The sequence below is a fragment of the Shewanella insulae genome, from assembly GCF_009831655.1.
Classification (GTDB): domain Bacteria; phylum Pseudomonadota; class Gammaproteobacteria; order Enterobacterales; family Shewanellaceae; genus Shewanella; species Shewanella insulae.
In genome coordinates this window covers 1-57,671 of record NZ_WRPA01000024.1, presented here as the reverse complement: position 1 = coordinate 57,671, position 57,671 = coordinate 1, and the positions used below count along the sequence as shown (strand labels likewise).

General features: G+C 55.8%; 53 protein-coding genes and 1 riboswitch. Of the genes, 15 read left to right on the top strand and 38 right to left on the bottom strand.

Annotation, left to right across the window (positions count from 1 at the left end):
* Nucleotides 1-389: 389 nt before the first annotated feature.
* The 3 genes from GNT65_RS19010 to GNT65_RS19000 form a co-directional block, all read right to left on the bottom strand.
* Nucleotides 390-1,811, bottom strand: coding sequence for a hypothetical protein (locus tag GNT65_RS19010; protein ID WP_160798772.1), 1,422 nt, complete (start codon nt 1,809-1,811; stop codon nt 390-392).
* 69 nt (nt 1,812-1,880) lie between these two features.
* Nucleotides 1,881-2,402, bottom strand: a complete 522-nt coding sequence (locus tag GNT65_RS19005; protein WP_160798771.1) for a hypothetical protein — start codon at nt 2,400-2,402, stop codon at nt 1,881-1,883.
* Nucleotides 2,395-3,216, bottom strand: coding sequence for a winged helix-turn-helix domain-containing protein (locus GNT65_RS19000; RefSeq protein ID WP_160798770.1), 822 nt, complete (start codon nt 3,214-3,216; stop codon nt 2,395-2,397). The genes GNT65_RS19005 and GNT65_RS19000 overlap by 8 nt, the downstream gene beginning before the upstream one ends.
* 458 nt (nt 3,217-3,674) lie before the next feature.
* Here GNT65_RS19000 and GNT65_RS18995 point away from each other — a divergent pair, with 458 nt between their 5' ends.
* Both GNT65_RS18995 and GNT65_RS18990 read left to right on the top strand, forming a co-directional pair.
* Entirely contained in the window at nt 3,675-4,496 is an 822-nt protein-coding gene (locus GNT65_RS18995; protein WP_160798769.1) for a cytochrome c3 family protein, read from the top strand.
* Nucleotides 4,497-4,507: 11 nt separating this feature from the next.
* On the top strand, nt 4,508-5,032 hold the full coding sequence (locus GNT65_RS18990) for a hypothetical protein (protein ID WP_160798768.1): 525 nt from the start codon (nt 4,508-4,510) through the stop codon (nt 5,030-5,032).
* 186 nt (nt 5,033-5,218) lie between these two features.
* On the opposite strand, the gene GNT65_RS18985 is transcribed toward GNT65_RS18990, so the two are convergent.
* The 6 genes from GNT65_RS18985 to tkt form a co-directional block, all read right to left on the bottom strand.
* Entirely contained in the window at nt 5,219-5,674 is a 456-nt protein-coding gene (locus tag GNT65_RS18985; RefSeq protein WP_160798767.1) for a winged helix-turn-helix domain-containing protein, read from the bottom strand.
* 258 nt (nt 5,675-5,932) lie between these two features.
* Entirely contained in the window at nt 5,933-6,673 is a 741-nt protein-coding gene (locus GNT65_RS18980) for a DUF481 domain-containing protein (protein ID WP_160798766.1), read from the bottom strand.
* A 238-nt stretch (nt 6,674-6,911) separates the two neighbouring features.
* Nucleotides 6,912-7,976 carry a class II fructose-bisphosphate aldolase gene (fba, locus tag GNT65_RS18975; protein WP_160798765.1) on the bottom strand — a complete coding sequence of 355 codons (1,065 nt, stop codon included), beginning with the start codon at nt 7,974-7,976 and terminating at the stop codon, nt 6,912-6,914.
* Nucleotides 7,977-8,129: 153 nt separating this feature from the next.
* A complete protein-coding gene (locus tag GNT65_RS18970) occupies nt 8,130-9,305 on the bottom strand; it encodes a phosphoglycerate kinase (protein ID WP_160798764.1) in 1,176 nt (391 codons plus the stop codon).
* A 101-nt stretch (nt 9,306-9,406) separates the two neighbouring features.
* Entirely contained in the window at nt 9,407-10,423 is a 1,017-nt protein-coding gene (gene epd / locus GNT65_RS18965) for an erythrose-4-phosphate dehydrogenase (RefSeq protein ID WP_160798763.1), read from the bottom strand.
* A 132-nt stretch (nt 10,424-10,555) separates the two neighbouring features.
* Nucleotides 10,556-12,550 (bottom strand): transketolase, encoded by a 1,995-nt coding sequence (tkt, locus tag GNT65_RS18960; protein ID WP_160798762.1) that lies wholly within the window; start codon nt 12,548-12,550, stop codon nt 10,556-10,558.
* A gap of 501 nt (nt 12,551-13,051) precedes the next feature.
* On the opposite strand from tkt, the gene metK reads away from it, so the two are divergent.
* A complete protein-coding gene (metK, locus tag GNT65_RS18955; protein WP_160798761.1) occupies nt 13,052-14,203 on the top strand; it encodes a methionine adenosyltransferase in 1,152 nt (383 codons plus the stop codon).
* 71 nt (nt 14,204-14,274) lie between these two features.
* Here metK and GNT65_RS18950 read toward each other — a convergent pair whose 3' ends face one another.
* From GNT65_RS18950 to GNT65_RS18940, 3 genes are all read right to left on the bottom strand, one after another.
* Nucleotides 14,275-14,730, bottom strand: a complete 456-nt coding sequence (locus GNT65_RS18950; protein WP_219822477.1) for a VanZ family protein — start codon at nt 14,728-14,730, stop codon at nt 14,275-14,277.
* A gap of 78 nt (nt 14,731-14,808) precedes the next feature.
* Nucleotides 14,809-15,165 carry a hypothetical protein gene (locus tag GNT65_RS18945; RefSeq protein ID WP_160798760.1) on the bottom strand — a complete coding sequence of 119 codons (357 nt, stop codon included), beginning with the start codon at nt 15,163-15,165 and terminating at the stop codon, nt 14,809-14,811.
* 42 nt (nt 15,166-15,207) lie between these two features.
* Nucleotides 15,208-15,789, bottom strand: coding sequence for a GNAT family N-acetyltransferase (locus tag GNT65_RS18940; RefSeq protein ID WP_160798759.1), 582 nt, complete (start codon nt 15,787-15,789; stop codon nt 15,208-15,210).
* A 120-nt stretch (nt 15,790-15,909) separates the two neighbouring features.
* On the opposite strand from GNT65_RS18940, the gene GNT65_RS18935 reads away from it, so the two are divergent.
* Together GNT65_RS18935 and GNT65_RS18930 are read left to right on the top strand one after the other, a co-directional pair.
* Complete coding sequence (locus GNT65_RS18935) at nt 15,910-16,872, top strand: nucleotidyl cyclase domain-containing protein (protein WP_160798758.1); 963 nt, start codon at nt 15,910-15,912, stop codon at nt 16,870-16,872.
* 241 nt (nt 16,873-17,113) lie between these two features.
* Nucleotides 17,114-18,061 carry a GGDEF domain-containing protein gene (locus tag GNT65_RS18930; protein WP_160798757.1) on the top strand — a complete coding sequence of 316 codons (948 nt, stop codon included), beginning with the start codon at nt 17,114-17,116 and terminating at the stop codon, nt 18,059-18,061.
* Here GNT65_RS18930 and GNT65_RS18925 read toward each other — a convergent pair.
* Nucleotides 18,058-18,285: a hypothetical protein gene (locus tag GNT65_RS18925; RefSeq protein WP_160798756.1), complete on the bottom strand. Its 228-nt coding sequence runs from the start codon at nt 18,283-18,285 to the stop codon at nt 18,058-18,060. The genes GNT65_RS18930 and GNT65_RS18925 overlap by 4 nt on opposite strands.
* Nucleotides 18,286-18,442: 157 nt before the next feature.
* On the opposite strand from GNT65_RS18925, the gene GNT65_RS18920 reads away from it, so the two are divergent.
* The gene (locus tag GNT65_RS18920; RefSeq protein WP_160798755.1) at nt 18,443-18,856 is read left to right on the top strand and encodes an META domain-containing protein; all 414 of its coding nucleotides are present in this window, start codon (nt 18,443-18,445) and stop codon (nt 18,854-18,856) included.
* A gap of 75 nt (nt 18,857-18,931) precedes the next feature.
* Here GNT65_RS18920 and GNT65_RS18915 read toward each other — a convergent pair whose 3' ends face one another.
* Both GNT65_RS18915 and GNT65_RS18910 read right to left on the bottom strand, forming a co-directional pair.
* Nucleotides 18,932-20,230: a dicarboxylate/amino acid:cation symporter gene (locus GNT65_RS18915; RefSeq protein WP_160798774.1), complete on the bottom strand. Its 1,299-nt coding sequence runs from the start codon at nt 20,228-20,230 to the stop codon at nt 18,932-18,934.
* Nucleotides 20,231-20,443: 213 nt separating this feature from the next.
* Nucleotides 20,444-20,749, bottom strand: a complete 306-nt coding sequence (locus GNT65_RS18910; protein ID WP_160798754.1) for a DUF4234 domain-containing protein — start codon at nt 20,747-20,749, stop codon at nt 20,444-20,446.
* Nucleotides 20,750-20,890: 141 nt separating this feature from the next.
* Between GNT65_RS18910 and GNT65_RS18905 the strand changes: the two genes are divergently transcribed.
* The gene (locus GNT65_RS18905) at nt 20,891-21,334 is read left to right on the top strand and encodes a GNAT family N-acetyltransferase (RefSeq protein ID WP_160798753.1); all 444 of its coding nucleotides are present in this window, start codon (nt 20,891-20,893) and stop codon (nt 21,332-21,334) included.
* Between the two features lie 73 nt (nt 21,335-21,407).
* Here the strand turns inward: GNT65_RS18905 and GNT65_RS18900 are convergent, their stop codons facing one another.
* Together GNT65_RS18900 and GNT65_RS18895 are read right to left on the bottom strand one after the other, a co-directional pair.
* Nucleotides 21,408-22,775, bottom strand: coding sequence for an L-serine ammonia-lyase (locus GNT65_RS18900; RefSeq protein ID WP_160798752.1), 1,368 nt, complete (start codon nt 22,773-22,775; stop codon nt 21,408-21,410).
* A 56-nt stretch (nt 22,776-22,831) separates the two neighbouring features.
* The gene (locus GNT65_RS18895) at nt 22,832-24,103 is read right to left on the bottom strand and encodes a serine/threonine transporter (protein ID WP_160798751.1); all 1,272 of its coding nucleotides are present in this window, start codon (nt 24,101-24,103) and stop codon (nt 22,832-22,834) included.
* Nucleotides 24,104-24,547: 444 nt separating this feature from the next.
* Between GNT65_RS18895 and yjjX the strand changes: the two genes are divergently transcribed.
* The 6 genes from yjjX to GNT65_RS18865 all read left to right on the top strand — a co-directional run bounded on the left by yjjX (nt 24,548) and on the right by GNT65_RS18865 (nt 30,167).
* Complete coding sequence (gene yjjX, locus GNT65_RS18890; RefSeq protein WP_160798750.1) at nt 24,548-25,120, top strand: inosine/xanthosine triphosphatase; 573 nt, start codon at nt 24,548-24,550, stop codon at nt 25,118-25,120.
* 136 nt (nt 25,121-25,256) lie between these two features.
* Nucleotides 25,257-26,225 carry a bifunctional helix-turn-helix transcriptional regulator/GNAT family N-acetyltransferase gene (locus GNT65_RS18885; RefSeq protein ID WP_160798749.1) on the top strand — a complete coding sequence of 323 codons (969 nt, stop codon included), beginning with the start codon at nt 25,257-25,259 and terminating at the stop codon, nt 26,223-26,225.
* Nucleotides 26,226-26,349: 124 nt separating this feature from the next.
* A complete protein-coding gene (locus tag GNT65_RS18880) occupies nt 26,350-27,390 on the top strand; it encodes an NADP(H)-dependent aldo-keto reductase (protein WP_160798748.1) in 1,041 nt (346 codons plus the stop codon).
* Nucleotides 27,391-27,498: 108 nt separating this feature from the next.
* Nucleotides 27,499-28,710: a cysteine desulfurase gene (locus GNT65_RS18875; RefSeq protein WP_160798747.1), complete on the top strand. Its 1,212-nt coding sequence runs from the start codon at nt 27,499-27,501 to the stop codon at nt 28,708-28,710.
* 31 nt (nt 28,711-28,741) lie between these two features.
* On the top strand, nt 28,742-29,260 hold the full coding sequence (locus GNT65_RS18870) for a SufE family protein (protein WP_160798746.1): 519 nt from the start codon (nt 28,742-28,744) through the stop codon (nt 29,258-29,260).
* Nucleotides 29,261-29,405: 145 nt separating this feature from the next.
* Nucleotides 29,406-30,167, top strand: coding sequence for a phosphatase PAP2 family protein (locus GNT65_RS18865; RefSeq protein ID WP_160798745.1), 762 nt, complete (start codon nt 29,406-29,408; stop codon nt 30,165-30,167).
* A 55-nt stretch (nt 30,168-30,222) separates the two neighbouring features.
* Here the strand turns inward: GNT65_RS18865 and GNT65_RS18860 are convergent, their stop codons facing one another.
* From GNT65_RS18860 to GNT65_RS18850, 3 genes are all read right to left on the bottom strand, one after another.
* Complete coding sequence (locus tag GNT65_RS18860; protein WP_160798744.1) at nt 30,223-30,693, bottom strand: DUF6691 family protein; 471 nt, start codon at nt 30,691-30,693, stop codon at nt 30,223-30,225.
* Nucleotides 30,694-30,701: 8 nt separating this feature from the next.
* On the bottom strand, nt 30,702-31,136 hold the full coding sequence (locus GNT65_RS18855) for a YeeE/YedE family protein (protein WP_160798743.1): 435 nt from the start codon (nt 31,134-31,136) through the stop codon (nt 30,702-30,704).
* A 103-nt stretch (nt 31,137-31,239) separates the two neighbouring features.
* A complete protein-coding gene (locus GNT65_RS18850; protein WP_160798742.1) occupies nt 31,240-32,940 on the bottom strand; it encodes an FAD-dependent oxidoreductase in 1,701 nt (566 codons plus the stop codon).
* 247 nt (nt 32,941-33,187) lie between these two features.
* On the opposite strand from GNT65_RS18850, the gene pyrC reads away from it, so the two are divergent.
* On the top strand, nt 33,188-34,216 hold the full coding sequence (gene pyrC, locus GNT65_RS18845; RefSeq protein ID WP_160798741.1) for a dihydroorotase: 1,029 nt from the start codon (nt 33,188-33,190) through the stop codon (nt 34,214-34,216).
* A 92-nt stretch (nt 34,217-34,308) separates the two neighbouring features.
* Here pyrC and GNT65_RS18840 read toward each other — a convergent pair whose 3' ends face one another.
* The 17 genes from GNT65_RS18840 to GNT65_RS18760 form a co-directional block, all read right to left on the bottom strand.
* Entirely contained in the window at nt 34,309-35,682 is a 1,374-nt protein-coding gene (locus GNT65_RS18840; protein WP_160798740.1) for a sensor histidine kinase, read from the bottom strand.
* Complete coding sequence (locus GNT65_RS18835) at nt 35,682-37,133, bottom strand: sigma-54-dependent transcriptional regulator (RefSeq protein ID WP_160798739.1); 1,452 nt, start codon at nt 37,131-37,133, stop codon at nt 35,682-35,684. The genes GNT65_RS18840 and GNT65_RS18835 overlap by 1 nt, the downstream gene beginning before the upstream one ends.
* Nucleotides 37,134-37,234: 101 nt before the next feature.
* A complete protein-coding gene (locus GNT65_RS18830; protein WP_160798738.1) occupies nt 37,235-38,431 on the bottom strand; it encodes an ABC transporter permease in 1,197 nt (398 codons plus the stop codon).
* Between the two features lie 10 nt (nt 38,432-38,441).
* Nucleotides 38,442-39,752: an ABC transporter permease gene (locus tag GNT65_RS18825; protein WP_160798737.1), complete on the bottom strand. Its 1,311-nt coding sequence runs from the start codon at nt 39,750-39,752 to the stop codon at nt 38,442-38,444.
* A gap of 11 nt (nt 39,753-39,763) precedes the next feature.
* Nucleotides 39,764-40,486 (bottom strand): ABC transporter ATP-binding protein, encoded by a 723-nt coding sequence (locus GNT65_RS18820; protein WP_011864529.1) that lies wholly within the window; start codon nt 40,484-40,486, stop codon nt 39,764-39,766.
* Nucleotides 40,487-40,549: 63 nt separating this feature from the next.
* Nucleotides 40,550-40,786 carry a hypothetical protein gene (locus GNT65_RS18815; protein WP_160798736.1) on the bottom strand — a complete coding sequence of 79 codons (237 nt, stop codon included), beginning with the start codon at nt 40,784-40,786 and terminating at the stop codon, nt 40,550-40,552.
* 11 nt (nt 40,787-40,797) lie between these two features.
* Nucleotides 40,798-42,060 carry an efflux RND transporter periplasmic adaptor subunit gene (locus tag GNT65_RS18810; protein ID WP_160798735.1) on the bottom strand — a complete coding sequence of 421 codons (1,263 nt, stop codon included), beginning with the start codon at nt 42,058-42,060 and terminating at the stop codon, nt 40,798-40,800.
* A 363-nt stretch (nt 42,061-42,423) separates the two neighbouring features.
* Nucleotides 42,424-42,807: an MAPEG family protein gene (locus GNT65_RS18805; protein ID WP_160798773.1), complete on the bottom strand. Its 384-nt coding sequence runs from the start codon at nt 42,805-42,807 to the stop codon at nt 42,424-42,426.
* Between the two features lie 54 nt (nt 42,808-42,861).
* Entirely contained in the window at nt 42,862-43,686 is an 825-nt protein-coding gene (locus GNT65_RS18800; protein ID WP_160798734.1) for a cobalamin-binding protein, read from the bottom strand.
* Between the two features lie 558 nt (nt 43,687-44,244).
* Nucleotides 44,245-44,874 (bottom strand): cob(I)yrinic acid a,c-diamide adenosyltransferase, encoded by a 630-nt coding sequence (gene cobO / locus GNT65_RS18795; RefSeq protein ID WP_160798733.1) that lies wholly within the window; start codon nt 44,872-44,874, stop codon nt 44,245-44,247.
* 17 nt (nt 44,875-44,891) lie between these two features.
* Complete coding sequence (locus GNT65_RS18790; RefSeq protein WP_160798732.1) at nt 44,892-46,505, bottom strand: cobyric acid synthase; 1,614 nt, start codon at nt 46,503-46,505, stop codon at nt 44,892-44,894.
* 12 nt (nt 46,506-46,517) lie between these two features.
* Nucleotides 46,518-47,066 carry a bifunctional adenosylcobinamide kinase/adenosylcobinamide-phosphate guanylyltransferase gene (cobU, locus tag GNT65_RS18785; RefSeq protein WP_160798731.1) on the bottom strand — a complete coding sequence of 183 codons (549 nt, stop codon included), beginning with the start codon at nt 47,064-47,066 and terminating at the stop codon, nt 46,518-46,520.
* Nucleotides 47,063-47,830, bottom strand: coding sequence for an adenosylcobinamide-GDP ribazoletransferase (locus GNT65_RS18780; RefSeq protein ID WP_160798730.1), 768 nt, complete (start codon nt 47,828-47,830; stop codon nt 47,063-47,065). Before GNT65_RS18780 ends, cobU begins: the two co-directional genes overlap by 4 nt.
* A gap of 42 nt (nt 47,831-47,872) precedes the next feature.
* Entirely contained in the window at nt 47,873-48,901 is a 1,029-nt protein-coding gene (gene cobT, locus GNT65_RS18775) for a nicotinate-nucleotide--dimethylbenzimidazole phosphoribosyltransferase (protein WP_160798729.1), read from the bottom strand.
* 137 nt (nt 48,902-49,038) lie between these two features.
* The gene (locus tag GNT65_RS18770; RefSeq protein WP_160798728.1) at nt 49,039-50,082 is read right to left on the bottom strand and encodes a FecCD family ABC transporter permease; all 1,044 of its coding nucleotides are present in this window, start codon (nt 50,080-50,082) and stop codon (nt 49,039-49,041) included.
* Nucleotides 50,069-51,037, bottom strand: coding sequence for an ABC transporter ATP-binding protein (locus tag GNT65_RS18765; RefSeq protein WP_160798727.1), 969 nt, complete (start codon nt 51,035-51,037; stop codon nt 50,069-50,071). The genes GNT65_RS18770 and GNT65_RS18765 overlap by 14 nt, the downstream gene beginning before the upstream one ends.
* A 103-nt stretch (nt 51,038-51,140) precedes the next feature.
* Nucleotides 51,141-51,319: riboswitch (cobalamin riboswitch) on the bottom strand.
* Between the two features lie 83 nt (nt 51,320-51,402).
* Nucleotides 51,403-52,014, bottom strand: coding sequence for a histidine phosphatase family protein (locus GNT65_RS18760; protein WP_160798726.1), 612 nt, complete (start codon nt 52,012-52,014; stop codon nt 51,403-51,405).
* A 345-nt stretch (nt 52,015-52,359) separates the two neighbouring features.
* On the opposite strand from GNT65_RS18760, the gene metH reads away from it, so the two are divergent.
* Nucleotides 52,360-56,082 carry a methionine synthase gene (gene metH / locus GNT65_RS18755; RefSeq protein ID WP_160798725.1) on the top strand — a complete coding sequence of 1,241 codons (3,723 nt, stop codon included), beginning with the start codon at nt 52,360-52,362 and terminating at the stop codon, nt 56,080-56,082.
* A gap of 409 nt (nt 56,083-56,491) precedes the next feature.
* Here the strand turns inward: metH and GNT65_RS18750 are convergent, their stop codons facing one another.
* On the bottom strand, nt 56,492-57,364 hold the full coding sequence (locus GNT65_RS18750; RefSeq protein ID WP_160798724.1) for a hypothetical protein: 873 nt from the start codon (nt 57,362-57,364) through the stop codon (nt 56,492-56,494).
* Nucleotides 57,365-57,671: the final 307 nt, after the last annotated feature.

The window sequence follows — 57,671 nt, the reverse complement described above, 5'->3', positions numbered from 1 at the left end:
AGCCAAATTCGTCAAAGCTAGTTGAAGCTCAAAAACTAAATGCTTTATCTAATAAACCCTATCCATCAACCACAATGGTTAATCGAAAAGATGAGAAACTAGGTGTAGATACGCCGGTGAGCTTCCGAAACAGGGCCAAAAATGTTCCCTACATTTTTTGGCATTCCCTCCGTCCATGGAGGTCAGATGTTTCGGCAGAGCCTACAGGGAATGTACTTGCGGCGTCTCACAGGCGTATCTGCACATAAGGTCGTTCATTCACATCCATGTGATCGCGACATTGGTGCATCCATGCACTGCACCTTCCGCAGGCAATTCAAAAAAATGAAGGTTAACGCTACATTAAGTTTAAATAAAACCAAGCTAGGTCTGCTTGCCAATACCACAATCTAGGCGCTTGGACTTGCGCCTTCCTCATCGTGTTCTAACCCAATGGCCTCTACCCCATCTGGTAGCGCACTCTCACTGATATCCACTATGGTGGAGCGGTTCATGGTGATCTTGTAGCGGGCAAACTGGGGTGGCTTGCGGCCCTCTTGTAGGGAGAGCACCAGGTTTATCTGGTAGCGGCGCTCTACCGAGTCGCTGCTGATCTTGCCGTCGGCCTCCTTGTAGATCTTGGCCTTGCCGCGCTCCAGGTAGCGGGCGAAGGGGGCCAGGCTGAAATTCACCTGCTCCTGTATGGTGGAGTAACCGGCGAGAAAGTCTTTACTGGCGATGCGCGAGTTGATGCCATAGTGGAGTATGTCGGCGTCCAGCTTGTTCTGGCTGTGGCGGCGCTTCAATATCTCGTCTATCTCCCCGGGGAGATCCTTAGACTTGATGAAGTCGATCCACACATGCTGCTTGGCGATCATCGCCTGGCTGGTAGTGTCTCGCAGGATACGGCTCCAACGCGGACGGCCCTTCTGGATCACCCGCCACAGGGCGTTGCGAATATCTTCCTTGAAGATCTCGCGAAAGCCATAGATCACCGCCAGGGTAAATACCAACGCCATGGTCAGGCCGCTGAAGATCCCCTGGGCCTTGATGATGAGTGATGAGACCACCAGCATGACGAAGGCGGTAGCTATGCCTGTGGTCATCTTCTTGAGGCCCACACCGAGTCGCTTCTGCTCCTCTTTTAATACTACCCCTTGCTGGATCAGGCGGCGCAGCAGCAACATCTTGTTAGAGATGCGGTTTGGATCATTCAGGGTCTGGGACGAGTTATAGTTCTTACCGTCACGGTAGCTGCTCTCGCTGCGGCAAAGATTGATCACCTCCTCTACCAACTCGCTGTAGTCGCTTCTGCGCGGCGCGTGGGACATGAGTTTCAGCAGGCGCTGCTCGCAGAACCAGGAGAGGTAGTTGTCGGCGTTCTCGAAATAGTGCTTCCACTTGGGGTCGCTGGGCTCGTTACGGCGAAACTTCTTCAGCAGCTGAGTCACTATCTCGCTCAGCTCCCTGAGGGAGGTGTAGAACTGCTCCACATCCTCCACCTGGGCCAGCTCCTTGCTGTCGGTCTCGATAGCCACGGCAAACTGGTAGGCAAACAGGTTGAGGTAGAGCCTGAACTCCTCGACAGTACGCTTCTTCTGACTGATGAAACGCCCCTGCACCAGCGGCAGGTGCAAGCCTGAAGAGTAGTAGGAGCGCCGACCGGCGATGGCCGCATGATAGTATTCTTCTTCGTCCAGGCTCTGGGGATTGATCCCCATCTCTTTGGGCAGAAAGAAATAGAGGTCGAGCCGCCTATGGTCACCCACCTTCATCTGATGGGTGAACTTAATCGACAGAGACTCTTCCTGCTTGATATTAACCTTAGACACAAAACCTCAGAATAATAGAATTATTTCAGTAATTTAGAAATGCACATCCTGAGTATAGCCCAAGTGCGGCTATTGCACTATACGGCAACCGCAGACGGTGTTACTCGGCTGGAACAATACCACGGCATAGTCCCTGTGGGGATCTAATTCAAGGGGCTCGATAGAGAGGTTATGCATCCCCTTGCTGTCCAGGTTAAAGGAACTGATATAGGAGAGGTATTGCATGTGTCTCGGCATGGCATCGGTCGACTCGGCGCCGCTCTCCTCCTTGGTCTGAACCGAGAAGTTGTATCGCCCGTTAGCCTCATCGAACTCCAGATACTTACCCTGCATGCGTATGATCCCCGCCGAGGTGCCGTCGAGGTTAAAGTAGCGGTAGTTGATCTGCGCCTGCTGCTTCTTGGCCATGATATCCACCAAGAGGTAGTGACGCCCCTCCGCCTCGGCGTTGTCGCGGCGGTCGAACAGCTCTGAGCTACAGCTGAGCATCAGGGTTTCGCTGGGATTAAGATAGCGATAGCTGATGGTGATGCTTATCGCCAGCAGCCCCAGCACGATAATATTGATCGCCCACAGCACCTTTCTATTCACACAGAGATACCTCTTTAAACCAGGCCTCAGAGATAAACACCTTCTGCTGCCTGTAGTCGGTTAACTTAAGGTTGCGCACCAACGACTGCCCCAGCTTCTCGCCCCGCATGGTGATATTAAACACCTGCTTATCGTGGGACAGCGACATATAGACCTCTTTCCAGGGCGATGACTCGCAGCGCTTGAACGCCTGAGACATTTTCTCCGATAGCCGCAGCAGCGAGGTGTTATTAGTCTTGGACTTGGCGTAGCTGATAAACATCACCTTCTGCCCCGACTCCAGGGTAATACTGTGGCGCAGGTAGGGCTCGGTGGGTTGCCGCTCGAAGCTGACCGAGGAGAAGAGTTGCAAGGAGACCAGGGCCCCCAGCAGCATGACGATAAGCCCAATCCAGGCCTTAATCCAGCGATGCCGCTTGCCAAACAACCAGGCCAGCACCGCCTCGATACGCTCGCCCAGGCCATGGGGCTCGCCGCTTGCTAAGGCGTTATCGGCTGGATGGACAGACGAGGGGACGCCGCTATCCAGGCGCAGGCGGTAGCCCTTGCCCTTGACAGTTTCTATCATGTGTTCGTGCAGCGGGCCGAGGAAGGAGCGCAGCATAAATACCGCCCGCGCCACCGACGAATCGCTTAATGGCGGATGCTCGTCATCCCCCGCCCCTAAGACGCGCTTAGCCACTACCTTGTCGCTATTGGCCAACAGGAGTGATAACACCTGCAATTCGGCGCGCGGTAGGTGCCACGCTTCACCGGTCAACTCGTTGGTGAGCACGCCTGCATGTCTGTCGAATCGGCAATCGCCCAGTTGCATTTTTGTTACTCTCTCATTTCACTGTCCATAAGCTTATGCAAACGCTCCCCAAAAATCTGTGATCGCCTCTATCTCCTCGAAAGTCATCTAAAAATTACCCTTAAAACGAGTAAGCGAAATTCACCTATGTGATCCCCACCTCCTTCTTCACATCTCTAGCGCCGTTATTTATCGGCACACGAAACCCAGCAAATTAACATGAATGCTACAAATAGAGTGATCTAGCTCACAGCACAATTCCATATGGCAATGAATATGAGGGCTGACGATTGAGTAAACCGATAACCGCGGCGCAAAAAATCGACGCCAACGAATTGCCGCCCGACCCAAAGCTTCATCCAGCCCAAGTCACACTATTTGCAATCTACCCAGACCACACTGACCCCAAGTTCAAACCGGCGTATCCCTTTAACCACGCCAACAACAAAAATAACATCTATCCAAGTGAGGACATTGTCATGACCATCAATAGACGCCAAGCACTTAGCCAAATCATCGGCATCAGCACCGCCGCGGCAGGCGCAACCCTAATGGGCACATCAGCCTTCGCCGCCACCGACGATCAAGGTAACTACAAATTAGAGTTAGGTGAGAAGCTTAAATATGTACCCCTAGATCCTATGGCAACGGCTAAGCTGGCCTATGAGACAGGTGGCGGCTGTATGCATCAGGTGTTCTACGCCTTAGTGACCATGCTGGCTAACTCAGACAGCGCCGACGCCGACAAGTTTAAGACCATTCCTACCGCACTGGCAGGCTATGGCTGGGCCGGTATCGTAGGCCAGGGCACAGTCTGTGGTAACAACAATGCCACCGGCATGTTGGTTAACATCCTCGACGACATCAATGGTCAAAACTCTGCTGTTATCGGCGCCTCTTTCCGCTACTACGAGGTGACTGAACTGCCTTATTCAAGCGACGAGTTCGTTGCCGGTATCGGCTCAACCGCCGAGAAGACGGCCCTGGTCGGTAAGTCATCGGTTGCCAACAGCATCCTGTGTCACTCCTCTATCAGTAACTGGTCTAAGGCCTCTGGCTTTACCTTCAGCCAGAAGGGTGAGCGTTGTAAGCGCCTGTCCGCCTCTGTAGCCTATCATCTTGTCGAGCTGCTTAACCGTGCCTACAAGGGTGAAGATATCTCAGCCCTGCCTGAATCAAAGCCTTCAGATGAGGCGCAGAACTGCCAAAGCTGTCACGGCGTTGATGCCACCATGGGCAGCGCCGCCAGCGTGAAGTCAGATATGGAATGTACGACTTGCCATACCGGCCACTTTAACTAAAGGAGCGGGTCATGAATGAGAAGTTATTAACTGCCCTACTGGCAACGGCGCTTATCTGCGGCGGTTGCGGTAGCGACGACAATGACAATGATGACAACGGCGGCGAGATCACTCCGCCACCGGTTGCCGACACCATAGATGCCGGTGAGGCTCTGGCCATCAACCTGACCCTGGCCGAGTTTGACGGGGAGACGGGCACACTCAACTTTGCCCTGAAGGATGACGCCGGTTTAGCCATCACCAATGCCAAAGATTACCGCATCGTCTACTTCGGTTTCCCCGATAGCACGACGGCGTCTTCTAAAGCCAAGGCATGGAAACACTGGCACGTGACTCAGAGCTATCTCTGTGACAGCGCCGAAGGTGACTGCCAGGGCGTACTACTAGAGACAGACAAGGGTCAATACAGCTTCGATGCCACAGATCTTAACTGGGACGCCAACACGGCCCCTGGTTCGGTAAAAGAGTATAAGGTAGGTATCGAGATCAAAGGTGCCAAGGCGACCAACGAACTGGTTCTGCTCCCCTCCACTTAACCCACTGCACCACTTTGAGGGTCACCGCCTGGCGTGTGGCCCTTTTTTTATGTCTTAGAAAGCATCCCGTGTCGGCCAAGGCTGAGACTAGGTATGCAAACTAAACATGCTCATGAGTATAGGTATGAATATGAACGTGAGCCTAAGCATGGGCATGGGTCAGCCTAGCCAGAGATCAGGAGGAGATTATTGCTCGCCGAGCAACTCGGCCAGCGAAGGCAGATAGTTGGAGGGCTCAAATACCGAATAGATGAGCAGAAACAGCAGCAATAGCTGAGAGATCAGCAAGATATATTGCTGCTTGGTCATGCGGCGTGCGGGGCCGTTACCCAGCAACTCGCGGCGGGGCGAAAACTTGGTATGCAGTATGTACCCTTGATCGCCCACCGACTCCAATAGCTTGCCCGACGGGTTGCCCAGAAAGAAGCGAATGCGGTCCACCGCCTGTACCAGACGCGCCATATTGGCCTCATCCTCGGGAAGACAGGCCAACAGATCGGCATTGGACATCACCTGTCCACGACGCTCGGTCAATAATTTAAGCACGGCAAACTCCGCACCAGGCATTCGCCAGCTGGTGTCATTGTCCTGATTCGACAGAGTCGACTGGGACGGTTCAAACCAACAGCAACCTATCTGCATAGGAGTCTCACACTAAAGGGGTAATAACACAAAAATCGCGATGCCGAATCTGGCCATCGTCTACCTATTAGTGTGACATTTTAACCGGGCAACTTTCGTGACGATCAGCACATAACCCATTAAATTATCTGAATAATTATGATACATCCAGATACAGACTTAAGCTCGGTTAGGCTTAATTTCAGCCTGATTTCAGACTAACTTGCAGGCAAAAAAAAGACGCCCCGAAAGGCGTCTCTTGAACCCGATAAAACCCGATTAGAAAGAGTACAATAGGGTCATGTTGGTTTCGGTATCTGTGCTCTTCTTATCGTCCAGCGGCTCGCTGTTGTAACGCACGATAACGGCAAACTTCATCGCCAGGGCGCCAACAATATTCGCGGTAATAGAAGTCTCAGAACGGCCTTCCAGGCTCTCACCATAATCGGCCACAAACAGCTGCTTAAACTTAGAGTTGTCGGTGATCTCCGTCTCGAAGTTCATCACGCCGTGAGCAACCCAGCTATCTTCTGTGTCGTAACCCGCTTCGGCGGCGCTCTCATCGTCCAGGCGCTTGTATTGGTAACCCGGACCGACTTCGACGGCGAAGGTGGTCTTCTCGGTATCGACAAACTTGTGACCATAACCGGCAGAAACCGTCGACTTAGAATCGAAACCGGTAAAAGGGTCTATCTCATGGTTGGCGTTGGCAAACATATAGTTCACGTCGCTGAACTTGTAGTTCCCCTGAACCAGGCCGTAGTAGCGCTTACCCGTCTCCTCGCCGCTGTCCTCTTTGTAGAGGGCTTCTAACAGGTACTGGTTTTCCCAGTTGCCCAGCTCATGCTTCATGTCCAGACGGCCCTTGAGTGAGGTCGTCTCTGTGTTACCTGTGGTAACCGTCGCACCCAGTTCGGCGTCGGCGGCAAAGGTTCTGTCACCCTTAACGAAATCGGCGCCCGCATGCGCTGCAAAAGGGGCCGCCATCAGGATGGCCGTAGCCGTCAGCAATTTTTTCATTGTCTATTTACCTATTTATCTAAGTCCCTTAAAAATTGGCGCAATAGTATCATTCGGCGCACAGAAATGAAAATTACACTTGCCTTTCCAGCATCTTGAGCTAGGGGCTCACCTAGGGGCGAGAGTTAGTCCTTACTCTTTGTGGCGTTTTTGCCATAAAAAAGCCCGCCAAATTGGCGGGCCTCTATTTTATATCAAGCTTTTATATCAAGCTTTCATATCGAGTCGTCAGACCGAATTAGTTCACTTGTGGATCTAACTCGCCAGACTGATATGCCTTATACATGGCTTGCAGTGACTTAGGCTTGATCTTAGAGCCCATGCCCGCCGCACCGAAGGCTTCGTAGCGAACGGTACAGATGTCTGCCATCGCTTCCATAGAGGCCTTCAGGAATTTACGCGGGTCGAACTCGCTTGGGTTCTCCGCCAGGAACTTACGTACCGCACCGGTAGAGGCCAGACGCAGGTCGGTGTCGATGTTCACCTTACGCACGCCGTGCTTGATGCCTTCGACGATCTCTTCCAGTGGCACACCATAAGTTTCAGGGATGGCGCCGCCATACTGGTTGATCACTTCCAACCACTCCTGTGGCACAGAAGAAGAACCGTGCATCACTAGGTGAGTGTTAGGGATACGCGCGTGGATCTCCTTGATACGGTCGATACGCAGCACGTCGCCGGTAGGCTTACGGCTAAACTTGTAGGCACCATGGCTGGTACCGATAGCGATTGCCAGGGCATCCACATGAGTGTCGGCCACGAAACGCGCCGCCTCTTCCGGCGTGGTCAGTAGCTGCTCTTCGCTCAGGATACCTTCGGCGCCAACACCATCTTCTTCACCGGCTTGGCCAGTTTCCAGGCTACCCAGACAGCCGATTTCACCCTCTACCGACACACCACAGGCGTGGGCGAAGGCTACCGTCTTACGGGTTACGTCTACGTTGTACTCGTATGTAGCCGGTGTCTTACCGTCGGCCATCAGTGAGCCGTCCATCATCACAGAAGACATACCCAGCTGGATAGAACGCTGACACACGTCAGGATGAGTACCGTGATCCTGGTGAATACACACTGGGATATCTGGGTACTGCTCGAGCGCCGCCGCCATCAGATACTTAAGGAACTGAGGACGAGCGTACTTACGTGCACCGGCTGATGCCTGGACGATAACCGGGCTATCTGTGGCTTCAGCCGCCTGCATGATGGCGCGCATCTGCTCCAGGTTGTTAACGTTGAACGCGGGAACGCCGTATCCGTGCTCTGCGGCATGGTCTAGCATTTGACGTAGGGAAATTAAGGCCATTTTTAACTCCAATAATAGGGTGGCATCGGGCTATGCCCGTTTAACCACCGAGGTCACTATCGTTTGGACAGATTTTGATACCGACAGTTAGAGCATGCTTCCAGTGCGCCCTAACCGTCGGCGGTTTCTTATAATATTAATTATGCGTTTTACTTATTCGCCACGGCTTTCCAGCATAGCCACAGCAGGCAGTTCCTTACCTTCCAGGAACTCCAGGAAGGCGCCACCGCCGGTAGAGATGTAAGAGACCTTATCGGCGATGTCGTACTTGTCGACCGCCGCCAGGGTGTCACCACCGCCCGCAATAGAGAAGGCTGAAGAGTCGGCGATCGCCTGGGCGATACGCTTGGTGCCTTCACCGAACTGGTCGAACTCGAACACGCCTACCGGGCCGTTCCAGACTATGGTGCCGGCGTTCTTGAGGATCTCTGCCAGCGCCTCGGCACTATCTGGGCCGATGTCGAAGATCATATCTTCATCCGCCACCTGATCGACCGCCTTGAGGGTCGCACTCGCCGTTGGGCTGAACTCACCCGCCACAACCACATCCGTCGGTACAGGGATGTCACCGCCACGGCTCTGGGCGTTAGCCACCAGACGCTTGGCTTCGTCGATAAGGTCAGCTTCATAGAGTGACTTACCCACGTTGTGACCGGCAGCGGCGATGAAGGTGTTGGCGATACCGCCACCGACTACCAGCTGATCGACAATGCCAGAGAGGCTCTCGAGTACGGTCAGCTTGGTTGAAACCTTAGAGCCACCGACGATAGCCACCAGCGGACGCGCAGGGTTATCCATCGCCTTACCCAGGGCTTCCAGCTCACCGGCAAGCAGTGGACCGGCGCAGGCCACAAGGGCATACAGGCCTACGCCGTGAGTCGATGCCTGAGCACGGTGTGCGGTGCCGAAGGCATCCATCACATAGACGTCACACAGGGCTGCCAGCTTCTTAGCCAGCGCCTCGTCGTTCTTCTTCTCGCCCACGTTGAAGCGCACGTTTTCGAACACCACGACTTCACCGACATTGGCTTCTACGCCGTCCAGGTAGTCTTTGGCCAGACGTACCGGGCAATCCAGCGCCTTGTCCAGGTAATCCACAACTGGCTGCAGTGAGAACTCGCTGTTGTACTCGCCTTCGGTCGGACGACCCAGGTGAGACATCACCATCACGGCCGCGCCTTTCTCCAGCGCCAGCTTGATGGTTGGCAGAGAGGCGCGCAGACGCGCATCGCTGGTGACCACACCGTCGCTTACCGGGACATTGAGGTCTTCACGGATAAGCACACGCTTGCCCTGAAGATCTAACGCTGACATATTGATAATCGCCATTTCACGTTTCCTTAAGTTTAAAGTTAAAAGTAAAAGTTAAAGCAAAACTGGGTTACCCACCGCCGGGACGCTTCACCGGCCATAGGTTTAAATCTTTACAATCAGGCTCTTACGGCCTTTATCATCTCTAAACTGGTGTCCAACATACGGTTGGCAAAGCCCCACTCGTTGTCACACCACAAGAGCAATTTCACCAGATGGCCGTCGCTCACCCGGGTCTGGGTACCATCGACTATGCTGGATCTGGGATCATGGTTAAAATCGCACGATACCAATGGCGCATTAGTATAGCCTACAACCCCTTGGTATGAGCCATTTGCCGCCTGAGATAATACCTGGTTCACTGTATCGATATCGACACGTTTATCTAAGGTGACCGATAAGTCAATTGCAGTCACGTTAATTGTCGGCACGCGCACAGATATCGCCTCGAACTTATCCTTCATCTCCGGCAGGATCCGCTCGATCCCTCTGGCCAGCTTGGTATCCACAGGAATAATCGACTGCCCCGCCGCACGGGTGCGTCTAAGGTCGTCATGATAGGCATCGATCACCTGCTGATCGTTCATCGCCGAGTGGATGGTGGTGATGGCGCCGCTGCGCACCTTAAAGGCGCGGTCGAGCACCTGGATAATGGGCACCAGGCAGTTGGTGGTGCAGGAGGCGTTGGAGACCACCTGATGCTCCGCCTTGAGATCTTGATGATTCACGCCATAGACTATGGTGGCGTCCACGTCACCGGATGAGGGATGGCTTATCAGCACCTGTTTGGCGCCCGCCCTGATGTGGGCCTCACAGGCCTGGCGGTCGATGAGAGCACCCGTGGCCTCGAACACGATATCGATATCCAGTGATTGCCAGGGCAGTTTATCGGCATCGGCCTCATGGAGCAATTGGATACGGTCATCCCCTATGGTCATCACATTGGCGTCGAGTGACGCGGGAGACTGAAAACGACCATGGGTGGTATCGTATTGGGTCAGATGAAGCATGGCTTCGGGGTTGGCGAGTTCATTAATGGCGACAATCTGGATCTGATCCCGCTTGCCTGACTCATAGAGAGCACGAAGAATCGAGCGGCCGATCCGGCCATAACCATTAATAGCAACTTTAATCATTAAGTGCTTCTACTCCTAACACCGTCCTGAGATAGGCTTTCTTGATGCGACAACGGCCTATCGTTATCGATAAGCCGAGTCATCATGGCATAGGTCAAACCTTGACCTATGCCCTTTTGCAGGCACTAGGCCCTAGAGAATGGCGCTTGCCTTAGCAACCACATTCTCAACGGTGAAGCCGAAGTGCTTCATCAGCGCGCCGCCTGGAGCAGACTCACCGAAGGTGGTCATGCCAACGACAGCACCGTCGAAACCGACATACTTGTGCCAGTAGTCGACGTGAGCCGCTTCGATAGCCACACGCTTGGTGACGGCTCTAGGCAGTACAGACTCTTTGTAGTCGGCGTCTTGCGCGTCGAACACGTCGGTAGATGGCATAGACACCACGCGTACCGCCTTACCCTGCTCGGTCAGCGCCTTAGCAGAATCCAGTGCCAGCTGCACCTCGCTACCGGTAGCGATCAGGATAAGATCTGGCGTACCGGCGCAATCTTGCAACACATAAGCACCCTTGGCGATGTTAGCCAGTTGCTCCTCGCTGCGAGGCTGTGCAGGCAGACCCTGACGGCTGAATACCAGTGAAGTCGGAGCCTGACGACGCTCGATAGCCATCTTCCATGCCACGGCAGTTTCCGCCGCATCACATGGACGCCATACCATCATGTTTGGTGTCATGCGCAGGTTAGCCAGCTGCTCAACCGGTTGGTGAGTCGGGCCATCTTCACCTTGACCGATAGAGTCGTGGGTGTAAACGAAGATATTTTGAATGCCCATCAGTGCAGACATACGTACCGCGTTACGGGCGTATTCCATGAACATCATGAAGGTCGCGCCGTAGTTGATGAAACCACCGTGCAGTGACACACCATTCATGATGCCGCTCATGCCGAATTCGCGCACACCGTAGTAGATGTAGTTACCGGCTGGATCTTCCTGGATGCCCTTAGAACCAGACCATAGGGTCAGGTTAGAACCGGCTAGGTCAGCCGAGCCGCCAAGCAGTTCTGGCAACATGGCACCGAAGGCACCGATGGCATTTTGTGATGCCTTACGGCTGGCGATGTTCTCGCCTTTCTCTTGACACTCTTTGATGAAGGCCTGCGCCTTCTCTTCGAAATCGGCTGGCAGTTCGCCAGTGATCACGCGGCGCTTATATTCCGCCGCCAGCTCTGGGTGAGCGGCTTCATAGGCTGCAAGCTTCTCGTTCCAGCTAGATTCGTTAGCCGCGCCCACTTCTTTGGCGTCCCAACCGGCGTAAACCTCTGATGGGATCTCGAATGGTCCGTGCTCCCAACCCAGGAATTCACGTGCCGCAGCGATTTCGGCATCGCCCAGTGGCGCGCCGTGACAGTCGTGGCTGCCAGACTTGTTTGGAGAACCGAAGCCGATAATGGTCTTGCAGCAGATCATGGTTGGCTTGTCGGTGACTGACTTGGCTTCTTCGATCGCTTTGCGAATAGCATCGCTGTCGTGGCCATCGACACCGGCAATCACATGCCAGCCGTAAGATTCGAAACGCTTGGCGGTATCGTCGGTGAACCAACCTTCGACGTGGCCATCGATAGAGATGCCGTTGTCATCCCAGAAGGCAATCAGCTTACCAAGGCCTAGAGTACCCGCCAGAGAACAGGCCTCATGAGAGATACCTTCCATCAGACAGCCGTCGCCTAGGAAGCAGTAGGTGTAGTGGTCAACGATATCGTGGCCAGGACGGTTAAATTGCGCCGCCAGTGTCTTCTCGGCAATTGCCATGCCTACGGCGTTGCTGATGCCCGCGCCCAGTGGGCCAGTAGTGGTTTCAACGCCTGGAGTGTAACCGTACTCTGGGTGACCCGGCGTCTTAGAGTGCAGCTGACGGAAGTTCTTCAACTCATCCATCGGCAATGCATAACCCGTCAGGTGAAGCAGAGAGTAAATCAGCATTGAGCCGTGGCCGTTTGAAAGGATAAAACGGTCGCGGTCGACCCACTCTGGGTTGTTCGGATTGTGCTTCAGGAAATCATTCCACAACACTTCGGCGATATCCGCCATACCCAATGGCGCACCTGGGTGACCAGAGTTGGCTTTCTGAACGGCATCCATACTTAACACACGGATAGCGTTTGCGAGTTCTTTACGAGATGACATGCTCTCTCCTGCTGATTTGAATGTTGGGGATTTTGCGGGCCGATTTTGCGGGCAACAATGAGGGCATATTTTCCCCTACTCGCGGGAGGGACGCAAATAAAATTCGCCTTTTGGCTTAGATTAAATCTATCTAGGCGCGAAAAAATTGTCATCAGCCACCCCGCGCGAAACCTCGGCTCCTCGCCTCACCATGGCCAGAATTTGCACTCATCAGGCTAACCCAAGCAGGCCTGGCTCGTTTCTAACTTGGTAAGTCAGACCCAAGCGAGCTATTGGTGATAAAAAACCGACGCGTTATAACACAAACAAAAGCCACACAATAACAACAGGTTAAGATTAACTTTTATTTAAATTTATCCGACCCATTAGAATTAATACCCGGTTTTACTCCACAATTTTCATCGAAAAGGGTGTCATCCAATCTGATTTCCACTAAAATGGCCGTCTAGATGTAGATACTTCTACACATTCGAATTGTTTTAAAGACGAGATTTTTCCATTATGGCAAAGCACTTGTTTACCTCTGAGTCGGTCTCAGAAGGTCATCCAGATAAAATCGCCGATCAAATTTCTGATGCGGTACTCGACGCGATCTTAGAGCAAGATCCTAAGGCACGTGTAGCGTGCGAAACTTACGTCAAAACCGGCATGGTGATGGTAGGTGGTGAGGTGACCACTTCTGCATGGGTCGATATTGAAGAGCTAACCCGTAAGACGGTTCGCGAGATCGGCTACACCCACTCAGACATGGGCTTCGATGCCGACTCTTGCGCGGTACTCAACGCCATTGGTAAGCAGTCTCCAGACATCAACCAGGGTGTCGATCGCGCCGATCCTAAAGAACAAGGCGCCGGCGACCAGGGCCTGATGTTCGGTTATGCGAGCAACGAAACCGACGTACTCATGCCAGCGCCTATCACCTATGCCCACGCATTGGTGAAGCGTCAATCCGAAGTGCGTAAAGACAAGACTTTGCCTTGGTTACGTCCAGATGCCAAGAGCCAGGTCACCTTCGCCTACGAAGACAACAAGATCGTCGGTATCGACGCCGTGGTACTTTCTACCCAGCACTGCGACAGCGTCAGCCAGTCTGATCTGATCGAAGGCGTGATGGAAACCATCATCAAGCCAGTACTGCCTGAGCAATGGTTGAACAAGGACACCAAGTTCTTCATCAACCCAACCGGTCGTTTCGTTATCGGTGGCCCTATGGGCGACTGTGGTCTGACGGGTCGTAAGATCATCGTCGACACCTACGGCGGCATGGCTCGTCACGGCGGCGGCGCCTTCTCGGGCAAGGACCCATCTAAAGTTGACCGCAGCGCGGCCTATGCGGCCCGTTATGTGGCGAAGAACATAGTGGCTGCCGGCCTGGCGGATCGCTGTGAGATTCAGGTGTCTTACGCTATCGGTGTGGCCGAGCCAACCTCTATCAGCGTCGAAACCTTCGGCACAGGCAAGGTCTCTGAAGAAGTCCTGATCGCTCTGGTACGTCAACACTTCGATCTGCGCCCATATGGCCTGACCGAGATGCTCGACCTTGCCCGTCCTATCTATAAGTCGACCGCGGCTTACGGTCACTTCGGTCGTAACGAGTTCCCTTGGGAGCGCACCGACAAGGCAGAGGCGCTACGCGCAGACGCCAAGCTATAAGATTGGTTCTCGCCAGCCAGCAAAAAGCCGCCTAAGGGCGGCTTTTTTGTATCTTGGTCAATGAGATCTGATTAATTGCGACTAGAGGACTCATTGCCAGTAGAGAACCGTTTCTCAAGATAGTGGCTCAATAGGCTGAAGAGCATGATACCGACTCCGTCGGCCAACAAGTCATAGCCATCGAAGGTGCGGCTGGGAAAATAGTGCTGACTGCACTCCTCGATAATCACCACAATCGCCACCACCAGGGCTCCCAGATAGGGCCTCATCCCCCAACACGACTGCTGCCCTAAAGAAAATCGTCCTAAAGAAAGCCGCCCGAAAGAAACGCGCCTGAAGTTACTGCCCACAACGGCAAACAGGGTCAGGGTGCCAAACAAGATCATATGTCCCAGCTTGTCGCCATAGGGCAAGGCACGGGCTAGCTCAAACAAAGGGTTGCTGCGCCCGGCATCGGCGCTGACGATCAGCCACACCAGGAAACCAGCGAATAACGCCCCCAACAGGGCAAAGCTTCTCACCAACAAAATTGACCCATCCTTAACATGCTCATGTCTCTTCTCTGTCTCAGCTTTCTTATCAAACTCGGCTCTCTTATCAAACGGCTAGCAGTGATCGAAGTGGGCATACTGCATGCACATGAAGCTCAGCTGCTGCGCGTTGAGCAGTGGCACCTCGACCTGATTCGCCGTCGCCAACTGCGCCTCAGGTGGCGGCGCCATGGGCCGAATCTCGGCGCTATAGGCGTTACTAAAGCCACAATCAAACCAGTGCCCATCCCAATTCGCGACATAGATGGCGCGCGGCTCATCGCTGAGCTCGAGACACTTGCAGCTCAACCCCGCCAAAGCCGCCAAGGCCTTAAGCAGCTTGAGGTTATCCAAGGCGCTGAGGGTAACGCCCCCATAAGGGCTCAGCAGTTCGGCGAGACGCGGCGGAAAGTCTGTTATCTTGCTCTTCATAATCTTGCCCTTCATCTCTTTGCTTGTCATAAGGAAACTCACTTAGCCTCTCAAGCTCTGTGTTGTCGACACCGCCAGCAGATAGTAGCCGCGGCCGTCGAACTCGAAGAAGTCCAGCACCTGCATGCCCCCCTTCTGGGTATGGGCGGCGAAGGAACGCTCGTTCTCTTCGGCGATGAAGGTAACCATGTAGGGATATTGGGGCGCCACCAGCGCCTTAAGCTCGGCCACCAGTTCGGCAAACAGACCTGTGCCCCGCTGGGACGGCGCTATCCAGATGGGACCATACTGACAGCTGTTACTGACACTGACTATGCCCTTGCCCGTCTCGAAGCAGTCCACCTCAAAACGATCCGTCTCGAGACGCCGCAAAAGGTGACGATAGAGGGGCCAATCTTCATAGAAGGACCAGCGACCGGCGATCACATAGCCGGCGATCTCGCCGTCGACTTCGGCCAGCAACAGCCAATGCTGCCGAATCAGCTCATCTAACTGCTGACGACTAAAGCTCTGGCCTGTCATCATGCCGCCGCGCTGACCGGGTGCCAATTCCGCCTGCCACTCCCTCGCTTCCAGGGTGGCGATGGCATCGATATCGGTGCGAGTTGCCAGACGGATCACCATGGTTTGCCTACTGCTTTGTTACAGAACAAGAATATCCCCTTAAATCTTCGGGTATTTGCAAAATAGCTAATCGACTACCACACTTAACAAACCTGAAACACCAATAGGTTAGAGCCGATCATGCTGCCGGAAAATATACATACGGGTGTGAGTATACTTGAAAACGAGAATGCGCAAATCAACTTAGTCAGGTGGATGCATCAGTGTGAGCTGATGAAGCGTTATTTCGAGGCCGACGTCGCCTTTGTCGCCCAGCAGACGGACCTGGGATTTGAGATCATCGTCAGCTCCATCAACGATACCCGCAAGTATCTCTCCGGCACCCTGTATAACGAGAAATTCGAGCTCTTCACCCGTCTCGCCAACAGCCAACCCGAGGGGATCAACCTGGATCTGAGCCGCGAGTCTAACGCCGAGCTCCCCAGAGATCTCGCCACCGCCAGCAGCCTATTATCACGGCCGATTCTCTGGCCAGACGGCACCATCTTCGGCTGCCTGTGTGTGATCAATCCCGCCAGCAGAGAGACCGCCAGCACCAACGCCTTCATGTTGGAGCCCTTCCAGGTCCTGCTGCAGCAGGACTTAGCGCTCCTGTGTCAGAGCCAGCGCATCGAATCGCTGTCGATGCGGGATCGCGACACTGGCATGCTCAATCATTACGGCTTCATCATGATGGCACCGCGGCAGCTCAACCTGGGGCGACGCTTTGGCGCACATGCCGGCATACTGTTTTTCGAGCTCTATCCCAATGCACCGCTACTCGATGAGATCGAGGACAAGCATATCAGGCTGCTGGGCAACATCATTCAGGACACCATACGCACCGCCGACATTGCCGCCCACTACAGCCAGAGCCAATTCGTGGTACTGGCGTTTGTCGACGCCGAGCGGGATCTTGGCCATATCAGCCGTAGAGTCGAAAAGCTGCTTATGCAACAGAATGATCGCTTAAAGCTGGATTCGGGCCACTCCTTCTTCGCCCCCGACTCCTCGGCCAAGCTGGCCCCCATGCTGGAGCAGGCCAAGCGGCAACTCAAGTCCCAACAGAAAAGCGATGAGGATGAGATAGCGACTGAAGCATAGCCCCGGATCATGCGCCAAGCTCAGATAAACTCGAGACCCTCGACTGACCATGTAACTGGTCCAATCTGCGCCTGCTTTTTAAGACCCAAAAGCAGATTTTGCTCGCAAATTTGCAAATTTACATTCTCACAACATATTATTTTTGAGTATGATGTAAGCAATTTGTGTCGTCAGTCTTTTGGCTGACGCACCGAAACTAGCGAGTTATGCAATTAAATAATAACAATAAGCGAGCAATACTATGCTAATAGAATGCGTCGAAACCAGCCATTGGCTCAGGGAAGCCGACCACCCCGCGATTACGCTGCCACGTTGGCAACAACAAGTCGATCTGCTCAACGAATTTTATCAGGCCCAGGCCAGTCTGGTGCTGCAATGTATCGACGGCGAATATCAGGTGGTCTGTAGTCGACAGCACACAGATCTCAATCTCTATGCCGGCACCCAGTTTCATGATGCCAGCCTCACCCTGGCCCTGAAGGCCCATACCGGCTATGGCCTGTTGGACCTAGCCAAGAGCCAGGATCCCAATAGCCACCTGGCGCGCTTTAACAGCCTGCTGGCTCTGCCCCTCTACTGGTCGGACGGACAGGCCTTTGGAATACTGCTGATCTGCGACAGCCAGCGCAATAAGCACTTCCAGCGACTGCTGCCGCTGATGGAAAACGCCAAGGCGCTGATCCAGGCGGAGCTTAAACACCTGTATCTGATGCAACAGATACAGATGATGTCGGTACAGGACGATCTCACCTGTATGCTCAATCCCTATGGTTTCAATCTGATGGCGCCGAGGCAGCTGAGCCTGAGCCGCCGTTTCGGCTCCCATGCCGGCATAGTTTTGCTACAGGATATGACTCCCTATAAGGGAGTGATGGAACAGAGCCAGGGACTGAGGCAGTTGGCGCGGGTGATACACCACAATATGCGCGATGCCGATGTCTCGGCCCGCATCGAAGATGGGCTGTTTGCCATCCTGGCCTTCGTCGACAGTCAGGCCAATCTAGAATCTCTCACCAAGCGTCTGCTCAAACAGATCGCCAAGGAGGAGATCAAGGCGGAGATCGCCATAGGGGTCAGCTTCTTTACTCCCACTACACATCTCGCCATAGAGCCCATGGTGGAGGCGGCCAGACAGAATCTACAGGCCAACCGTGAGCTAAAACAGAAGCATCAAGGCGAGAAGGCTTAGCCCTGGCTTTCGCCTTGGCTCTCGTCTCGCTCCTGCGCCTTTGCCCATTGAATGAAGAGCACTATGGGGAAAGGCGACATCATCACCAGCCCAAGGCCGATCAGGCTAGAGACCAGGAGTATTCCCTGGAGCTGCTCGGTCCATAAGGTCAGTCCGTAGATCCCAAGGCCCGCAAGCACCATGGCGAGTCCCAACCAGTGGGCCAGTTTTAATCCTGTCATCATAGCGTTATCTTTCCAATATTAACTTGTCGGCTCCCAACTGGACGACAGTGGAAACAGCTTACCATGAACAAAATATCATGGAAAAACCCCGAATAAGGCTTTTTAATTAGGTGTAAGCTTGTCAAAATATCTGTCTCACAGATTTGGAAGTTTCCCCATGTTTAAGAAGTTTATTTTTATCGCCGGTACCTTGCTCGGCTTATCAGCCTGTCAAAGCGCATCCCTCACAGGCGGCGAGGATCTGGATATTTTAGGAAGTTGGCATATAGAAGCGGTGCAAGGTAAGGCCGTCATCGACTATAGCCCCGCGCAGCTGGTATTTGCCGAGGATGGCGCATTAAGCGGCAACAACAGCTGCAACCAGTTCTTCGGCAAGTATCAACTGGATGGTCGCGCCCTGCTCCTCTCCCCTGCAGGTAGCACTATGAAGGCCTGTGTCGATGCCCTGATGCAGCAGGAGCGCAGCGTAATGCAGGCCATGTCTGAGGTGACCCAGGCCAGGCTAGTCAAAGGTAAGTTACAGCTCAAAGACGCAGATGGCGAAACCCAGCTAGTCCTCAGCAAACAGTAAGTGCTATCGCCAACATAAAAAAACCGCCTGACAGGCGGTTTTTTTATGTATCAAACTAGGCTTGGCTATTTAAAACTAGCTATCCAGACGCTCGGCAATCAGCTGGCTCTGCTCGGCATCGGCGTTGTAGTGCTCGACATCCAGTTCATCCTCAGACTTGGCGATCACTGTGGTGGCCACCAGATCCCCAGACACGTTCACCACGGTACGCGCCATATCCAGAACACGGTCGATACCCGCGATGATAGCCACCCCCTCCAGCGGCAGGCCGACAGTGGTGAGTACCAGGGTCAACATCACCAGGCCGGCACCCGGCACACCTGCGGTACCGATAGAGGCCAGGGTCGCGGTGAGAATGATAGTGATATAGTCGACCCAGGTGAGGTCGATACCGAAGGCCTGGGCAACAAACAGGGCCGTGACCCCTTGATACAAGGCGGTGCCATCCATGTTGATGGTGGTACCCAGGGGCAGCACGAAGCTGGAGATCTTCTTGTTGATCCCTAAAGACTCGCTGGCGCATTTCATGCTGGCAGGCAGGGTGCCGGCACTGCTCGAGGTGGTATAGGCCACCGCCAGTGCGTTACTAATTCCCTTGAAGAACTGCAGAGGGTTGAGCTTGGCCACTAAGGTCAGCACCAGGCTGTAGAAGCCTATGATATGCAGGGCGCAGCCTATGTAGACCGCCAGGATCACCTTGATCAGCGGCATCAACATATCCATGCCGTATTCGCCGGCTACCCAGGCCATCAGGCCAAACACACCATAAGGCGCCAGCTTCATCACCATATCGGTCAGCTTATACATGGCCTCAGCCAGGCTCTCGAATACCTTGATGGCAGGCTTACCGTGGTCGCCGATCAACACCAATGAGATCCCCAGGGCCACGGCGAAGACGATCACCTGCAGGATCTGACCACTGGCCAGGGCTGCGATGGGGTTAGTAGGCACTATGTTGATCAGCGTCTCCATGATGGAGGGCACCTCTTTAACCGCGCTTTGGGTTTCAGCCGAGGTCATCGCCAGTCCGGCACCTGGCTGCATGATATGCCCCACGGCCAAGCCGAGGGTGATGGCGATAGAGGTTGTGCCCAGATAGAAGGCGAAAGACTTAAAACCGATGCGCCCCATCTTGGCGGTGTCTTGCATAGAGGTCACACCGACGATCAGGGAACAGAACACCAAGGGGACGATCAACATCTTGATGGTGTTGACAAAAAGTGTACCGATTGGCTTAAGCAGCACCGCCTGTTCGCCCAGGCCCAGACCGGTACAGATACCCAGCAGCATACCGATAAGGATTTGTAGCCACAGGGGCACAGACATCCAGCCAGACCAGGCTCGGCCCAGCCAAGAAGAGGTTTGTTGACGCATCATTAATAACCTTGAATCACGAGAGTGGTTTCGTCCTGCCGCCCTTCTTACTACTGAGCGAGTTACAACTAAGCGAGTTACAACTAAGCGAGTTACAACTAAGCGAGTTTCTGCGAAGCAAGTCACTACGCAGCAAACGGCAGACGCAAATGGGACTGGGATAATATCAGATAAACCTGGAGTAAGCTGTGACTCACATCAAGGGAGGCCCCATCAGGCCTCGAAATAAGCAGATTCCTGTTTGGCATCGACCCTGAAGGTGTGCAGTGCGGCCGGGGGTTGCTCCCGCTCGATAAGGTGGCTCCAGTAGGCATCGTCGAAGCCATGAAACAGACGCTCCGCCTTGCCCTGGGACTTTAAGATCAGATGCCACCAGACCAGGCCCCAAAGACCTAAGGTAACCAGGGTCAGCAGGAAGTGCAGCAGATGATTTACCGCCTCTCTCTCTCGACTAAGCTCTAATCTATCACGCTGATTTTGATTGAGTTTAGTAATATCATTCCGGTCAGAGTCACTCATCGTCTCACCCCATAGATACCTGGCTATCTCTTATTCAAAGCATAGCAGAGTTAGACTTTAGTCTAAGATCCAATCGAAAAAATTCTAACTCATTCTGGACGTGAAGCATGCTAGAGTGGGGCCAAATTTAAGGAGGCGATAATGCAAATAAGAAAAGGCCAACAATCGGATCTCACCGCACTGGTGCAGTTTAACCAGGCCATGGCCAACGAAACAGAGGGGCTCAGCCTAGATCAACAGACCCTCACCCAAGGCGTACAGACACTATTGGAAAACCCCGCCCGCGGCTTCTACCTGGTTGCCGAGGAGGCTGGCGAGATCTTAGGCTCCCTCATGGTTACCTATGAGTGGAGTGACTGGCGTGCCAAGGACTATTACTGGATCCAGAGCGTCTATATCCGTCCCCAGAATCGTCGCCAGGGGATCTACGCCAAACTATATCAGGCGGTGAAACAGATCGCCGAGGACAATGGCGGCGCCGCCAGCTTCAGACTCTATGTAGAGCAGGAAAATCTTAAGGCGCAGAAGACCTATGAGGCCCTCGGCATGAAGCAGAGTTACTACCTGATGTATGAGGAAAAGTAGCTGACACCAAACATAAAAAAACGCCCTGACGGGCGTTTTTTATGGCTCATGCTAATAGCACAGGCAAGACGGCTTAGGCACAGATGCTGGTGACCTTGATGGCCAGCCCACCCTGACTGGTCTCGCGATATTTCACATGCATATCCTTACCTGTCTCATACATGGTGGCGATCACCTTATCCAGGCTGACTCTGGGCTCGCTGTTGCGCCGCAGCGCCATGCGCGCCGAGTTGATCGCCTTCACCGAGGCGATGGCGTTGCGCTCGATACAGGGCACCTGCACCTGACCGGCGACGGGATCACAGGTCAGTCCCAGGTTGTGTTCCATGCCGATCTCGGCGGCGATACAAACCTGGGCTGGATTGCCCCCCATCAGCTCCGCTAATCCTGCAGCCGCCATAGAGCAGGCTACCCCAACCTCCCCCTGACAGCCCACCTCGGCGCCGGAGATAGAGGCGTTACGCTTATACAGGCCGCCGATCGCTGCGGCAGCTAGGAAGTAACGGGTGTACTCCTTGGCTCCCACGGGCTGAATGAACTTATCGAAGTAGGCCAATACGGCCGGGATGATCCCAGCCGCGCCATTGGTCGGCGAGGTCACCACCCGGCCACCGGCGGCATTCTCTTCGCTTACCGCCAAGGCAAACATGTTGATCCAGTCGACGATCATCATAGGATCCGCCGACAGACGCTCACCGGTTGCCAGCTGACGAAACAGCGCAGGTGCCCGGCGCGGTACCTTTAATGGCCCGGCCAGCACACCTTCGGTGTGACAGCCGCGGTCGATCGCCTCCTTCATTGTGTGCCATACCGCCTCGAAGCCCTCAGCAATATGCTCCTCGCTGTGGAGCACCCGTTCGTTCGCCATCATGATGGCACTGATGCTCATGCCTGTCTCTTGGCACAGGGCCAACAGTTCGGTGGCATTGGCGAAGGGATAGGGCTGGACCACTTCGTTGGCGGCAGTCAGGCCGAAATGTTCCTCGTCGACGATGAAGCCGCCGCCGATGGAGTAATAGGTCTTGTGATAGACACACTGCTGGCCGATAAAGGCGCTCAGGGTCATGCCGTTTTCATGTAGCGCCAATGCCTCGGGGTGAAACACTACCGCCTCGGGCGGAAAATCGACCCCGTGCCCTTCAGTGCCTAACGGCAGGCAAGAGGTCAAGGCGACCTGACGGATAAACTCTGGGGTCAGGTCGATATCCACCGTCTCAGGGCTGTTGCCCGCCAGTCCCATGATGATGGCGCTATCGGTATGGTGTCCCTTGCCGGTGAGCGACAGGGAGCCATAGATATCCACCTTGACGCTGGTGATGCTCAGCAGTTCTCCACGCTGACGCAGGTCGTCAACAAAACCCTTGGCGGCCTTCATCGGCCCGACAGTGTGCGAACTGGAGGGGCCCACACCTATCTTAAAAATATCAAATGCGCTAACCATAAATGCTTCCACTTAGATTCGCCCGGCGGACAGTCGCCGGGCGTAACATGAGTCGATTAAGAGAGCATGCCAAACAGTATGGCCGTCATCGCCAGCAAGCCTGCCAGGATCACCAAGATGTTACTGATGCGACCACGGTAGGCCTTCAGCGCAGGCACCTTGTAGACGGCATACATAGGCATGAGGTAGAGGATCGCGGCGATGATAGGGCCGCCGAGGGCCTCAATCATCCCCAGGATGCTCGGGTTGATCACGGCAACGCCCCAGACGGTCAGGAACATGAAGCCGAGAATAAACTTGTCGATCTTGGCGTCCGACACTTCCTTGTTGCTGCTACGCAGTTGCTTGGTGATGATCCCCTTGAGGCCTTCGGTGGCCCCCAGGTAGTGACCGAAGAATGAGGAGACTATGGCGATCACGGCGATGATGGGGCCAAAATAGCTCACGAAGCCGCTGGCATGCACGTTGGCTAGGTAAGAGAGAATCGGCAGGTTTTGCGCCTTTGCCTCGGCCAACTGAGCCGGGCTCAGCGACAGCACACAGGAGAAGACGAACAGCATCACGAAACCCACCAACATCATGCTGGTGTTACGCAGGATCACATCGGCCTTTCTGGCGGCGTTACTGCCGTACTGCTTCTTCAGCGATACCGAGAACTGTGAGATCGCCGGTGAATGGTTGAAGGCGAATACCAGCACTGGAATGGTCAGCCAGACGGTACCGAGAAACTCACCGGCGGCCGGCACTTCCATCAGGGCGTCCATCTTCCAACTTGGGATCAGATACAGGGACATGAAGGCCAGGATCCCCACCAGCGGATACACCAACAGCTGAGTCACCTTGAGCATAAACTTCTCACCAGACACCATCACAGACATCATGCCCAGCACTAAGATACCTGCCAGTAGGAAGCGTGGCGGCGAGGCCATGCCCAGCTGGTTGACGATGAAGCTGTCGACCGTATTGGTAATGCCCACGCCATAGATGAGCACTATGGGATAGATGGCGAAGAAGTAGAGCAAGGTGATCGCCTTACCGGCGCCGACACCGAAGTATTCTTCGACCACGTGGGTGATATCACTACCCTGGCGCTGGGAGGAGCAGACGAAGCGAGACAGGCCTCTGTGGGCCAGGTAGGTCATGGGGCCGATAATGGCGGCCATTAACACCAAGGGCCAGAAACCGCCCATGCCCGCATTGATGGGCAAAAACAGGATTCCGGCGCCGACGGCGGTGCCGAACAGACTCAACATCCAGGTCGTGTCACTGCGAGTCCAACCTTGGCGCTGCGCGAGAGTTACATCAGAGAGTGTCGCTTCGTTTTGCATAAAATAACCTTATCGATGCTCTAGCATCTGAGTGTTTCGACGCCCCGCCCCATGGCGTTTTCCCGCCTGACGAGCACGACTAAAATTCGGGCGTAGCATATAGCAGGCAGGACGCGAGAAATTGATCTGACACCTCTTTTTGTAATGAATTTTCAGAATGAATCGGCTTTGTGAGCCGAATCTAACTTATTGTGTTGTAAATTTTCATAACGGCAATCTTGCGCTAACCAAAGTGAACCCAGGCATCACATCTGCGTTACCCTTTTTCACATCTGTTAACCCGGCGCGATCCGCGCCGCCGCCCAGTTTCAAGCCAAGCAATGCCCGTCAGCCACAGAAATCAGGTTAAGAATGATACCGCGCCATCCTATAGGCCTCTCATGCATCCCGAGCCACTTTATGGCAAAATGGCGCCCTTTCGATTCATTCACTTTTGGAATACCCATGCCCAGCGATCTCAGCCAACAAGCCATCATTCGTATCACGGTCGGTTCGACCAATCCGGTCAAGATAGGCGCCGCCCGCAATGCCCTCTCTCTACTGTTTCCAGGCTCCGAGATCCTCTGCCAGGGCATGCACGCCCCCTCAGGGGTTGCCGCCCAGCCGATGACAGATGAGGAGACCCGCGAGGGCGCCATCAACCGCGCCCGCTACTGTGAGCAGCAAGGCGAGAGCGATGAAGCCCTGGCGGCAGATCTCTATATCGCCATGGAGGGCGGCGTGGATCTATTCGATCACGGCGCGGCCACCTATGCCTACATGGCTATCGTCCATCGGGGACAACTCAGCATAGGTCGCAGCGCACAACTGCCGCTGCCGGCCCGGGTGTACGATGCCCTGGTGGCAGGAGAGGAGCTTGGCGATGTGATGGACAGGCTGTTCAACACGGTCAGCATCAAGCAGAAGGGAGGTGCCATCGGCCTCTTTACTCAGGGTAAGGCCAGTCGCGAGAGCGTCTACACCCAGGCGATCGTGCTGGCGATGGCGCCGATACTCAACCCGGCGATCTTTGGCTAACAGGCGGCTGGAAAAGGCAGGCTAATCCCAGATCAGGCTGCCGAATTTATCTACATTAGCAAAAACTTGCATTTCTCTTTTTAGGGATCTAAGTTAGATGTATATCGCAACTATATAGCTCACTCGGATCCTAACCATGCCACAATCTTGTCCCTCGACACTCGATGACGGCTGCCTCACTCAGGCGGTCGAACTGCCCCAGACCTGCTCTTCACTACGCAGCCTGTCGAGGCAACTGGTGAGACAACTGGGCATGCTCAACTCCGCCTGTGGCGATCAGCCGCTGTCACCGGTACAGGCTCACGCCCTGATCGAACTCGACGCTCAGGAGTTGTCGATTAAACAACTGGCCCAGGCATTGAATATAGACAAGTCCAACGCCAGCCGCGCCGTGAGCCAGCTGTGTGACAAGGGCTTCGCCAAGAGTCGTAACAACCCCAGGGACAGCCGCAGCTCCCTGTGTCAGCTCACGGCTCAGGGCAAGCGCCAACTCAATAGTCTGAACGAGCAACAGAACAAGATGTACCAGGAGATCCTGGCGCAGCTATCACCGGAGCAGATAGACCAGTTAGAAACCAGCCTACGCCAGTACACCCGCGCCATCGATCTGGCCAACGCCCAGCAGGGTTATGTCATACGTAGCCTCACCCAGGAGGACAACCCTCATATTGCCAGGGTGATCCGCAACGTCTCCGCCGAATATGGCCTGACTGCTGACAAGGGCTACAGCGTCGCCGACCCGACCCTGGACGATCTCTACAGCGTCTACCAGGAAGACAAGGCCCATTACTGGGTGATCGACTACAAGGGCCTGGTGCTGGGCGGCGTGGGGATCGCTCCCCTGCCCGGTCATATTGAGGTCTGCGAGCTGCAGAAGATGTATTTCGACCCTAAGCTCAGAGGCAAAGGCTTTGCCAAGCGCATGGCACTGCAGGCATTCGAGTTCGCCCGTAGCCAGGGGTTTAGCCACTGCTACCTGGAGACTACCGCCTGTTTAGCCGAGGCAGTCACCCTCTATGAGAAGCTGGGGTTCGAGCACCTTGATGCCCCCCTTGGCAACACGGGACACGATGCCTGTGAAATGCCCATGATGCTTAAACTTTAGTCGTAAAAAACCGTAGTTAAATCATTGAGATATTTTGTTACTTCACCATGAAGTAATTTATCTAGTGTTTCCTAAAAAAGCTTGCTAGCCTCAGGGTTAATCCTTGCGCATTCTGGAGATTTGAATGGACTACACAAGACTCCCCCATTCCAGCTTAGACGTCAGTAAAATTTGCCTGGGCACCATGACCTGGGGTGAACAGAATACTCAGGCCGAGGCCTTCGAGCAGCTCGACCATGCCATCGGACAGGGCATCAACTTTATCGATACCGCCGAGATGTATCCCGTCCCCCCCAAAGCCGAGACCCAGGGCGAGACGGAGCGCATCCTGGGCAACTACCTCAAGGCCAGAGGCAAGCGTGACGATCTCATTATCGCGACCAAGGTCGCGGCCCCCGGCGGCAAGAGCGACTATATCCGCCAGAACATGGCGCTGGACTGGCGCAACATCCACCAGGCAGTCAACGACTCCTTAGAGCGCTTGCAGATAGAGACCATAGATCTCTATCAACTACACTGGCCGGATCGCAACACCAATTTCTTCGGCGAGCTCTTCTATGAGCAGCAGGATGACGAGAAACTCACCCCCATAGTGGAGACCCTGGAGGCCCTGGCCGATCTGATTAAGGCAGGTAAAATCCGCTACATAGGCGTCTCCAACGAGACCCCCTGGGGATTAATGAAGTATCTGCAACTGGCGGAAAAGCATGGCCTGCCGCGCATCATCAGCGTTCAGAATCCCTATAACCTGCTCAACCGCAGCTTCGAGGTGGGCATGGCCGAAATAGCCCACAGAGAAGAGCTGCCGCTACTGGCCTACTCGCCACTGGCATTTGGCGCCCTGAGCGGCAAATACATAGGCGGCCAATGGCCAGAAGGCGCGAGACTCACACTGTTTAAACGCTTCGCCCGTTACACAGGCTCGCAGATGGCTCTGGATGCTACTCAGGCCTATGTGGAGCTGGCGCGTGAGTTCAACCTCAGCCCGGCGCAGATGGCGCTAGCCTTCGTCAATGGCCGCCGCTTCGTCGGCAGTAACATCATAGGCGCGACTAACCTAGAACAGCTGAAAGAGAATATCGACAGTGCCTCGGTCAGCCTGAGCGACGAGCTGATGGGTAGAATCGACGAGTTGGCGGCCATCTACCGCATTCCCTGCCCATAAATCTCGATCTAGAGATGCCCTAAAGGGCTAATTGAACTTGCATTAGGCGCTGAGATCTCCCAAGATCTGAGCGCCTTTTTTGTTTGAACCACGCGACGGACCCAATCAATGGAATTTAGCCAGCTGCGCAGCCAGTTTCCCGCCCTCACCCAGTCACTCGGCGACTATCCGCTGGTGTATCTGGATACGGCCGCGACCAGTCAGAAACCCCAAGGGGTGATCGACGCCATGAGCCGCTACTACCAGGCAGACAATGCCAACGTGCATCGCGCCGCCCATCAGCTGTCTGCTCGCGCCACCAGCCAATATGAGGCGGTGCGCGACAAGGTGAAGACATTCATTAAGGCAGATCGTCGCGAAGAGATCATCTTTACCCATGGCACCACAGAGGGGATCAACCTGGTGGCTCAGGGGCTAGCCGGCCAGCTAAAAACTGGGGATCTGATTCTGTTAGACAGCGCCGCCCACCACGCCAACATAGTGCCCTGGCAGATGCTGGCCAAACAGACCGGCGCCGAGATAGTGCCTATCCCGCTGACCCCTGAGGCGCGCCTGGATCAGGCGGCCTATCAAGCGCTACTTAAACGTGGCCCACGTATCGTCGCCCTCGGCCATGTCTCCAACGTGCTGGGCACTGTCAATCCCGTTAAAGAGATGATCGCTCAGGCCAAGGCGGTAGGTGCACTGACCCTTATCGACGGCGCCCAGGCGATCGCCCATCTCGAGGTGGATGTACAGGCAATAGGTTGCGACTTCTACCTCTTCTCCGGCCACAAGATGTATGGCCCGACGGGTATAGGCATCTTATATGGCCGCTATGCAGCGCTCGACAAGCTCGAGCCCCTGCTCACCGGCGGCGAGATGATCAAACAGGTGAGCTTCGAAGGCACCACATTTAATATCCTGCCCAACCGTCTCGAGGCGGGTACGCCGCCCATCGCCGAGGTGATAGGTCTGGGGGCCGCCATCGACTTTATCCAGTCCTTGCCCCGTGCCGAGCTCAGGGCCCATGAACAGGCTCTGCTGACTCGTCTTCAGGATGAGCTCAGGGCATTGGGTGGCATCAGCCTCTACGGCGCCCACCAGGACAATATCGGCGCCGTGGCCTTTAACCTCAGCGGCGAGCATCACCAGGATGTAGGGATCTTGCTGGATCAGCAGGGGATCGCCGTGCGCTGCGGCCATCACTGCGCCATGCCTCTGATGCAGACTCTGGGGCTGTCTGGCTGCTGCCGCGCCTCCCTCGGCGTCTATAGCAATGATGAAGATGTCGATCGCTTCATCCTGGCGCTAAAATCGGTAAAAGACCTCTTGCTCTAACGAGCGACAGTATTAATTAGACGAGTTCCAAATGAGTGACAGTCAGTTAAATAAAAGCCAGTTAAATAAAAGCCAGTTAAATGAAAGTCAGTTAAATGAAAGTCAGTTAAGTCCAGACACAGAGGCCTTTACCGGCCTAATACTGGATCCCCAGGAGATACTGCCAAGCTTCACCCAGGCCGCCAACTGGCAGGAGCGCTACCGCGCCCTGATGCTTTTGGGTAAACGCCTGCCACCGCTCGATGAGGCCCTGAGACAGGAGACAGCCCAGGTAAGAGGCTGCGAGAGCAACGCCTGGCTCTACCACAGAGAGATAGACGGCAGACACTATTACCTGGCCGACAGCGATGCCCGCATCGTCAAGGGGCTAATTGCCCTACTGCTTACAGCCGTGCAGGGCCAGGACAGGCAGGCCATAGCCGCCTTAGATCTGCATCAGTACTTCGACCAACTGGGGCTGAGCGGCCAGCTAAGCCCATCGCGCACCAACGGCGTGCTGGCACTGGCCGAGGCGATCAAGGCCGCCGCCGTTGAATCGGCAAACCACTAACTGTTAGCCAAAACACGACTAAAGAAACCGGCCGTCCCAGGCGGTCGGTAATTCACATATCATTCACGCCCCTCCACCTAGACTCTTGTCCTAGCCTGAATTTTTATCTTTGCACCAGACTTTAGGTGCCGATGGGACACTTTCTATGTCGATTGCTAAGTCATTAGACACTGCTAGCTCACCCGCCTTCTGGCGCCACCATCTCATGCTGCCAGCCGTCTGCTTTTGGCTGGCCGTCGGCCTCATAGAGGCGTTTCATCTGGATATCGCTCTGGGGCAATGGCTGTTTCGCCTCGAGGGAGGCGTCGACGACTGGCCGCTGCGAAATGCCTGGGTCACAGAGAATCTTATCCATGTCGGCGGGCGTAACTTAGTGATCTTACTGGGTGTGCTCATCCTCAGTCTGCTGGGATTGAGCTTCAAGAAACCCACCCTGGCGAGCTATCGCAGGGGCCTGGTTTTTCTCTTCATGAGTGTGCTGAGCAGTGTGCTGCTGGTGAGGCTGGGCAAGTCCTTGATACACCTGGACTGTCCCTGGCACCTAAAGATCTTCGGCGGTAGCGCCGATTACTTCTCGCTGTTCTCGGGTCAGTTCGATGCCAACTCGCCGGGTCAGTGTTTCCCCGCCGGCCACTCCAGCGGCGGCTATGCCTGGGTGGCGCTCTATTTCTTCGCCCTGGCCTACGCCCCGCGCTATCGTTGGTTTGGCCTAAGTGTCGGTCTACTGTTGGGACTCACCTTCGGCATCGCCCAACAGCTCAGGGGCGCTCACTTCATCTCCCACGATGTGTGGAGCCTCGCCATCTCCTGGTTCTCGGCATTCACCTGGTACAGCGCCCTCTTCCTGCATCGCCAAGTAGAGACACAGACCAGCCCGGCACTTGAGACGCTAGGAGCTAGAAGTTAGGAGCTAGAAGTTAGGAGCTAGGGGCTAACTGCTGAGAACTTACCCCCTAAAATCCTTATGCCTCGACTGGACACTGTTGCCTGCGAGCGATTAGTCGCTGAATCAGGCGTCCCAGGTAGGCGCCCAGCACCATGGCAGCCATGAAGGCCAGCGCCATGGGATCCAGACTCGACAGGTTCACCACGGCAGGCCCTGGGCAGATCCCCAGCATGCCCCAGCCCAGGCCAAACAGGGCGGCGCCGACGATGAGCGGCCCATCGATATGGGACCTGTTTGGCACATGGTATTGGCTATCTAGCACAGGGCCTTGGCTACTCGCCATCCTAGGTTTAACCCACAACAGATAGACGGGCAGATAGACGCCAAGCGCCGTCATCATCACCAGCATCAGGCTGGGATCCCACTCCCCCTTAACCATTAGACTGATATCCAAGAAGCCAAGCACCTTGGCGGGATCCGCAAGCCCAGAGAGCAGCAGGCCGGCGCCAAACAACAGGCCCGAGAGTAAAGCAACGAGATTACGCATATCACCTCCTAGTGAAGCAGCACGGCGGCCATGATACCCACCAACATGAAGACCAAGGATGCGGCAATGGATCGCGGCGACAAACGGCCTATGCCACAGATGCAGTGGCCGCTGGTGCAGCCATTACCCAGGGAACTGCCCAGCCCCACCAGCAGCCCCGCCAGCAGTAGGGTCGGCATGGCTATCCCCCCGGCACTCAGCACCACAGGTTCTATGGCCAGCCACTCCTTGAGAGGCACGGCCAACAGCAGACCACTTAGCACCAATCCGGCGATGAAATACACCTGCCAGCTTAATAGCGAACCCTTGGATTCACGGCGCCACAGGGCGCCTGAGATAATGCCGCTGATGCCGGCGATGCGGCCGTTAACCACTAGGAGCAGGCTTGCCGCCAAGCCAATCAAGAGACCACCGCACAGGGCGATAGCGAGTGATGAAAACATCGAGTACCTCTTTCATCTGTCGCAAAGGGAAAGAAGGGGGCGAGACGCCCCGCCTATCTATAACTAAATCATTTATCAATAAAGCGCTTACACGCTTGCAAACTTACACGCTGGCGAACTTGTAGGTACGGTAGCCGCCGATCAGGTTGCGGGCACGATAGCCATTGTTGACCAGCTGACGATAGGCCACGTTGCCCCGCAGGCCTACCTGACAGAAGATGATGATCTCCTTATCTTTCGGCAGTTCCTGCATGCGATCGCGCAGCTCATCCACAGGAATATTAACCGCGCCTTCCAGGCCGCCATTCTTCAGCTCGCCAGGGTTACGCACATCCAGCAGCAGCTGGTCCTCGCCGAGCTCGTCTATCTGGTCGAAATGGATCGGTGTCGCATCCCCCTTGATGATGTTGCTGGCCACGAAGGCCGCCTGATTGATCACATCCTTGGCACTGCCATAGGGCGGCGCGTAGCTAAGCTCAAGGTGCTGCAGCTGCTCAACCGTCATGCCGGCGCGCTGAGCCACGGCCATCACGTCGATCCGCTTGTCGATGCCATCCTTACCCACGGCCTGGGCACCTAAGATGGTGCCCTTAACGGGATCGAACAGCAGCTTGAAGGAGACCACCTCGGCGCCAGGATAGTAGCTGGCGTGACTGGCGGTGTGTACATACACCTTCTCATAGGCGATACCCGACTGCTTGAGCTGTTTCTCATTCTTGCCTGTGGCGCCGACGGCGAGATCGAACACCTTACAGATCGCCGTGCCCTGAGTGCCCTGATATTGCTCCTCGCGGCCAAACATGTTGTCGGCCGCCATACGGCCCTGGCGATTCGCCGGACCCGCCAACGGCACCAGGCAGGCCTGGCCGGTCACGAAGTCTTGCTCTTCGACGGCGTCACCCACGGCATAGATGGCGGGGTCGCTGGTCTGCATCATGGCATTTACCTTGATGCCCCCAAGCTCACCGATCGCTAACCCGGCGTCGCGGGCCAGCTGGGTCTCCGGGCGCACGCCGATGGCCATGATTAATAGATCTGTCTCCAGCAGCTCGCCGTTGCTCAGGGTCAAACTCAGGTGGCCCTTGATATGTTGATGGCTAGTGTCTTCACCGGCTGCGTCGCTGGCCACATGGGTCTGCACTTGATAGCTCACCTCTGACAGGGCCGTGCCCAGACGCAGATCCACGCCCTGGTCACGGATAGCCTGATGGGCAAAGCCTGCCATCTCGCGATCCACAGGTGTCATCACCTGATCGGCAAGCTCTAGCAAAGTAGTCTTGATCCCCAGATGATGTAAGGATTCCATCATCTCCAGGCCGATAAAGCCGCCGCCAACCACGGTAGCGTGCTCGACATTGTTCATCTGGATCGTCTGTAGGATCCTATCCATGTCGGGAATATTGCGCAGGGAGTGGGTTAAGGGATTATCCACACCCGGGATCGGCGGTACGATAGGCGCCGCGCCTGGGCTAAGCAGCAGGGCGTCATAGCTTTCCCGATATTCGCTGCCATCCGATAGGCATCTGACGATCACTAACTTGGCGGCGGGATCTATGGCGACCACCTCATGCTTAACCCGCACCTCGACATTGAATCTGGCCTTGAAGCTCTGTGGGGTCTGCAGTACTAAGGCGCTACGCTGGGCGATCTCACCACTGATATGATAGGGCAGGCCGCAGTTGGCAAAGGAGACATACTCGCCGCGCTCAAACATAATGATTTCGGCAGTTTCGCTGAGTCTTCTCGCCCTTGCCGCCGCCGAGGCGCCGCCCGCGACGCCGCCTATGATCAGTATCTTCTTCATCTCAATGTTTCTCCTACTGCACTAAACAGACCTTGGCCGAGAGTGTATTACATTCGCCATTACATGCAAATTCCTTTTATTAGAAAAATCTAAGCGAATAACAAAAACAGTGATCTCGATGGCAAAGTGAGCAAGGAATTATTAAAAGATGCCCACCTTTATTGCTTCGTCAGAACTAAGATAGCCCTTTACAGGCCCTGGCCAGCCACATAAGATCCAGCCAGTCCACCAAAAGAAAGATACCTCGATGACCAAAATAACCATTACCCGACCCGATGACTGGCACGTTCACCTACGCGATGGCGACGTGCTGGCCGATACCGTAAGAGACACAGGCCGCTACATGGGCCGCGCCATCATCATGCCTAACCTGGTGCCACCGGCCACCAATGTCGACTCGGCACTGGCCTACTATGAGCGCATCAAGGCGGTCTGCACCACCAACTTCGAGCCACTGATGGTGCTCTACCTCACCGACAACACCACGGCCGAGGATATCCGCGCCGCCAAGGCGTCGGGCAAGGTGGTAGCCGCCAAGCTCTACCCTGCGGGCGCGACCACTAACTCAGACTCGGGTGTAACAGATGTGAAGAACATCTACCCTGTGCTGGAGGCGATGCAGGAAGTGGGCATGCTCTTCCTGGTACACGGCGAGGTCACAGATTCGAGCATCGACATCTTCGATCGCGAGGCCACCTTCATCAACAACACCCTCAAACAGGTGGTTGCCGACTTCCCGTCACTCAAGATAGTGCTGGAACATATCACCACCAAGGATGCGGTGGACTTCGTCATGGGTGCGCCGGACAACGTTGCCGCCACCATCACGGCCCACCACCTGCTCTACAACCGTAACCATATGCTGGCCGGTGGTATTCGCCCTCACTTCTACTGTCTGCCTATTCTGAAGCGCAACACCCATCAGCAGGCACTATTGGCGGCCGCCGCCAGCGGTAGCAAGAAGTTTTTCCTGGGCACAGATTCGGCGCCACACGCCAAAGATCGCAAAGAGGCCGCCTGTGGCTGCGCCGGCTCTTACACGGCTCACGCCGCCATCGAGCTTTATGCCGAGGCATTCGAGTCGGTAGGCGCCTTGGATAAACTAGAGGCCTTCGCCAGCTTCAACGGCCCAGACTTCTACGGTCTGCCGCGCAATACTGACACCATCACCTTAATTAAGCGCAGCTGGGAGGTGCCCGCCACCTATCCCCTGGGCGACACGGGTGTGGTGCCTATCCGCGCCGGCGAAACCATCGACTGGCAGGTAGAAGACTAACAGCGTTAGTAAACTTCTTTGCCAGATACAAAAACACCGCCAATTGGCGGTGTTTTTTTATTGCTTAACGATTTTGGGTGTCAGCAAAAGCGTCAGGCACTTGCCTGCTCCAGCTGCTGGGCGGCATCATCAGGCAGCCAAATGCGCACCAATAATCCCTTATCTTCGCGGTTGTGCAAACTGATACGGCCATCGTGGGCCTCGATGATCTCCCGGCACAGAGGCAGGCCAAGGCCGGTACCCGACTGCTTGGTGGAGTAGAAAGGCAGCAGCGCCTGGGTCAATACCTCCGGCGACATGCCGCTGCCCTCATCGGCTATCTCGATGCTCACCCCGTCACTGCCATCGGCCAGGCCTTGCTCCCTGACGCTCAGGCTTACTGCATCCTCGGGCGAGCCCGACTCATGGGCGTTCTTGAGTAGGTTCAGCAGCACCTGCTCCAGCTGAATAAGGTCGAAATAACCGCAACGCTTGGGCAGTTCACCCACCAGGTTGAAACGAAAATGCTCCGCCAGCTGAGTCACCAGCTTATGCCAATCCACCTCGCTCTTCTTGGGCAGGGGCAGCTTGGCGAAGCGAGCATAGTTGAAGATAAACTGGCTCAGGTGGCTGGTTCTGTCTTCTATGGTATCGAAGATCAGCTTGAGCTTAGGGTCATCCAGCGGCTCGGTCAGCTTGCGCCCCGAGTTCACCATGGAGGCGATGGGCGCCACCGAGTTGTTCAGCTCGTGACTGATGATGCGGATCACCTTCTTCCACACCGCCACCTCCTGACGGTTCAGCTCACGGGTCATCTGCTTGAGCAAGATGAGATGATGATACTGACCGTTGAGCAGGAAACGTCCGCGCGAGAGATGCCAGGTCTCATCTTCGCCGCCCTCCTCAACACTCGCCAGGGTAAACAGTCCGCCCTTGGGATTGTTGACCGCACCGGCCAGCTCCTCGCTGACGCCAATCAGCAGCTCGTCTAACATGCTGCCCTCGATACGTGCCCCCTGGGCAAACAGGTGACGGGCGGCGTCGTTGGCGTAGATGATGCGCTGGCGATCATCGAGCAACACCATGACATTAGGCGAACTTTGAATCACCTTATCCAGCAGCAGCTCACGCTGATAGATATACTGACGCTCGCGGCGTAGCACGGCCGCCGATTCGTTAAACAGGCTGGCCAGCGCCTTGAGCTGGCTATCGCCCGTCACAGGAATATTTACGCTGAAATCATTGTCTTTGATGTTGAGCAGCCCCACCTCCAGCGCCTTGAGGCTGGTAGACAGCCCCCGAGTCAGCCAGCGGCTGAGCAGCCAGGCAAAACCGCCGGACAGCAGCATGCAGGCGACAATCAGCTCAGGCTCGACCTTGTGATACAGCTCCGGAGCCAGCATCTTTAGCAGCAGGATAAACAGGGCCAGCGCCAGCTGACTGACAACCACATTGCCCCAGATGAGCTTAGTGCGCAGCGTCGGCATTATTTCTCTATCCCAAATTTTTCCATGCGGCGATAGAGCGCCTGACGGCTCAAGCCCAGAGACTTGGCCACCCGGGCGATCACTCCGTTGTGCTCCGCCAGGGCCAGCTCGATATCGGCCCCCGTAGGCTCGCCGCGGCTGCTTGTATCAACCGCAGGTTCTCTGTCGACGTCAGGCTCTGGAGCTACTCTAACCTCGGTCTGAGAATCACTCTGAGTCTGTTGCGACCCGTTAGATGCGCTAACAGGCTGCACACCACTCACGGGCTTTAAACCACTCACAGGCTTTAAACCAAAGTCGGCCATGGTCAGCGTGGGGCTGGCGGCCAGGATCACCGCCCGCTTACAGGCGTTCTCCAGCTCGCGCACATTACCGGGCCAGGGATAGCTGACCAGCGCCTCTTGGGTGGGCTTACTCAGGCTGAAGTCCTGGCCGATGAAGTGATTCACCAGGGGCAGGATATCGTCCTGACGCTGATTGAGGGGCGGCAAGGCCAGCTCGATCACATTCAGGCGATAGAAGAGATCCTCGCGGAAACGGCCGCTGGCGATATCCTCGGCAAGATCCGCGTTGGTGGCGCTGATCACCCGCACCTTAACCTTACGGGTCTGATGGCTGCCCAGGCGCTCAAACTCGCCGGTCTGCAACACCCGTAGCAGTTTCACCTGGCCAGACAGCGGCAGGTTGCCAATCTCGTCGAGAAACAAGGTGCCACCGTCGGCCGCCTCGAAACGGCCGATGCGTGCCTTGTTGGCGCCGGTGAAGGCGCCCGCCTCGGCGCCAAACAGCTCGGCCTCCAACAGCTCCATCGGCAGCGCGCCTATATTCACCTTGATAAAGGGCTTATGCTTGAGGGGGGAGTTGGCGTGCAGTATGTCCGCCAGCTTGTCTTTACCGGCGCCGTTGGGGCCGGTGATCAACACGGATACGTCGGACTTGGCTATTTGCAGCGCCAGATCGATACAGCGCTGCATGGCGCCACTGCCGAAGACGATGCCGCAGAGATCGGCATCCTTGATCGCCGACATCCGCTGGTGCTCGGAGCGCGCCAGCTGCGAATTCTGCCGCGACAGGGCATGGAGTGAAATCAGGTTGTTGACGCTGTTGAGCAGCTTATCGTCGTCCCAGGGCTTGCCCATATAATCGGCGGCGCCCTCTTTCACCAGCTCTACCGCCAGCTCCAGCTGGGTCCAGGCGGTCAGGAGTATGATGGGCAGCTGCGGCTGGCTGGCGCGGATATCGTAAAACAGGCGCTTGCCCTCCTCACCCGAGGTGGTGTCCTGGGTGAAGTTCATATCCTGGATCACCAGGGCGATCTCCTGCTCGGCCACCAGGCCCAGGGCCTCCTCCGGAGAGAAACAAGTTAGGGTCTTAAATCCATTGAGTTCGAGCATCAGGGAAAGCGCGCTGCATACCGCCTGATTGTCGTCGACGATGAGAATCGTATCCATATATTCTTATTAATTTTTTACTTGCAGAGCAACAAACTAACCGAAAGCGCCGCCGATGAAAAGGGCAAACGCTTTCGGAGTCTGTGACTTACAGCTCTGGGTTAGACGCTGCGGGTCGCCATGGCCGGCGAGATGTTCGCCGCCCTGCGCGCCGGCAGCACAACGGCCACCGTAGTCACCAACATCATGCCCACTACCGTCATCGCCGGGTACAGCAGGTTGAGCTGCGGCAGATCATAGTACTTCATCAGCTGCTGGCCCAACACGACCGCCAGACTGGCACCTAATACCCCGCCCGAGAGACAGATGAGGTAGTTCTCCACCAGGAAGAGGCTGAGGATATCCCCCTTGGTCGCTCCCAAGGCGCGGCGAGTACCTATCTGCTTGGTGCGGCGCTGGATATTGAACATCACCATACCAGTCAGGCCCAGGCTAGTGATCAACAGCAGCAGGACCACCATCATAGAGAGCACGGTTATCATCAACTCATGATCCCTGTAGGAGAGCTTCTTCACCTCGGCGACAGACTGGAAGTCATCGATCACCCGATTAGGATTCTCCTTCATCAAGGCCTTGGTGATGGCATCTTGCAACGCCTTGTGCTGACCCACTTCGGCACGCACCATGTAGGTATATCCCGCAAAATCGACATTATGGATCACACTGTATTCCAAATCGTCGCTGTCGACCCAGGCGCCCTGGAACTTCTCCACCACGCCGATCACCTCGAGCTGCTCGTCATCGATATAGAGTAGCTTGCCGATGGCCGACTCGTCCGGCCACACCGTCTCAGCCAATGCCTTGGAGATGATCATCAATTTACCGGGATCGTTGACGCTCTTATTGATCTCATCGGCATAGAAGTTGCGTCCCTCGATGAGCTTAAGCCCCAGCGTCTTGATGGTGTGTTCGGTGCCCAGATACATAGCATATTGAGGTGTAGACTTAGCCGTCTCAGGATCTGGCCCCAAGTTGAGGGTGCTCGACCAGCCACTGCCGCTCAGGGGCAACATGTTAGTGGAGGTGGCCGCCTGCACGTTAGGCAAACCGCGCAGGATCTGCTGATCTATCTTGTTCTGCTGATCGATATCTATGCTGGGGTCGAAGTTAAACACATTGAAGGTCAACACCTCCTCTTCGGCAATCCCCGAGCCACGCTGCATCATCTCGAGACGCTCATGGATGATGAAACTGGCGTTGGCAACTATGGCCACCGACAGGATAATCTGCACCAGCAGCAATACCGGGCCACTCTTACTGCGGAGCAAGCTGCTAAAAATTGGTTTAATATTAAGCATTTTCAATCCCTTATTGGCTCTTCAAGTAGACGCTTGGTTTAGTGCGGCACACCACCCAGGCAGGATAGAGTCCGGCCAGCAGCGCGGTACCCACGGCGATGGTGGGGGTGATCAACCACATGCTCATGGAGAGATGGGTCAGTCCCTCGGACACGCCGAAGCGTGCCGACAGGGCATAGAGGGCGCCCCAGGCCCACAAGAGTCCCACCAGGCCACCAAACAGGCCGATTACCCCTACTTCCACCATGTACTGAGAGAAGATCTGTCCACGGCTGGCGCCGATGGCACGTCTGACACCCACCTCGGGCGCACGTTTGAGAAACTTGGTCAGCATCAGGCCGAGGATGTTCACCAGGCAGACGCTGAGGAACAAGGCGCTCAGTCCCACCAGAATCTTGTTATCTTCTGGCACCACATGGCTGCGCTCCAACCAGCCGGCGACGTCAGACATGAGCACAGAATCCACAGGTGACTTGTTGTCGGTGAAGCGGCCCAGCTCCTTCTGCTGCTCCACATAGTTGGCCAGATAGCTCTTGTAGGCGGCACGGTCTTCACTCGTTGGCAAAAAGGTCCAGAACTCCAGCCACACCTTCTCCGAATTCAACCTGTCCTGATAGTTGTTCATCGGCTCATGTTTCCAGCCCGAGGAGTTACCCCAGACGCTAAATTCCTCATTTGCCGTCAGCGAAAATGGCAGGAAGATCTGCTCCGATCGGCTAAAGGCGCCACTGGTGGGGTCATAGTACTTGGGCTGAGGATTCCAGTCGCCGATCACACCTACCACCTGATAAGGCTTGCGGTTGAGGTAGATGGTCTTGCCCACACTATTCTCGCCGCCAAACAGCTTCTGGTTAAGCTTCTCACCGATCACCGCCTGATAGGCAGGGTCAAGATCCACCGCCTTGTCCCAGCGATTGCCATAGACAAAGGGCACCTCAAACATCTTAAAGAAGTCGCCATCGGTCACCCTGATGCCTTGCAGTCTGGGCAACACCTCGGGATCGTCTGTCTGCACTGCCATGCCGCTACGGAACATGGCCGCCTGTGCCGGGGCCACCTTGCCCTTACGCAGGTTCATCGCATCCTGATAGGTGATCAGACGATGAAAGTCGTCCCAGGTATCCGGTCCCTGTGACCAGAACTGAATGGCATTAAGCTGCTCCGAGCGCTCACCGGCCGGGTTATAGGCCATCATGCTGTAGACGTTCAGTGTGGTGATGGTGATGCCTATCCCCACAGAGATGGCCAGCACCATGAGCAGAGAGAGAATCGGCGTCTTGCGTATGCTGCGCCAGGCCAGATCGACGTAATATAGAAACATGCTTACTCTCCTTAGCTGGCCACTTTTTCGGCCGTATCGACCAGGTGCGACTGACCGCCCTGGTACAGGGTGAAGTCACACACCTGACCATCGACGATCTGAATATTGCGCTGGGCGCGGCGCGCCAATTCGGGATCATGGGTCACCATGATGATGGTGGTACCCGCCTTATTGATCTCTTCTAAAAGCTCCATCACCTGACGAGCCATCAGGCTGTCCAAGTTACCTGTTGGCTCGTCGGCGAGGAGAAATCTTGGTTCGCCAGCCAGGGCGCGGGCAATTGCCACACGCTGCTGCTGACCACCGGAAAGTTGTGATGGCAGGTGCTTCATACGCGCCCCAAGACCCACCTGCTCCAGCGCGGCTTTTACGCGGCGCTGACGCTCCTTGGCGTTGAAGCCGCGGTAGCGCAGTGGCACCTCGACATTCTCCGCCAGATTAAGATCGGGGATCAGGTTAAAGCCCTGAAAGATAAAGCCGATCTTCTCGTTGCGAATGGCAGCCGCCTTGTTATCGCTCAGGTTAGAGATGTTGACATCGTCCAGATGATATTCGCCATTGGTAAAGCCCTCTAACAGGCCGGCGATGTTGAGAAAGGTGGTCTTGCCCGAACCCGAAGGCCCGGTGACGGCGACAAACTCACCTTCCTTAACCTCGAGATTGAAATCCCGTAACGCATGGGTTTCCACCAAATCCGTTTTAAACACCTTGTTGATATTTTTCATCGTTAACATGGGTTGTTTCCTTTATTTTGTATCGCGTTATTCAGTTTGTTAGTGCACCTGTTCCTGGACTAACTAGGACAATCGGGCCAATAACCATTGAGTTAAATCACCGCCAACTCTGGCGACGTCGGGAAGTTGGTTACTATCGACCGGCTGCCCCTGCATACCGGTCGCTTCTAATATGTTGAGCCCGAGGAGAAACCAGTCTGAGGCATCCTGGGTATAGACCTGAGTCGCCACCAGCAGGAGTAATAAGGCCAGAGCTGCTACCACTCTTTCAGGATTAAGCTCTGTCATCAGGGTCTTCATCGCTGCACTCCTTAGCGGATCAAAACTTGTTCGGCGTTCTTAAAGGCATCGGTGGAGGAGATGATCCACTGCTCGCCCGCCTCGCCGCCGGAAACCACCTCTATGTGGCTCATGCTGCGGGCGCCCAGCTGGATCTCGGTGCGCTCGGCCAGATCGCCCTTGACCGCATAGACCAGGGTGCCGCCGCCACTGTTGACGAAGGGGCCGCGCTTGACCATGAGCACGTCGGGACGATTTTCCAGTAGGACACGGGCCGACAGGCGCTGGTTCTGACGCAGGTGCAGGGATGCTTGCTGCTCGAAGCGTACTCGGGTGGAGACCTCACGATTACGTACCTCGGGTGAGATGGCCGACAGCTTGCCCATCACCATCTCGCCGCCAAAGTTAAGCTCTACATCCATACCAATCCCCAGCTCGTCGGCGTAGGATTCTGGCACCGCCAGCTCGGCCTCGAAGGCGCTCAAATCCACTACTGTCAATATGGGCTGGCTCTGGCCGATACGGGCCTTCTGCTCCGTCAGCCAGTTACCTATGATGCCACCGACGGGGGCCGTGATGTTCAGCGCCGCTACCTGACGTTCCAGCTCAGCAACCACCAGGGCCTGGCGATCCACCTCTGAGGCCTTGTTCTTTAGCTCGAAGCTTAAGGTATCTTTCATCAGCTCGGCTTCCTGCTGGGCGTGGGCATAGAGCAGCTTGGCCTTGTGCAGCTCATCCTTGCTCTTCTCATAATCTATCTTGGAGATCAGGCTGGACTCGATCAGCTGGTCGCCACGGCGACTCTCGCGATCCGCCGCTTCCAAATCCACCTTGGCCATGTCCAGGGTCTGTATCGCCTTGAGCTGGTCGCGGCGGGCGTCGAGACGGGCACGCTCCAGTGAACTCTTCATCCCTTCCAGCAGCGCCTGTTGCTGCTTGAGGTTGTTGGTCAGGCTGTGGCTCTCTATGGTGGCGACCACTTGGCCCTGCTCCACCTTGTCACCTGGGTTGGCGATAAGGGTTACCGTGCCCTTCTCAGGGGCGTAGAGGATAGGGGCGTTAGCGGCGACTATCTTGCCGGTAGAGGCGATATCACGCACTAAGGTACCGCGCTCCAGGTTGGCAAAACGCAGCTCGCTACGGTCGATAGACTCGCTCACGCTACTGCCACTGACGCTGGCCCACACCAGACCAGAAACCAGGAGAACGCCTGCGCCGATAGTGACAGGCCATTTGATGCGACGTCCCAGGCTGGGGGCAACTTGCTTATCTTGTGCGCTGGTATCTTTAATCATTGTTTATCCCTAACAGTGTCCGTTACTCGACCGAGTCGATTTCTGCCCATTAGGATTACAATTGCCGTGCCAACTTTTATATTAACTATTTTTCAATTAGTTAAGTAAAGATGTCCGTTTGATGTTCGATGAAAGTGTCCGCGGACACCCGCAAAAGTGTCCGGTGATTTTCCCCGAGTGTCCGCATATGAGGAAAGCCGGACACGTGAGAAAGTACGGACACAGGAGAAAGCACGAACATATGATAAAGCGTGGGCAGATCGTTAAAATGCTTGGGAGATTAGCAAGTAAGCGACAGCCCCAACCTCGGAAGGCAAAGGGCTGCGCTCATAACGAATACACTTGTGGGCATTGAGAAAGGGATTAGAACGCCCGGGCGAAGATGGCGAAGGCGGCGATGATGGCCACGAACCAGGAAAGCGAACGCAACGTGCTCTTATCCAGCAGATAGAGGAGGTGATAGGCGCTTCTTGCCAGCACATGCACCAGGGCTAACAGGCCAACCGTGTCGTCCACCCTATCCCTTGCGATCACGGTCAGCGCCGCCACGGCGAAGATCAGCAGGGACTCGAAGGCGTTCTGGTGTGCCGCCAGGGCGCGGGCGCCGAAACCTGTCAACTGGGCCTGCTGGCTTCTGGGGTAGGCGTTGTCATAACCACCCTGCTTGGCCATCGCCATGGCCACGGGCACCTTGGCCAGATAGGGGAGCAACATGGCAAAGAGTAGGCAGGCCAGTAGCATAGTCATCATCTATCTCCTTTTTGTTTAGCGCATTGTTTTAATTTTAGTTTTAGCTTGTGTTTATCTTGCCTTGTCCAGGGCCTTGCACAGAGATTCGATCCCTAAGATGGCCCTTGGGGTGGCCCGATGCAAGAGGTCGGCATCCAGTTGATAGATGTGGCGCCGCTTCACCGCCGGGATCTCCTGCCAGGCCGACCAGTCGATGCCGCGCACATTGCCCTCATCCTGACTCTGCAATATCACCTGTGGTTGCTTAAGCAGCACGGCCTCCAGGCTCACCTGGGGATACTCGTTACCCGCGTCCCTAAACACATTCTCGCCGTGGCAGACCTGTATGATCTGCTCGATCCAGCTTCCCTCGGCCACCGTCATCAGGGGCACAGACCAGAGCTGATAGAAGACCCGCACCGGGGCCTTGGCCCGGTTTTCCTTGCTGAGCGCCTTGAGACCGATAAGGTACTGCTCGGCTACCCGCTCCGCCTCCCGCTCCTTGCCAGTCAGCTTGCCCAGCGCCAGCAGATCGTCTGCCACCGCCTCCAGCGTCTTTGGGTCGCTGTCATAAATGGGATAGCCAAGCTGGGTCAGGCGCTCGATATCCTCGCGCTTGTTGCCGCCGCCCCAGATGACGATAAGATCCGGGTCGAGCTCAATAACTTTCTCTATCTGTATACCATAGTAGCCGCCGATCCTCGGGATCGTCTTGGCCGCATCGGGAAAATCGGCATGGTCTGTGGTCGCGACCACACTGTCCCCCGCCCCTATGCTAAACAACATCTCCACCCCATGGGGCGACAGGGCGATGATCCGCTTCGCAGGCGCCGCCTTCAGCCCAGGCACACACAGCAACAAGGCCAACATCAACCACAGCTTAACCCTCATCTTCATCTATCCTTTTCCCTTTTCCCTTTTCATATTAAGCTGACAGAACAATAACTTGTTCGCAATCAAACATTTCAACCCGCCATCCCAATCAATTTTTCACAGAGATCGCCGCGGTGGCTAAGCCGTCGATTTTCTACTGACATGAGCATACATAAGTATGTGATTGGCAGGAGAAATGAAGACAATAACGCCACCGTAGTGAGCTCGAATAAAATTCACTCGCCCATTTCACTCACTTCATTTTTTCACAGAGATCGCCACGGTGGCTAAGCCGTCGATTTTCTACTGACATGAGCATACATAAGTATGTGATTGGCAGGAGAAATGAAGACAATAACGCCACCGTGGTGAGCTCGAAGAAAATCCACTCGCCCATTTCAAACTGTTTGCTTCTGTGGCTAAGCCGTCAAGCTGGCTCAGCCCATGAGCATACATGAGTATGTGATTGGGTGAGCCGGCGCAGACAATACCGCCACAGGAGCAAACAGGCAGAAATTAATAGTCAAAGCCGAGCCGTGAATGAGGACGCAACGCCGCAATTGAGCTCTGCAATAGCAATTTTTAGTAGTCGAAGCCTAGCTGGGCTTTAACGCCATCCTCAAATGCATGTTTTATGGGCTGCACCTCACTCACGGTATCCGCCAGCTCCAGAATCGCCCTGTGACAGGCACGCCCCGTGACAATCACATGCTGCATGGGCGGACGGTTATTCAGCGCGGTCAACACTCTGTCCAGATCCAGATAGTGATAGCTCACCATGTAGGTCAGCTCATCCAGCAGCACTATATCTATGGAGTCGTCGCTCAGCAGGGTCTCGGCCGCCTCCCAGGCACTCAGCGCCGCCTGGGTATCCTTCTCTCTGTCCTGGGTCTCCCAGGTAAAGCCGGTGGCCATCACATGAAACTCGACCCCCACCTTCTCCAGCACGGCGCGCTCGCCGCAGGGCCAGTTGCCCTTGATAAACTGCACCACGGCGGCCTTCTTGCCATGACCCACGGCGCGGGTGATGTTGCCAAATCCCGCCGTGGTCTTGCCCTTGCCGTTACCCGTCATCACCAGCAGCACGCCCTTCTCCGCTTGAGCCTTGGCGATCTTGGCGTCCACCGCCTCCTTCACCTTCTGCTGGCGCGCCTTATGCCGCTCGGCCTTATGATTTTCCGCCTGGTTTTCCGCCTGCTTGTCAGCGCTCATCTTGTCTCCTTTAATTATTATTTGTGTGCCTTTGGGGGCATCTCGGTGATGATGGCGCCCAGCCTCGCCATATCCAGATGCTCGGCCAGGGTATCGGCCAGGCGATCTAACTGTGCCTGCTTGATCGCCTCGGGATCGACCGTGGCCGCACTGCTAAGCCCGGCCCAGCCAAGGAGTAGCGCACAGGCCTCTGGGCTGTCGAACAGACCATGCAGATAGCTGCCAAATATCTGCCCATCATTGGACAGACAGCCCTCGTTAAACCGATTGCCCTCGTCACTCTCTAGGACAAGGGGCTTGGTCGCCTTCGATAACACCTTGGAGCGACCACAGTGGATCTCATAGCCAGCGATGCTTGCGCTCTCGCCCGCCAGCTTTATCGTGCCTTTAACCTGAGCCAGACGCTTATTTGAGGTCAGCTCTGTGACTATGGGCAGCAGCCCCAGGCCATCGCTGTCGCCAGCCTCGCCCTCGACCCCTTGGGGATCTTCGATGGCCAATCCCAACATCTGATAGCCACCGCAGATACCGATCACCTTGCCGCCATATCTCAGGTGCCGCTTGAGCGCGCGATCCCAGCCCTGTGCGACCATGGTGGCCAGGTCCTGCCGCACGCTCTTGCTGCCGGGCAATATGATGAGATCGGCATCAATTGCCTGCCCCTCGAAGGCCTCGTTTACCTGCTGATAGCGAAAGTCGATATCCGGATGCAGCCTGAGGGGATCGAAATCCGTGTGATTACTGATGCGGGGAAAAACCAGCACCAACACCCGAAAGCGGGCGTTGTCAGTGCTCACCTGCCGGGCATCCAGGGCATCCTCGGCCTCCAGGCGCAGATCATTAAGGTAGGGCAAGACGCCCAGCACTGGCTTGTCTATCTTGGCCTCGAGCCAGTCTAGGCCAGGTTGTAGCAGGGAGATGTCACCGCGAAAACGATTGATCACCACGCCTCTGACTCTGGCCTGCTCGGAAGCTGACAGCAGCGCCAGGGTGCCGACGATATGAGCGAATACCCCGCCCTTGTCGATGTCGGCGATCAGGATCACCGGGCAATCTACCGCCTCGGCGAAGCCCATGTTGGCGATATCCCCCTCCCGCAGGTTGATCTCCGCCGGGCTACCCGCCCCTTCCACCAGGATCAGCTCATACTGCCGCTCCAGGCGTGACAGCGAGTCCAGTACCGCCGCCATCGCCTTGGTGCGATAACCCTGGCTGTCTTTGCCAAAATAGGTCTGGGCCTCCATGTGGGACAGGGCCTTACCCTGCACTATCACCTGGGAGCTGGTGTCCGAGTTGGGTTTAAGCAGTATGGGATTAAAGTCTGTGTGGGGCGCAAGGTAACAGGCCTCGGCCTGCAGCGCCTGGGCGCGGCCTATCTCACCGCCGTCAAGAGTCACGGCGCTGTTGAGCGCCATGTTTTGCGGCTTGAAGGGCGCCACCCTGCGCCCCTGACGGGCAAAGTAGCGGCACAGGCCCGCCACCAGGGTGCTCTTGCCCGCATCCGATGTAGTGCCCTGCACCATCAAGATATTGCCACTCGCCTCTTGATTGCCGTTGCCCTGCTTGGCCTGGATGCTTTGCTTGCTCTGGTTGCTTGGCTTGCTCTGATTACTTAAGTTATCTGCTGTCATTGGCTTTGCTTCCTATTCCCTGGCGCCCTGGCTCGTCTCATCCTTGAGGATCAGCGGCAGACCGGCGGTGACCAAGACCACCTGCTGGGCTCGCTGAGCGATCGCCTGATGCAGCCAGCCCGCCTCGTCGACGAAGCGGCGACTCAAGGGGTTGGCCGGTACCACGCCGCAGCCCACCTCATTGCTGATCAGCACGACAGCTCCTGGCGCGGTTTCCAGGGCGCTCAGCAGCGCCGCCTTGGCGGTCGGCCAGCCATCGCCCTCGAGTAGCTGATTGGTGAGCCAGAGGGTAAGGCAATCGACTAAGATCACCCGTTTATCCCTGGCGTGAGTTTCGATACAGGCACTCAAGTGTAGCGGACACTCCAGGGTCTGCCAGGGTAAACCGTCATCACGGCGCTCTTCCCGGTGACGGGCGATGCGGGCGCGCATCTCCTCATCCAGCCCCTGGGCGGTGGCCACAAACAGGCACTCATAGCCCCTGGCCACATAATCGGCCACCAGGGAAAGACCGTGGCGAGACTTACCGCTGCGGGCGCCGCCCAACACCAGGTGCATCATAGGCTGATCACCAGGATAAACAGGTAACAGAGCAGCTCGATCACCTGCTGGGTCGCCCCCAGCACATCGCCTGTGTAGCCGCCGATCTGACGTCGATAACTGCATACCAGCAGCTGGCGGGCCGCCAGCAACACCAGGCAGAGGGAGAGTGCCGAGGCGATACCGCTGACCCAGAGGACGAGGACGCCGGTCAGCAGCAAAATGCCTAGCTCGTTGGGGGTCTGCGACTGGGCCAGGGGCTTGCTCTTGCTGCTGTCGTCATCGCGCACATAGGTCTCGGTGAAGATGAGTGAGGCTGCCACTAAGCGGCTCAGGCAGTGGCCCACCACCAAGGCTGCCATCACGAGATCGCCATCGAACAGGGCTATCTCACTGAGCAGCACAAACTTAAACAGCAGGCTCATCACCAGGGCGAGCACACCATAGGTGCCGACGCGCGAGTCTTTCATTATGGTGAGCTTATCCTGCACCTGCCAGCCACCACCGAATCCATCGGCGGTATCCGCCAGGCCATCCTCGTGGAAGCCACCGGTAAGCAGCAGCCCGGTCACCATGGCGAGCAAGATGGCGACGCTGATGGGCAGCAGCTGAATCGCCAGGCTATAGACCAGGGCACAGAGGCCCCCCACGACCACGCCAACCAGGGCGAAGTAACGGCTGGCCTGATTGAGCCGCTCATTGTCGACCCTCACCCAGGTCGGCATGGGGATCCGGGTAAAGAAGCCCATGGCGATAAAAAACAGGTTTAACTCTCTGGCAAACATCTTCGCGCTTTTCCCTTTTGGTTCCTTAGATTGCTATTGCCGCTAAATCGAAATGCCCATCTCTTCGAGGGAGGCCATCTCGTTGTAAAACTTGGCCGCCGCCTGCACCAGTGGTACCGCCAGGGCCGCCCCGGTTCCCTCACCGAGACGCATCCCGAGGGATAGGAGCGGCTGGGCATCGAGATGCTCCAGCATTAGCCTGTGTCCCCGCTCGCCGGACTCGTGGGCGAAGATCATATAGTCCCGGGCGTGGGGCGCAATGGTCACCGCCGCCAGGGCCGCCGCCGTGGCGATGAAGCCGTCGATCAGCACCAGCATCTTCAGCTCTGCCGCCGCCAGTATGGCGCCCGTCATCTGCACTATCTCGAAGCCCCCCAGGCAGGCCAGCACCCCATAGGGGTTATCCAGCTGCTCTCGGTGCAGATGCAACGCCTGCTCCACCAGCAGCTGTTTGCGTGCCAGTGTGGCGGCATCTATGCCTGTGCCCCGACCGACACATTCGGCCGCCTCACGCCCCATCAGCGCCGCCATGATGGCCGCCGCCGAGCTGGTGTTGCCTATGCCCATCTCACCGAAGGCTATTAGGTTACAGCCGCGGCTGTGATGCAGCGTCACCCGCTCCCTGGCCATGGCGAAGCCCTGCTTGACCGCCCCCAATGTCATGGCGGGCTCGCGATGAATCGCACCTGTGCCGGCCCCCAGCCTATGGTTGATAAGCTTGGGCTGATCATGGATCTCCTGGGCGATGCCGCAATCGATCACCTCCATGGTGATCCCCCCCTGGGCACAGAAGAGGTTGATGGCCGCGCCGCCCTTGAGGAAATTCATCACCATCTGAGTGGTCACCTCTCTAGGGGCAATGGAGACGCCAGAGGCGGCGATGCCATGATCCCCGGCAAACACCAAGAGGGTTGGATTTGTTATCTGCGGCTCGTCTGGGCCCAGCACCCGGGCGATAGTCATCGCCAGGGTCTCGAGGGCGCCGAGGGCGCCCAGTGGCTTGGTCTTAGCGTCTATCTTCTGCTGGATCTTGGCATCGAACTCGCTACTTACCTCAGTGACTTCAAACATACTGGTACCTCATATCGCTCGCCCTCATTCTCGATTCATTTCAATCCACACCTTCTTTGCATGCATAGTTCAATACGCTTTTCCTTCAATGCCCTCTCCTTCGATACTCCTCTCCTTCGATGCATAGGGAACCTAGGCTAGTTACTGCGCTTGCCACCCAGGATAAACAGGAAGAAGAGGCTGCCTATCACAGCCGTGATGATCCCCACCGGCAGCTCCTGATAGCTGAGCAGGCAGCGCGCCAGCACATCCACCCAGATCATAAACAGGCCGCCCACCAGGGCCGTCAGCAGCAGGGCAAAGCGCCCGGGCAGCAATAGGCGCACCATGTGGGGCACCATCAGGCCGACGAAGCCTATGCCGCCGCAGTTGGCCACCAGCACTGCGGTGATCAGCGAGCAGAGCAGCAGGCTGACGAGACGCAGACGCTGCACTCGAATCCCTAAGGTGTGGGCTGTCTCATCCCCCGCCTGAATGGCGAGGATCTGTCGCTTAAGTAGCAGCAAGATGGCGCTCGCCACCAACACCAGTAGCCAGGGCAGCCAGAGCATCTGCCAGCTCGCCTTGGCAAAGCTGCCCAGGCTCCAGAACAACACAGAGGCGGCCGATTGCGGCCCGGAGAAATAGAGCATCAGGCTGGCCAGCGCACCGAACAGGAAGGAGATCGCCACCCCGGAGAGCAACATGCGCTCTATCTGGGTGTTCAGATCCCGTCCGCACAGAGCCAGCACCATGAGCACCGCCAGGCTGGCGCCGATAAAGGCCCCGAGCGGCAGGCCGACACTGGCGAGCACGCCACCGACGCCGCCCAGCAGGGTGATCACCACCACGGCCCCCAGAGAGGCGCCCGAGGAGATACCAAACAGATAAGGGTCGGCCAGGGGATTACGGGTCACCGTCTGCAACACGGCGCCCGCCAGGGCCAGGCCGAAACCGGCGATAAAGGCCAGCAGGATGCGCGGCAGGCGCAGCTCGATCAATATTCTTGCGGTCACGCCGCCGGGATCGGCGCCGCTCAGCTTGGCAAGCAGCACCTCGAGCACCTCGGCCACGCCTATCTGCGCCGCGCCGAAGCTCACCGCCAGCACAGGAGTCGCCAGGGTCAACAGCCCAAGGCAGGCTAAGGCCAACTGTTGCAGCGGACTATAACCTCTTCCCTGACTCAGACTAGCGCTCACCATGGTTAGCCTCCTTCGCCTCTAAGGGCTGCTCACCTTGAGGCTCGCTATGACGATCATTCTTACCGCTATTTTGAAGATGATTGTGGTAACCATAGAAATAGTTAATCTGCGGGTTGCCGTGCTGTGGATGGGGCGATACCTGACAACAGACGCCGAACACCCTGGCGATCTGCACCTCGCTCAGCACCTGCTTTGGGCTCCCTTGCGCCACCGCCTTGCCCTGATCCAGCAGCAACAGCTGATCGCACAGGGCGCTGGCAAGATTGAGGTCATGGATGGAGATCACCACAGTCACCCCCAGGGCCTTGAGCAGCTCGAGGATCTGGATTTGATAACGGATATCCAAGTGATTGGTGGGCTCATCGAGGATCAACAGCTTGGGCTGCTGCACTATGGCGCGGGCAATCAGCGCGCGCTGCTTCTCCCCCCCGGACAGTGAGGCGTAGGTCTGACCGGCGCGATCCTTGAGTCCCACTGTCTCCAGGGCCTGACTCACCGCCAGGCGGTCGGCCTTAGTGGTCATGGAGAAGGCGGCCTTGTGTGGGGTGAGCCCCAATGCCACCAGCTGGGCCGTGGTCATGTCGAAATGCTGGGGCGTGTCTTGCAGCACCACGGCCACCTCGCGGGCAAAGGCCCTGGCGCTCAGGCTGGCGATAGGCTGACCAAACAGCTGGATCTCGCCGCTGCTAGGGGTGAGAAAACGATAGAGACAGCGCAGCAGGCTAGACTTGCCGGCGCCGTTGGGGCCTATGATCCCCAGCATCTTGCCCTCGGGCAGATCCAGTTTGACTTCTGAGAGGATGGCGCGCTCGCCGCAGCGCCAGCTGAGCTCCCGCACCGACAGGGCCGGGCGTGCGCAGGCGCCATCGCCGACAGCTACATCTAGGTTTGCGCCTTCACTGACGCCGTGAGCCTGGAGTGATTCTGTTTGCACTTGCTGATTAGGGGCGCTCAACTTAGCGCCCTCCAGGGAGCGACGCCGAGGCGCCTCGCCCTTGGGCCAGATTAGGCCCCGAGGTATTCTTCATCTAATGGCTCCCTCAAGTCACCCGCTTGAGATAGTGGTTAGAGAGTAGGCAGGTATCCTGGCTCGTGGCAAACCGGTCGACTTCGACCTGGCGGCACACTCACAGTTGCGGGCACAGCTTGGGCTAGCGGCGCTGGGCCTTCCCCAATTCCCTATTAAGTCCGAGTTATCGCCTAGGCGATCTCGACACCATACTCCCGGCGCGGGCTGTCCCCGCGCTTGGTTATTATGCTAAATTTCGCCCCCCTGGCAAGCCGGGCAGCGACTGGAACTAACACTTCAGGGCAAATCAATTACTGTGCGTCGTGCCAATGCAGGCGCCAGTAACCCTCTCCCGTCTTGTCGCGATAGTGACTGATCTTGACCACACTGGCGTAGTCCAGGCTCAGCCTGGTATAGAAGCCCACGGCGCGCTCCACTCCCAGGGCCTTGGACATCAGGTGGCGTATTACCCCGCCGTGGGTGATCAGTAACAAGGCCTCGCCACTATGCTGGTGCACCAGCTGCTCGACCACCTCGTCGACACGTCGCTCGAAATCAGCCATGGGCTCCCCCTCGGGCAGCGGATTAGCCCAGGGATCTCGCCAATAGGCACTCAGCTCCTCGCCGTGATCGGCGTGCAGCTCAGGGATAGGCTGACCATCCCAAAGGCCAAAGTAGATCTCCTTTAGCCCAGCATCTAAGGCCACCTTCACCTGACTCTTAGTGGTGAGGTGCTCGGCAAACACACGGCAACGCTTGAGCGGCGAGCTGATCACCCTGTCCACCGTCTCGGGCAACTTGGCATAGGCCAGCTGCATCTGGGCGAAGCCTATCTCGGTAAGGGGTTGATCGCTATGACCACGCAGCAGGTTGCCACCTTCACATTCGCCGTGGCGCATCAAATAGAGTGTCGTTTGCGTCATAAGCGCAGCATTAAACCTTTAAAATCTATATGGTTAGCAGGATACTCTCTGGCAGCCATTCTTGGCAATGAAAGATAATTAAGACCCTTGGCAATGAAAGATAAATAAGGCCTTGAAAAACTTTCAGATTCATCCACGACCAAGGGAAGTGCCTTTTGCCATGAAAATACAGCTTAGCGGCCATTCTCCCTCGAAGCCAAAGGCTATACTCTTTTGACTTGCCCTGAGTATTATAAGTCGATTAGTATAGACGTCTATACGTTTATACATCCAAAATAAAAATAGCACGTCAAATCGATAGACGCAGCAGTTTAGGCAATAGGTCAGTTGAAGTAGGTAAAAGTTATGGCGACCCAATCCCCTGTTCGAAACGTAAAACAGATCAACGACGCGATCCGCGCGCGGCTCAATAAGGAAATTTTGATCCTCGACGGCGCCATGGGCACCATGATCCAGAACCACAAACTGGAGGAGGCCGACTTTCGCGGCGAGCGCTTCAAACAGTGGCCCTGCGATCTCAAGGGTAACAACGACCTGCTGGTGCTGACCCAACCCGAGCTTATCAAGCAGATCCACAAGGATTACCTGCTGGCGGGCGCCGATATCATAGAGACCAACACCTTCAACGCTACCCAGGTAGCCATGGCCGACTATGAGATGCAGTCGCTGTCGCGGGAGATCAACCTAGGGGGCGCTCGACTGGCCCGCGCCGCCTGTGACGAGGTGGCCGCCGAGACAGGCCGTCAATGCTATGTGGCAGGGGTACTGGGCCCCACCAACCGCACCTGCTCCATCAGCCCGGATGTGAACGATCCTGGCTATCGTAATATCCATTTCGACGACCTTGTAGAAGCCTATCTGGAGTCGACCCAGGCCCTTATCGAAGGCGGCGCCGACATCATCATGGTGGAGACCATCTTCGATACCCTCAACGCCAAGGCGGCGCTGTTTGCCATCGAGACCCTATTCGACCAGCTGGGCCAGCGTCTGCCCGTGATGATCTCGGGCACCATTACCGATGCCTCGGGCCGCACCCTGACGGGCCAGACCACAGAGGCCTTCTACAACTCGCTGCGCCACGTGAAGCCGCTCTCCATCGGCCTCAACTGCGCCCTAGGGCCACAGGAGCTGCGCCCCTATGTGGAGGAGCTGTCGAAGATCGCCGAATGCTATGTATCGGCGCACCCCAACGCCGGGCTGCCCAACGAGTTTGGCGGTTATGACGAGACCCCGGAGCAGATGGCCGAGGTGATCGGCCCCTGGGCCGAGGAAGGCTTGCTCAACATCATCGGCGGCTGCTGCGGCACCACGCCGGAACATATCAAGGCGATCCGCGCCGCCGTCATCAAGCACGGCGCCCGCAAGTTGCCGGCTCTGCCTGTGGCCTGTCGCCTCTCAGGCCTTGAGCCGCTGACCATAGACGCCGACTCGTTATTTGTGAACGTGGGCGAGCGCACCAACGTGACCGGCTCGGCCAAATTTCTACGCCTTATCAAGACGGGTGAATATGAAGAGGCGCTGTCGGTGGCCAGGGATCAGGTGGAGAACGGCGCCCAGATCATCGACATCAACATGGATGAGGGGATGCTGGACGGCGTCGAGGTGATGCAGAAGTTCCTCAACCTTATCGCCTCCGAGCCCGACATCAGCCGGGTACCCATCATGATCGACTCCTCAAAGTGGGAGGTGATCGAGGCTGGCCTCAAGTGCATCCAGGGCAAGGGCGTGGTGAACTCCATCTCCCTCAAGGAGGGTGAAGACAAGTTTATCGAGCAGGCCACCCTGGTAAAGCGCTACGGCGCCGCAGCCATCATCATGGCCTTCGACGAGGTGGGTCAGGCCGATACCATGGCGCGCAAGGTAGAGATCTGTACCCGCGCCTATCGGATATTGGTGGATAAGGTGGGCTTCCCGCCGGAAGATATCATCTTCGACCCCAACATCTTCGCTATCGCCACCGGCATCGACGAGCACGACAACTATGCGGTGGACTTCATCGAGGCGACCCGCGAGATCAAACGCACCCTGCCCCATGCGATGATCTCCGGCGGGGTATCCAACGTCTCCTTCTCCTTCCGCGGCAACAACCCGGTGCGCGAGGCGATCCACGCCGTGTTCCTCTATCACGCCATCCAGGCGGGGATGGACATGGGCATAGTCAACGCCGGTCAGCTGGCGATCTATGATGATATCGATCCCGAGCTGAAGGCCAGAGTGGAGGCCGTGGTGCAGAACCTGCCCTGCCCGGTTAAAGATTCAAACAACACAGAACAGCTGCTGGAGATCGCCGAGCAGTACCGCGGTGACGGTGCCACGGGCGCCAAGAAGGAAGATCTCGAGTGGCGCAGCTGGCCGGTCAATAAGCGGCTTGAACACGCCCTAGTCAAGGGGATCACAGAGTTTATCGACCAGGACACCGAAGAAGCCCGCCAGCTGGCCAGCCGTCCGCTTGATGTGATCGAAGGCCCGCTGATGGATGGCATGAACGTGGTCGGCGATCTGTTTGGTTCGGGCAAGATGTTCCTGCCCCAGGTGGTGAAATCGGCGCGGGTGATGAAGAAGGCGGTGGCCTACCTCAATCCCTACATAGAGGCGGAAAAGTTCGAGGGCGAGTCCAACGGCAAGATCCTCATGGTCACGGTCAAGGGTGACGTGCACGACATAGGCAAGAATATCGTCGGTGTAGTGCTGGCCTGTAACGGCTACGAGGTGGTGGATCTCGGCGTCATGGTGCCGGTCGAGAAGATCATAGAGGTCGCCAAGGCGGAGAAGGTAGATATCATCGGCATGTCGGGGCTTATCACCCCGAGCCTGGATGAGATGGTGCACAACGTCAAAGCCTTCCACAAGGCGGGGCTGAATATCCCCTCCATCATAGGCGGCGCCACCTGCTCCAAGATACACACTGCGGTGAAGATAGCCCCCCACGCCCCCGAAGGCGCCATCTATATTGCCGACGCCTCGCGCGCCGTGCCCATGGTGGCTAAGCTGATCAACAAGGAGACCCGTCAGGCGACCATAGATGCCGCCTACGAGGAATACCGGGTGATGCGCGACAAACGCAATTCACAGGCTAAGCGCAAGCAGATCGTCTCCCTCGAGGCCGCACGGGAAAACCGCTGCCAGCAAGACTGGAACGCCCATACGCCTTTCGTGCCGAATCAATTGGGCAGACAGGTGTTTGACGACTATCCGCTGGAAGACCTGGTCGATCGCATCGACTGGACGCCGTTTTTCCGCAGCTGGGAACTGCACGGCCACTTCCCCAAGATCCTCGACGACGAGGTGGTGGGTGAAGAGGCGCGCAAGCTCTATCAAGATGCCAAGGCGATGCTCAAAACCATAATCGAAGAGAAGTGGCTTAACGCCAAGGCGGTCATCGGCCTCTTCCCGGCCAACACGGTCAATTATGATGATATCGAGATCTACACAGACGAGAGCCGCAGCCAGGTCGAGATGACCACTCACCATCTGCGGATGCAGATAGAACGTGTGGGCAACGACAACTTCTGTCTCGCCGACTTCGTCGCGCCGAAAGACTCGGGCGTTGCCGATTACATGGGCGGCTTCGCCGTCACCGCCGGCCACGGCATCGACGAGCATGTGGCCCGCTTCGAAGCCAACCACGACGATTACAACGCCATCATGCTTAAGTGTCTGGCCGACCGACTGGCCGAGGCCTTCGCCGAGCGGATGCACGAGCGGGTACGTAAGGAGTTCTGGGGCTACGCCGCCGATGAGAACCTGGATAACGAGGCGCTGATCCGTGAGAAATACAAAGGCATACGTCCGGCCCCCGGCTACCCTGCCTGCCCGGATCACACAGAGAAAGGCCTGCTGTGGGAGCTGCTAAAGCCCGACGAGACCATAGATCTAAACATCACCGAGAGCTACGCCATGTTCCCCACCGCCGCCGTCTCCGGCTGGTACTTCGCCCACCCGCAGTCACGCTACTTCGGTGTGACCAATATCGGCCGGGATCAGGTGGAGGATTACGCCAAGCGTAAGGGAATGAGTGTGGAGGAGACAGAGCGGTGGTTGGCACCGGTACTTGATTATGATGTGTAACGGGAAGTGATCTGGAGTCATCACCTTGACTCCTTTGATTACCCAAACTTCGTTTGAACATTAGTACTGAGGCTTCACCTCACTAACCCATACGGCCTTGCGGCCGAGGTAAGTAGTGGGTCTTCAACCCACACCCGAACAAGAGGGGGATCAACAGCAATCCCCCTCTTGCATCTCCCCTGCCGCCCCCGACGAAGTTGTTTGTCCTCATACTCCAATGAAAATCGCCTAACGACTCGGATGGGACTCCTGTCCCTCCGAGCCTTGCCCATCATCCATGATGGCCACACGGCATTTTCATCTCCATATTTCGGCAACTTCGATGGGGAATTACTGTAGCTTTAACCCTCATTGAGATGAATAGTTGCAACTTACAAAAATTACCAATCCAGCATTAAAAATCCAACACCTAGATATTTTTTGCAATCAACTCTGCCTTTAATAAGCCACCTTTGGTTAATAACTTTGCCGAGAATTTGGGATTGCGACGAGATCTGTAAGCATCATAAATCATTTTTAACCCTTCAGCTTCCAATAGTGAGATATTAATTTCTGTATCCATTTCCGCACTTTCAACAAAATCCTGAGAAAAACTAGGGGCTATAATTAATACCTGTGCAACTCTTTTACCTTGATTTTCACAGCGATTCACATATGACTTGACCTGCCTTGATGTTGTTGAATATTTAGCAAAATCGCCATTTTTAAATGTCTTAGCCTCCCCAACAATGACATCATCATCACTTAAAGATATAACTATATCGGCTTTATCCTTAGCTGTATTAATTGATTTCCTCACATCTTCATCAACAATTAAGTTTAAGTGTTCAAAAATTTCCTTAGTTATTTCTTCAAATTTTACTCCAACCTCTGCTTCAGAAATATCAATCGCGGCTTTTCTTAATGCTGCCAAATCTCTTCGAGCAAGAGCTGGATAATTCTCTATCAATTTCTCATTTGCATTAGCGAAGGACTCCAAGATCAGTTGCCTTGGATTTCCCCTTTTTGACAACGACATTTTGTCTCGCACTACCTTTACTTGCTCATTACTCAGTAAATAAAGGATATCAACAGGTGTAATACTTAAAGCCCTCAACTTTTCCGTATCAATATCCTCTGACTCTTCCAGTTCAAACTCTATTCTCAGTAGAGATTCAAAATCAGGAAAATGAGTTTGCAGTGTTACATAGAGCTCTTTGAAACCCGCAGCACTAAGACATTCAAATTCTCGGTTAGTTGATTTATTTAATGTAGATACAATAACATCAATTCTATCATCCAAAGTGGCGCCTATTTTATCAACATTAAGATGCAGATCATGTATTAAAACCTTTAACCTATCCTTTCTTTGATTGAGAGGTTCACTGGGATTGAACATGTCTCGCTGAAGGATGTTTCTAATAGCAACTCTAGAATGAATAATTTCATGTATTTTTTTATAACGCTCAACGCCTCTAATCTTCTTGTATGGTTAATCCTGTTCCATTTTAGGGTAAATTGGAGGCCCACCCTCAATGGCCGTTGAGGGTCTTTATGCAGTAGCTCGATTGAATGGCGGCTCCTCTTACGAGAGACCGGTAACAAGTGGG

Bases quoted from the DNA above. Each gene is read 5' to 3' on its own strand.
- GNT65_RS19000 (WP_160798770.1), bottom strand. From the start codon at position 3,216: ATGCAACTGGGCGATTGCCGATTCGACAGACATGCAGGCGTGCTCACC.
- GNT65_RS18995 (WP_160798769.1), top strand. From the start codon at position 3,675: ATGACCATCAATAGACGCCAAGCACTTAGCCAAATCATCGGCATCAGC.
- GNT65_RS18990 (WP_160798768.1), top strand. From the start codon at position 4,508: ATGAATGAGAAGTTATTAACTGCCCTACTGGCAACGGCGCTTATCTGC.
- GNT65_RS18985 (WP_160798767.1), bottom strand. From the start codon at position 5,674: ATGCAGATAGGTTGCTGTTGGTTTGAACCGTCCCAGTCGACTCTGTCG.
- GNT65_RS18980 (WP_160798766.1), bottom strand. From the start codon at position 6,673: ATGAAAAAATTGCTGACGGCTACGGCCATCCTGATGGCGGCCCCTTTT.
- fba (WP_160798765.1), bottom strand. From the start codon at position 7,976: ATGGCCTTAATTTCCCTACGTCAAATGCTAGACCATGCCGCAGAGCAC.
- GNT65_RS18970 (WP_160798764.1), bottom strand. From the start codon at position 9,305: ATGGCGATTATCAATATGTCAGCGTTAGATCTTCAGGGCAAGCGTGTG.
- epd (WP_160798763.1), bottom strand. From the start codon at position 10,423: ATGATTAAAGTTGCTATTAATGGTTATGGCCGGATCGGCCGCTCGATT.
- tkt (WP_160798762.1), bottom strand. From the start codon at position 12,550: ATGTCATCTCGTAAAGAACTCGCAAACGCTATCCGTGTGTTAAGTATG.
- metK (WP_160798761.1), top strand. From the start codon at position 13,052: ATGGCAAAGCACTTGTTTACCTCTGAGTCGGTCTCAGAAGGTCATCCA.
- GNT65_RS18945 (WP_160798760.1), bottom strand. From the start codon at position 15,165: ATGAAGAGCAAGATAACAGACTTTCCGCCGCGTCTCGCCGAACTGCTG.
- GNT65_RS18940 (WP_160798759.1), bottom strand. From the start codon at position 15,789: ATGGTGATCCGTCTGGCAACTCGCACCGATATCGATGCCATCGCCACC.
- GNT65_RS18935 (WP_160798758.1), top strand. From the start codon at position 15,910: ATGCTGCCGGAAAATATACATACGGGTGTGAGTATACTTGAAAACGAG.
- GNT65_RS18930 (WP_160798757.1), top strand. From the start codon at position 17,114: ATGCTAATAGAATGCGTCGAAACCAGCCATTGGCTCAGGGAAGCCGAC.
- GNT65_RS18925 (WP_160798756.1), bottom strand. From the start codon at position 18,285: ATGATGACAGGATTAAAACTGGCCCACTGGTTGGGACTCGCCATGGTG.
- GNT65_RS18920 (WP_160798755.1), top strand. From the start codon at position 18,443: ATGTTTAAGAAGTTTATTTTTATCGCCGGTACCTTGCTCGGCTTATCA.
- GNT65_RS18915 (WP_160798774.1), bottom strand. From the start codon at position 20,230: ATGCGTCAACAAACCTCTTCTTGGCTGGGCCGAGCCTGGTCTGGCTGG.
- GNT65_RS18910 (WP_160798754.1), bottom strand. From the start codon at position 20,749: ATGAGTGACTCTGACCGGAATGATATTACTAAACTCAATCAAAATCAG.
- GNT65_RS18905 (WP_160798753.1), top strand. From the start codon at position 20,891: ATGCAAATAAGAAAAGGCCAACAATCGGATCTCACCGCACTGGTGCAG.
- GNT65_RS18900 (WP_160798752.1), bottom strand. From the start codon at position 22,775: ATGGTTAGCGCATTTGATATTTTTAAGATAGGTGTGGGCCCCTCCAGT.
- GNT65_RS18895 (WP_160798751.1), bottom strand. From the start codon at position 24,103: ATGCAAAACGAAGCGACACTCTCTGATGTAACTCTCGCGCAGCGCCAA.
- yjjX (WP_160798750.1), top strand. From the start codon at position 24,548: ATGCCCAGCGATCTCAGCCAACAAGCCATCATTCGTATCACGGTCGGT.
- GNT65_RS18885 (WP_160798749.1), top strand. From the start codon at position 25,257: ATGCCACAATCTTGTCCCTCGACACTCGATGACGGCTGCCTCACTCAG.
- GNT65_RS18880 (WP_160798748.1), top strand. From the start codon at position 26,350: ATGGACTACACAAGACTCCCCCATTCCAGCTTAGACGTCAGTAAAATT.
- GNT65_RS18875 (WP_160798747.1), top strand. From the start codon at position 27,499: ATGGAATTTAGCCAGCTGCGCAGCCAGTTTCCCGCCCTCACCCAGTCA.
- GNT65_RS18870 (WP_160798746.1), top strand. From the start codon at position 28,742: ATGAGTGACAGTCAGTTAAATAAAAGCCAGTTAAATAAAAGCCAGTTA.
- GNT65_RS18865 (WP_160798745.1), top strand. From the start codon at position 29,406: ATGTCGATTGCTAAGTCATTAGACACTGCTAGCTCACCCGCCTTCTGG.
- GNT65_RS18860 (WP_160798744.1), bottom strand. From the start codon at position 30,693: ATGCGTAATCTCGTTGCTTTACTCTCGGGCCTGTTGTTTGGCGCCGGC.
- GNT65_RS18855 (WP_160798743.1), bottom strand. From the start codon at position 31,136: ATGTTTTCATCACTCGCTATCGCCCTGTGCGGTGGTCTCTTGATTGGC.
- GNT65_RS18850 (WP_160798742.1), bottom strand. From the start codon at position 32,940: ATGAAGAAGATACTGATCATAGGCGGCGTCGCGGGCGGCGCCTCGGCG.
- pyrC (WP_160798741.1), top strand. From the start codon at position 33,188: ATGACCAAAATAACCATTACCCGACCCGATGACTGGCACGTTCACCTA.
- GNT65_RS18840 (WP_160798740.1), bottom strand. From the start codon at position 35,682: ATGCCGACGCTGCGCACTAAGCTCATCTGGGGCAATGTGGTTGTCAGT.
- GNT65_RS18835 (WP_160798739.1), bottom strand. From the start codon at position 37,133: ATGGATACGATTCTCATCGTCGACGACAATCAGGCGGTATGCAGCGCG.
- GNT65_RS18830 (WP_160798738.1), bottom strand. From the start codon at position 38,431: ATGCTTAATATTAAACCAATTTTTAGCAGCTTGCTCCGCAGTAAGAGT.
- GNT65_RS18825 (WP_160798737.1), bottom strand. From the start codon at position 39,752: ATGTTTCTATATTACGTCGATCTGGCCTGGCGCAGCATACGCAAGACG.
- GNT65_RS18820 (WP_011864529.1), bottom strand. From the start codon at position 40,486: ATGTTAACGATGAAAAATATCAACAAGGTGTTTAAAACGGATTTGGTG.
- GNT65_RS18815 (WP_160798736.1), bottom strand. From the start codon at position 40,786: ATGAAGACCCTGATGACAGAGCTTAATCCTGAAAGAGTGGTAGCAGCT.
- GNT65_RS18810 (WP_160798735.1), bottom strand. From the start codon at position 42,060: ATGATTAAAGATACCAGCGCACAAGATAAGCAAGTTGCCCCCAGCCTG.
- GNT65_RS18805 (WP_160798773.1), bottom strand. From the start codon at position 42,807: ATGACTATGCTACTGGCCTGCCTACTCTTTGCCATGTTGCTCCCCTAT.
- GNT65_RS18800 (WP_160798734.1), bottom strand. From the start codon at position 43,686: ATGAAGATGAGGGTTAAGCTGTGGTTGATGTTGGCCTTGTTGCTGTGT.
- cobO (WP_160798733.1), bottom strand. From the start codon at position 44,874: ATGAGCGCTGACAAGCAGGCGGAAAACCAGGCGGAAAATCATAAGGCC.
- GNT65_RS18790 (WP_160798732.1), bottom strand. From the start codon at position 46,505: ATGACAGCAGATAACTTAAGTAATCAGAGCAAGCCAAGCAACCAGAGC.
- cobU (WP_160798731.1), bottom strand. From the start codon at position 47,066: ATGATGCACCTGGTGTTGGGCGGCGCCCGCAGCGGTAAGTCTCGCCAC.
- GNT65_RS18780 (WP_160798730.1), bottom strand. From the start codon at position 47,830: ATGTTTGCCAGAGAGTTAAACCTGTTTTTTATCGCCATGGGCTTCTTT.
- cobT (WP_160798729.1), bottom strand. From the start codon at position 48,901: ATGTTTGAAGTCACTGAGGTAAGTAGCGAGTTCGATGCCAAGATCCAG.
- GNT65_RS18770 (WP_160798728.1), bottom strand. From the start codon at position 50,082: ATGGTGAGCGCTAGTCTGAGTCAGGGAAGAGGTTATAGTCCGCTGCAA.
- GNT65_RS18760 (WP_160798726.1), bottom strand. From the start codon at position 52,014: ATGACGCAAACGACACTCTATTTGATGCGCCACGGCGAATGTGAAGGT.
- metH (WP_160798725.1), top strand. From the start codon at position 52,360: ATGGCGACCCAATCCCCTGTTCGAAACGTAAAACAGATCAACGACGCG.